A 40,479-nucleotide genomic window follows, 5' to 3' on the forward strand; every position below is an offset into this window, starting at 1 on the left:
GTGCGGGCGATCGAAACGATTACGGCATCGGTCATGGAGGTTCCCCGGAAATCAGTTGAAGGTCTTGCCGGCCGCAGCGAGCCTGGCGAGCGAGCGTGCGGGCTCCCAGGCCGACGGATCGCCGTGCGGGTTGCGCGCGAACTGCTTCATGCGCCTGACGACGACGTCGAGGCCCACGGTGTCGGCGTACAGCATCGGCCCGCCGCGATACGCCGGGAACCCGTAGCCGTTCAGGTACACCATGTCGATGTCGGAGGCCCGCAGCGCGATGCCCTCCTCGAGGATCTTCGCGCCCTCGTTGACGAGCGCATAGACGATGCGGTCGACGATCTCCGCGTCGCTGATCTCGCGCCGCGCGACGCCGATCTCCTTCGAGTACTCGATGATCATCTGCTCGACCGCCGCCGACGGCCGCGCGGTGCGGTCGCCCGGCTTGTAGTCGTACCAGCCCGCGCCGGTCTTCTGCCCGAAGCGGCCCTGTTCGCAGAGCCGGTCGGCGATGCGCGAGTACTTGAGCAGCGGCTTCTCGACGTAGCGGCGCTTCCTGATCGCCCAGCTGATGTCGTTGCCCGCGAGATCGCCGACCCGGAACGGCCCCATCGCGAAGCCGAACTTCTCCATCGCGGCATCGACCTGCTTCGGCAGCGCGCCTTCCTCGAGCAGGAAGCCGGTCTGGCGCACCATCTGCTCGAGCATGCGGTTGCCGATGAAGCCGTCGCAGACGCCGGCGACGACCGCGATCTTCTTCATCGTCTTGCCGAGCTTCATCACGGTCGCGAGCACGTCGGGCGCGGTCTTCGCGCCGCGCACGACCTCGAGCAGGCGCATCACGTTCGCCGGGCTGAAGAAATGCGTGCCGACCACGTCGCCCGGGCGGCGCGTGAACGCGGCGATGCGATCGACGTCGAGCGTCGAGGTGTTGGTCGCGAGGATCGCGCCGGGCCTCATCACCGCGTCGAGCTTCTCGAACACGGCTTGCTTGACCGTGAGGTCCTCGAACACCGCCTCGATCACGATGTCGGCCTGCGCGATCGCGCCGTACTCGAGCACCGGGGTGATCAGCTTCAGGCGCGCGTCGACGTCGGCCTCGGTCATGCGCCCCTTCCTGACCGCGCCGCCGTAGTTGCGGCGGATCGTCTCGAGGCCACGGTCGAGCGCCTCCTGCTTCATCTCGAGCAGCGTCACCGGAATGCCGGCGTTGATGAAGTTCATCGTGATGCCGCCGCCCATCGTGCCCGCGCCGATCACCGCGGCGGCGTTGATGGGCCGCGTCGGCGTCGTGTCCGGGATGTCGGGGATGCGCGCCGCGGCGCGCTCGCCGAGGAAGATGTGGCGCAGGGCTTTCGATTCCGGCGTCAGCAGCAACTCCTGGAACAGGCGGCGCTCGACCGCCATGCCCTCGTCGAAGGGTCGCGTCGCGGCGGCGGTCACGGCCTCGATGCATTTGCGCGGCGCCGGATAGGGCCCGGCGACCGCATCGACGGTATTGCGCGCGAACATCAGGAAGCCCTCGGTGTTCGGGTGCTGCACGCGGACATCGCGCAGCCGTTTCGGCGGCTGCTTCTTGCTGATCAGCTGCGCGGCGAATTCGAGCGCGCCGTCGCGCAGCTCGCCGTCGATGATCGCGTCGAACAGCGGCGTGCCGGCGAGCTTCTGCGCGGCGACGATGCTGCCCGAGGTGATCATGTTGAGCGCCGCCTCGAGGCCGAGCGCGCGCGGCAGCCGCTGCGTGCCACCGGCGCCCGGCAGCAGGCCGAGCTTGACCTCGGGCAGCGCGATCTGCGCATCGGGGGCCGCGACGCGGTAGTGGCAGGCGAGCGCCAGCTCCAGCCCGCCGCCCATGCAGGCGCCGTGGACCGCGGCCACCACCGGCTTGGTGCTCGCCTCCAGCGCCAGGATCAGCGACAGCAGGTTGGGCTCGGCCACCGCCTTGGGCGAGCCGAACTCGCGGATGTCCGCGCCGCCGCTGAAGGCCTTGCCGGCCCCGGTGACGACGATGGCCTTGACCGCCGCGTCGGCCAGCGCCGCCTCGAGGTGGCGCGCGAAGGCGACGCGGGTGTCGTAGCCCAGGCCGTTGACCGGCGGGTTGTCGAGCGTGATGACGGCGACGGCGCCGCGGGTCTGGCAGGTGGCGGTCATGGCGGAAGGTCCTGCAAAAAAGAACGGTCGTTCGATTCGGTCGATTCTAGAGGGCGGCCGGAGGCCGTCCTTGTCGCCGCAGCGACAGGCTCAGACCTCGAGCCACTCTTTGCGAATGTAGGCGTTGGAACGGAGTTCGGCCGGCGTGCCCTCGAACACGATGCTGCCGTGGCCCATCACTAGCGCGCTGTCGGAGATGGTCAGCGCGATGGTCAGCTTCTGCTCGATCAGCAGCACCGAGACGCCGCGCTCCTTGAGTGCTTGCAGGTACTCGGCCACCAGCTCGACGATCTTCGGCGCGAGCCCCTCGGTCGGCTCGTCGATGATGATGAGGTCCGGGTCGCCCATGAGGGTGCGGCACAGCGTGAGCATCTGCTGCTCGCCGCCCGAGAGCACGCCGGCCTCGGTGTGCTGGCGCTCGCGCAGTCGCGGGAACATGCCGTACATGTCCTCGAAGCTCCAGCGCGAGCCCTTGCCGCTGCCCTTCTGGCCCAGCATCAGGTTCTGGTGCACGGTGAGCGTGGGGAAGATGTCGCGGTTCTCGGGCACATAACCCAGGCCCAGGTGGGCCACCTCATAGGCCTTCCTGCCCATGATCTGCTGGCCCTTCCAGTGGATGCTGCCCTGGCATTCCACCAGGCCCATGACGGCCTTGGCGGTGGTGGAGCGGCCCGAGCCATTGCGGCCCAGCAGCGCGACGATCTCGCCAGGCTGCACGTCGAAGCTGACACCGTGCAGGACGTGGCTCTTGCCGTAGTAGGCGTGAAGGTTTTCGATCTTTAGCATCTCGGTACTCCGCAGGGCCGCCCCAAGGGGGACCGCGCTCCCTCGGGGGGCAGTGCAGCGGCAATGCCGCCAACGTGGGGGCTCATGCTGCCGCTCCCTGTGCGTCGGCCACGTGCGAGCCCAGGTACGCCTCCTGCACACGCTGGTTGGCCCGGACGGCCGCGGGCGCGTCGAAGGCCAGCACCTCGCCATAGACGACCACGGCGATGCGGTCGGCGAGTCCGAACACCACACCCATGTCGTGCTCAACCGTGAGCAAGGTCTTGCCCACGGTCACTTCCTTGATGAGGCTGATGAAGCGGCTGGTTTCGCTCTTGCTCATGCCGGCGGTGGGCTCGTCGAGCAGGATCACGTTGGCCCCGCCGGCGATGGTGATGCCGATCTCCAGGGCACGCTGTTCGGCGTAAGTGAGGTTCATGGCCAGCACGTCGCGCTTGCGGTCGAGCTTGATCATGTCCATGAGCTGCTCGGCGCGCTCGTTGGCATCGTCCAGATCGGCCAGGAATTTCAGAAACGTGTACTTGTAGCCCAGGCTCCAGAGCACGCCGCAGCGCAGGTTCTCGAACACGCTGAGCTTGGGGAAGATGTTGGTGATCTGGAAGCTGCGCGAGAGCCCTGCGCGGTTGATCTCGAACGGCTTCTTGCCGTCGATGCGCTGGCCGTTGAGCAGCACCTGCCCACTGGTGGGCGCGAAGCGCCCGCTGATGAGGTTGAACAGCGTGGACTTGCCCGCGCCGTTGGGGCCGATGATCCCGACACGTTCGCCGGCCGTCACGGCCAGGTTCACGCCCCGGATGATCTCGGTCTTGCCAAAGCTCTTGCGCAGATCTTTGAGTTCCAGCGCGTACGTTGACGATGGTGCCGTGCTCACAGCGCTTCCCTCCGCTTGATTTCTTTTTCGATGTATTCCTGGATCTCGCCCCATTCGCGCAGGAAGGCCCGGCGCGTGATCTCGAACAGGCCCAGCCCGGTGAGCATGATCATGCCCGCGCCGAACCAGCTGTTGATGCCCTTGGCGTCCAGCGGCACCCCCAGGAAGCGCAGTTCGGAGCCCAGGGTGGTGTTGAGCTGCAGGTGGTAGACCATCTCGATCATGGCCGCGGCGCCCACCAGCATCACCAGCGCGGTACCGGCCAGCGCGAGGTAACTCACCCAGAGTTCGCGCAGGCGCCCGAAGGCCGCCACCCGCAGGTTCATCATGATCAGGCTGGCAATGCCACCCGGCGCGTAGATCACCATGAACAGGAAAATCAGGCCCAGGTAGAGCAGCCACGCCTTGGTGAACTCCGAGAGCAGCACGAAGGCCAGCACCATGAGGATGCCGCCGATGATGGGCCCGAAGAAGAAGGTGGCGCCACCCAGGAACGTGAACAGCAGGTAGGCGCCCGAGCGCGCCGCGCCCACCACCTCGGCGGTGACGATCTCGAAGTTCAAGGCCCCCAGGCCGCCCGAGATGCCGGCAAAGAAGCCCGCGATGATGAAGGCGATGTAGCGCACCCGCTGGGTGTCGTAGCCCACAAACTCCACGCGCTCGGGGTTGTCGCGCACGGCGTTGAGCATGCGGCCCAGCGGCGTGCGGGTGAAGGCGAACATGAGCCCGACCGAGATGAAGGTGTAGACGGCGATCAGGTAATAGACCTGCACCTGCGGACCGTAGGTGATGCCCATGAAGGGTTTGCCGGCCATGCGGTCGCCCGAGACGCCCCCTTCCCCACCGAAGAACTCCGGGATCATGAGCGAGAGCGCGAACACGAGCTCGCCCAGGCCCAGCGTAATCATGGCGAAAGTGGTGCCCGACTTGCGGGTGGTCACGTAGCCGAACAGCACTGCGAAGCCCACGCCCGCAAGCCCCCCCACGATGGGAATCAGGGAGACCGACAGAGGCAGCGTGCCAGCAGTCACGCTGTTGAGCGCGTGGATCGCCAGAAAAGAGCCCAGGCCGGTGTAGACCGCGTGCCCGAAGCTGAGCATGCCGCCCTGCCCCAGCAGGATGTTGTAGGACAGGCAGGCGATGATGGCGATGCCCATCTGCGAGAGCACCGTCATGGCCAGGCCGCTGGTGAAAATCCTTGGCGCAACGATGAGCAGCAGTGCGAAGAGGCCCCAGGTCAGCCAGCGCCCGACATTGAGGGGCTTGAATTCGTAATGTTTCGAGGACATCGCTCAGCCCTCCCGTTTGCCAAGCAGGCCACGGGGCCGGAAGATCAGGATCAGCACCAGGAACAGGTACGGCAGGATGGGCGCGACCTGGGACAGCGTGAGCTTGACGTACGAGTTGTTGGCCACGGCGTCGGACAGGGGCAGGCCGATCTGCTGGGCCAGCGTTGCCAGCGAGTACTCGAAGGCCACGGCGAAGGTCTGGATGACCCCGATGAGGATGGAGGCGACGAAGGCGCCCGAGAGCGAGCCCATGCCGCCCACCACCACCACCACGAAGATGACCGAGCCCACCGTGGCGGCCATGGCTGGCTCGGTGAGAAAGGTGCTGCCACCGATGACACCGGCCAGGCCGGCCAGCGCGGAACCCGCGCCGAACACCAGCATGAAGACGCGCGGCACGTTGTGCCCCAGCGATTCAACCGCCTCGGGATGCGTGAGCGCCGCCTGGATCACCAGGCCGATGCGGGTGCGGGTGAGCAGCAGCCAGACCGAGGCCAGCATGACGATGGCCACGAGCATCATGAAACCGCGGGTGGCGGGAAACGGCGAGCAGACCACGCGGATCGCCGCGTCGGCGGCGCTGCACAGTTCGGGCGGCGCGGCACCCCAGACCAGGCGCAGCCCCTCGACGGAGTTGTTGATCAGGGTGAAAACCGGGCCGCGAAGTTCTTCGGGCGGGCGGAACTCGACCGCGATGCGGCCCCAGATCAGCTGCACCAGCTCGACGATGACGTAGGACAGGCCGAAGGTCACCAGCAGTTCGGGCACATGGCCGTACTTGTGCACCTTGCGCAGGCATTGGCGCTCGAACGCCGCGCCCAGCAGGCCGACCACGACGGGCGCGATCAGCAGGGCGGGCCAGAAGCCCACGAACTGCGCCACCGTGTACCCCACGTAGGCCCCCAGCATGTAGAAACTGGCGTGCGCGAAGTTGAGCACGCCCATCATGCTGAAGATCAGCGTGAGACCCGAACTCAGCATGAACAGCAGGAGCCCGTAGCTCAGCCCGTTCAGCATCGAGATGATGAAAAACTCCATTCCCTCAGACCTTCCTCATCGTTGAAAGTGAAAGAGCCCGACACGGCGACCCGCTCGGGCTCTTTTGGCGCGCAGTGTCCCTCATCCAGAGGCACCGGGGAACCGGCTTTGCCGGGCCTCTGGTGCCGCCCCCTCGCGGGGGTCGCGCGAAGCGCGGCAGGGGCGTTGCCTCAGCCTGGGCGCTTCATGTCGCAGCTGGTGGGCGTGCTCGAGACGTAGTTCGGGTACTCCGCCACCGGTGCCAGGGTCATGCCTGTCTTCTCCGGGCTGTAGGGGTACTTGGCGTCGGCCTTCTGCCAGACCGACATGTACAGCGGCTGCTGCAGCTGGTGGTCGGTCTTGCGCATCTGCACTTCGCCGTTGAAGCTCTTGACGGTCAGGCCTTCCATGGCGGCGGCCACCTTCACCGGGTCGGTGGACTTGGCCTTGGCCATGGCCGCACCCAGGAACTCGAAGATGCGGATGGTCGAGCCGGTGTAGAAGTCGTCGTTGTACTTCTGGTTGAACTCCTTCATCCACGCGTCCATCTGCCCACCCATGTTGTAGTGGTTGTAGGCAATCTGGTAGACGCGGCCAGCGCCGTTGGTGCCCAGCGCGGTGGGCGTGCCGGTGACGCCAGCGTAGTAGGTGAAGAATTTGCCGGTGTAGCCGTTTTCATTGGCGGCCTTGATCAGCAGCGAGAGGTCGGAGCCCCAGTTGCCGGTGATCACGGTGTCGGCGCCCGATGCCTTGATCTTGGCGATGTAGGGAGCGAAATCGCGCGTCTGGGCCAGCGGGTGCAGGTCTTCACCCACGAACTGGATGTCCGGGCGCTTGCGTGTGAGGGCGTCCTTGCCGAACTTCACGACCTGGTGGCCGTGCGAATAGTTCTGGTTGAGGAAGTACACCTTCTTGATGTCGGGCTGCTTGGCGATGAAGCTGGCCATGGCTTCCATCTTCATGGAGGTGTCGGCATCGAAGCGGAAGTGCCAGTAGCTGCACTTGCTGTTGGTCAGGTCCGGGTCCACGGCGGAGTCGTTGAGGTACAGCACCTCCTTGCCGGGGTTGCGGGCGTTGTGCTTCTCGACGGCGTCGGCCAGCGCCAGCGCCACGGAGGAGCCGTTGCCCTGGATGATGTAGCGAGCGCCCTGGTCGATGGCGGCCTTGAGCGCGTTCAGGCTCTCGGCCGGGCTCAGCTTGTTGTCGATCGGGGTGACTTCGAACTTCACACCGGCCGGGTTGCCCTTGCCGCTGAATTTCTCGGCGAAGAACTGGTAGCCCTTGATCTGGCTCACGCCCACGGGACCGAGCAGGCCGGTCAGCGGGTCGATCCGGATCATCTTGACGGTTTCACCCGCCTGGGCAAACGACGCACCAGCGGCCACCAGCATGGCGGCACCAGCCATCAGCTTCACAGTCAGTTTCATACCTATGTCTCCTTGTTGTTGACGAATCGAATAGGCGCAGCGTAAGGGCTTCTGGTGCGGTGCAGCGTAGGGGATTGCCCGGGCTTCTATCACGCAGGCGACAAGACGCCGCGCAATGGTGCACCCGGGCCGCTTTTACGCCGTTGGCAGCACGTAGTCCTTGAGCTGCTCGCGCAGGGTCATCTTCTGCATCTTGCCGGTGGCGCCCAGGGGGATCGCGTCGACGAACACCACGTCGTCCGGGATCTGCCACTTGGCGATCTTGCCCTCATAGAAAGCCAGCAGCTCCTCACGGGTGAGCTCGGTGCCAGGCTTCTTCACCACCACCACGATGGGGCGTTCGTCCCACTTGGGGTGCTTCATGCCGACGCAGGCCGCCATGGCGACAGACGGGTGTGCCATGGCGATGTTCTCCACGTCGATGGAGCTGATCCACTCGCCGCCGGACTTGATCACGTCCTTGCTGCGGTCGGTGATCTGCATGAAGCCGTCGGCGTCGATGGTGGCCACGTCGCCGGTGGGGAACCAGCCGTGCCCCTGAGCGTCGTAGCGCAGCGGGTCGCCGCCCTCACCCTTGAAGTAGCTGGCGATGATCCAGGGGCCGCGCACCAGCAGGTCGCCGTAGGCCTTGCCGTCCCACGGCAGCTCTTCGCCGGCCTCGTTGACGATCTTCATGTCGGCGCCGAAGATGGCGCGGCCCTGCTTGAGGCGGACCTTGAGCTGCTCTGCGGGCGAGAGCTTGAGCTGCGCGTTCTTCAGCGTGCAGACCGTGCCCAGCGGCGACATCTCGGTCATGCCCCAGGCGTGCAGCACCTCCACGCCATACACGTCGTTGAAGGCGCTGATCATGGCCGGCGGGCAGGCCGAGCCGCCGATGACGGTGCGCTTGAGCGTGCTGAACTTGAGGTTGTTGGCCTGCAAGTGGCCCAGCAGCATCTGCCAGACGGTGGGCACGCCCGCGGCCATGGTCACCTTCTCGGCTTCGATGAGTTCGTAGACGGATTTGCCATCCAGCGCCGCGCCGGGGAACACCAGCTTGCAGCCGATGGCGGCCGCCGCGTAAGGCAGGCCCCAGGCGTTGACGTGGAACATCGGCACCACGGGCAGCACGCTGTCGCGGGCCGAGAGGCACATGGCATCGGGCAGCGCCGCGCCAAACGCATGCAGGATGGTGGAGCGGTGGGAGTACAGCGCGGCCTTGGGGTTGCCGGTGGTGCCGCTCGTGTAGCACATGCTCGAGGCCAAGTTCTCGTCGAAGGTCGGCCACGCGTAGGTCGCCGGCTCCTTGCCCATCCAGGCCTCGTAGCTCTGCAGGCCGGGAATGCCGCTGTCGGCCGGCAGCTTGTCCGCGTCACACAGCGCGATCCAGTGTTTCACCGTGGGGCACTTGGCGGCCACGGCCTTCACCAGGGGCAGGTAGGTCTTGTCGATGCAGACCGCCTTGTCGTCCGCGTTGTTCACGATCCAGACCAGCTGCTCAGGGTGCAGGCGCGGGTTGAGGGTGTGCAGCACGCGGCCGGTGCCGCTCACGCCGAAATACAGTTCCAGATGGCGGTAACCGTTCCAGGCCAGCGTGGCCACGCGGTCGCCTTGCGACAGGCCCAGCCCATCCAGTGCGTTGGCCACCTGGCGCGAGCGGCTCGCGATCTGGCCCCAGGTGCTGCGGTGGATATCGCCTTCCACACGGCGGGACACGATTTCGCCACTCGCGTGGTGCCGCTCGGCATGCACGATCAGCGAGGAAATCAAAAGGGGTTGGCTCTGCATCTGGCCCAGCATGGGGAGTCTCCTGTCGATGAGGGGGTTGGGATCGGCGTTCATCGTAGCGGGTTGCCCCGCACGGCTGCCCCTGGGATATCCATGGGAGATACCCTCGGTGTCCGTTGCGGGACACGATACCTCGGCCTTCATCAACATGGCGTTGCGTCGAATGGGGTGAATGGGCTGGGCTTGATCTGCCTCAAGGCGTCGCGCTGATTTGCGCGGCGGTGAGGGAGGCATTGAAATGCAGCTGGCCGGGCCACACCGGCCAGGTCGCGCCCAGCGTGGCGTGGTTGGGATTGCCGGTGCGGGCGAACTGGCCGACGCTGGCCATCATGCGCTCCGACAGCGCCAGGCGCCCTGCCCGATTGGCGTTCCCGCCGATGATGCGGGCAAACACCGAGGGCCCGAAATTGCCGAAGACGAACGGCAGGTCAAACGCATGCGCGGCGCCGTACACGGTGTTCCAGGGCGCGGGTTGCTGTGCCCAGTCGAACTGGTAGTGCCAGATGTCGGCCTGCTGCGTGCGCAGGGTGTTGAGCACGTTGTCGCGGCCGACGCCGAAGGACGCGGCCGTGAGTTGCGCGGCCAGCGCGGTCCAGCCGGTGCCGGCGGTGTCGGACGGCACGTAGGCGGCATTGAGGATGTCGGCCTCGGTCAGCAGCGTCGGCGCATTCGGGTCGAAGTTGAACAGCAGGTCGAAGAGCTGGGCGTCGGTCACGATGAAGCCGGGCGGCCCGCCCAGCAGGGCGAGGAAGCTGGGGAACAGTTTGGCCTCTTGCGCCGTGGTGCCGGCAAGCACCGGCACCTTGTTGTAGCTGCCAGCGGCGAAAGCGGCGATCGGGTCCAGCGGCAACACGGTGCCATCGGGTATCGGGCCCGAGCCCGTGAGACCGTTGGCCAGCAAGGTGGTGAGCACGGTGCCACCGGCCTTGCCGCGCAGGTAAGCCGCCACCTGCTGCGCCGACTGGGTGGCGACGTAGGCCTGCGCGCTGGCGAGGTCCACCGCCAGGTGGTCGGCGATCAGCAGCTGTGCCAGCAGCGCCTGGGCCTGCGCCTGGGAAGTGGAGGCCGGGTTGAGCGAGGCAATGGTGCCTGGCGGCAGGTTGGTGGCGAGCGAAATGCCGCCCGAGATCGGCACGGCCTTGTGGAACAGGCCCGCACCCAGCGGCGAGGCGAGCAGCGACCAGACATTGGTCGCACCGGCCGATTGCCCCATCAGCGTCACATTGGCCGCGTTGCCGCCGAAGGCGGCGGCGTTCTGCTGCACGAACTTGAGCCCTTGCACGATGTCGAGCAAGGCGAAGTTGCCAGAGTCTTCCGCGCTGTCGAGGCCGGTCTTGAGCTGGGGCAGGTTCATGAAGCCCAGCACACCCAGGCGGTAGTTGAGCGTGACCACCACCGCATTGGCGGTGCGCGCGAGCGCCGCGCCGTCGTAGATCGGGTCGGCGGTATAGCCGGTGATGTTGCTGCCGCCGTGCACGAACACGATCACGGGCAGCCCGGTGGTGGCGCTCGCCGGCCGCCACACGTTGAGGAACAGGCAGTCTTCGCTGCCCACCGGGGTGTTCAGCGTCGCGCCGATGGTGGCGTCGAAACGGTTGTTGGCGCCCGGGCCGTAGAGCCGGCCATTCTGCAGGCAGGCCGCGCCGAACTGCGTGGCGTCGCGCGTGCCGCTCCAGGCCGCCACGGCCGCGGGCGCTTTCCAGCGCCGCGCGCCCACCGGCGGCTGGGCGAAGGGAATGCCCTTCCAGGCGTAAGTGCCGTGGGTGGCCGCGTCGTTGCGGCCCTTGATCGTGCCCTGCGCAAGTTGCCGGACCTCCGGCCCCGGAGCAGTCGGCGTCTCGCCCGACCCACCGCCGCAGGCTGCCAACGCCAGGCAGGCCGCGCCCGCCAACCACCACCGTGTGCTGCTGCTCATGTCTTGTCTCCAGTCGTTCTTTGTTTGAAGCGATAACCCGCTTGCGCCTGCGCTTGAAATCCCGTTGAATTCCAGCTTGCCGCCGACGCCCACTCACCACGAAAATTCTAGGAACGGGTGCCCGATACGCCGCTATCGCAACACGACCAATCGAGTGACTTCACGACGCCACAACCCCAGCCGAAGAAGCAGTTCTGCCCTCTGGGTCAGATGCCTCGCCGACATGTTTGCGTCCCGGGGCCTGGACGCACAGCGCCTGCTGGCCGGCGCGCGCATCGACGGCGCCCTACTGCAGGACCCGGACGGGCGGGTCGAGGTCGATGACATCACCCGACTTTGGGAGCTGGCGGTGGCCTGGTCGGGCAACCCGGCACTGGGCATGGACCGCGAATTGCCGGCGCGCCACGTCAACTTCGACATGGTCGGCTACGTGATGCTGGCCAGCCCGACCCTCAAGGCCGGGCTGCTCCATCTCTCGCGCTACTACGCGGTGATCTCGGATGCGATCACCCTCGACCTTGAGCCCGACGGCTGCAACCACTGGATGGTGCTGGGCCTCATCGGCAACACCCGGCCGCTGCCGCGCCAGCGGCTGGAATACAGCCTGCTCACCGTGGCCACCCTGTGCCGCTGGATCACCCGGCGCGACGTGCAGCCCCTGGCCGTGGAGTTCGTCGACCCCGAGCCGGCCGATGCCCGCCCCTATGTTGCGGCGTTCGGCTGCCCGGTGCGCTTCGGCCAGCCGCGCAACCGGCTGCTGCTGACCAACCGGGACCTGGAAATGCCCCTGCTCTCCAGCGACCCGGTGTTGTTCGACATGCACCAGCGCGTGATCGAATCGCGCCTGGTCAGGCTGGGCCATGCCAGCACCAGCCAGCGCGTGACCGAGGAGATCATCCACCGCCTGCACCTGGGCGAGCCACGCCGCGAAGACATCGCCAGCAGCCTGGCCATGGCCGACCGCACGCTGCAGCGCCGGCTGCGCGAGGAAGACACCAACTTCCAGCAATTGCTGGACGACGCCCGGCGCGATCTGGCGCAGAAGTACCTCGCGGAGGACCGCTACACCCTGGGCCAGGTGGCCGACCTGCTGGGTTTTGCCGATCAGAGCAATTTCTTCCGCGCCAGCAAGCGCTGGTTCGGCGTGTCGCCGGGGCAGTACCGCGCCCGGCTGGCCGAGCGCGAGTCGCTGGCCGCGTCGCTGAACACCGCGGATTGACCCTGCGCCCCGCCATGTCGGCCCCGATGCGGACAATGGTGGACATGAACCGACCCGTCGACATGGCTGCCAATCTGGAACTTGGCCTGGCTTGGCACAACCGCTTCGCCGCCCTGGGCGAGGCCTTCTACAACCTCAGAGCCCCCACCCCCCTGCCCTCGCCCCAATGGGTGGGCACCAGCCCCGCCGTGGCCGATCTGCTGGGCCTGGACCGGGCCTGGCTGTCCTCGCCGGCCGCGCTCGATGCCTTCACCGGCAACCTGCCCATTGCGGGCACGCGACCGCTGGCCAGCGTGTACAGCGGCCACCAGTTCGGCCAGTGGGCCGGCCAGCTGGGCGATGGCCGCGCCATCCTGCTCGGCGAGGTGCAGACGCCCTCGGGCTCGCAGGAGGTGCAACTCAAGGGCGCCGGCCTTACGCCGTATTCGCGCATGGGCGATGGCCGCGCGGTGCTGCGCAGCTCGATCCGCGAATTCCTGTGCAGCGAGGCCATGCACGCCCTGGGCATTCCCACCAGCCGCGCGCTGTGTGTCACCGGCTCGCCCGCGCCAGTGCGCCGCGAGGAGATCGAGACCGCCGCGGTGGTCACGCGCGTGGCGCCGAGCTTCATCCGCTTCGGCCACTTCGAGCATTTCTCGCACCACGGCCTGCACGGCGAGCTGCGCCAGCTGGCCGACTTCGTGATCGACCGCTTCTACCCCGCCTGCCGCGAGGCGCCCGGCAGCCCCTACGCGGCCCTGCTGGAGGCCGTAAGCGCGCGCACGGCCGAGATGGTGGCGCAGTGGCAGGCCGTGGGCTTCTGCCACGGGGTGATGAACACCGACAACATGAGCATCCTGGGCCTGACCATCGACTACGGGCCGTTCCAGTTCCTCGATGCCTTCAACCCGGGCCACATCTGCAACCACTCGGACAGCGCAGGCCGGTACGCCTACAACCGCCAGCCCAACATCGCCTACTGGAACCTGTTCGCGCTGGGCCAGGCGCTGCTGCCCCTGATGGACGACCAGCAGCAGGCGCTGGACGCGCTGGAACCCTACAAGGCGCTCATGCCAGCGGCGCTGCAGCGCCGAATGAACGCCAAGCTGGGCCTGAGCGGCATGGAGGACGGCGACGCCGAACTTACCGAATCGCTGATGAAGCTGATGGCCGCCGACGCGGTGGATTTCACGATCTTCTGGCGCCGCCTGAGCCGCGCCGTGGCCGGCCCGCTCGACGCGGTGCGCGACCTGTTCCTGCAGCGCGAGGCGTTCGACGCCTGGGCCCAGCGCTGGCGCGAGCGCCTGCAGGCCAGGCCCGGTTTCGATGCCGCCGCCACCCAGGCCCGCATGCTGCGCACCAATCCGCAGGTGGTGCTGCGCAACCACCTGGGCGAGATCGCCATCCAGCGCGCCAGGCAAGGCGACTTCAGCGAGCTCGCGCGGTTGCAAAACGCGTTGGAGCAACCATTTGAAGAACTTGCCGGCCAGGAAGACCTGGCCGATTTCCCGCCCGAGTGGGCCCGACAAATCGAAATCAGCTGCTCGTCATGACACACCCCCGCCGCGCTTGGCGCGACCCCCTCCAGGGGGCGGCACCTGCGGCCCGGCAAAGCCGGTTCCGCGGTACCTCTGGACGGCACGCTGGCAGGCGTCATTTTTAGGAGACTCCATGAACTTCCCCGTCCAGAAAACCGAGGCCGAATGGCGTGAATTGCTGGCCGCCAAAGGCGCCGAGCCACGGGCCTTCGACGTGACCCGCCACGCCCACACCGAGCGCCCGTTCACCGGCAAGTTCGAGCAGGTCTGGGCCGACGGCAGCTACCACTGCATCTGCTGCGGCAACAAGCTGTTCGATGCCGACACCAAGTTCGACGCCGGCTGCGGCTGGCCCAGCTTCTCGCTGGCCGTGCCGGGCGCCATCACCGAGATCACCGACCGCAGCCACGGCATGGTGCGCGTCGAAACGGTGTGCAGCCAGTGCGGCGCGCACCTGGGCCATGTGTTCGAGGATGGCCCTGCCCCCACCGGACTGCGGTACTGCATGAACTCCGCCTCGCTGGAACACCAACCCAAGAAGGACCCCACGCCATGAAAGCCCAGAACATCCTCCAGACCATCGGCGGCACGCCGCACATCCGCGTGCAGCGGCTCTTTGGCGATGCGAGCCAGCAGGTGTGGATCAAATCCGAGCGCAGCAACCCGGGCGGCTCGATCAAGGACCGCATCGCCCTGGCCATGGTGGAAGACGCCGAGCGCTCGGGCGCGCTCCAGCCGGGCGGGACCATCGTCGAGCCCACCTCGGGCAACACCGGCATCGGCCTGGCCATGGTGGCCGCCGTCAAGGGCTACAAGCTCATCCTGGTGATGCCCGACAGCATGTCGGTCGAGCGCCGCCGCCTGATGCTGGCCTATGGCGCCAGCTTCGACCTGACGCCGCGCGAGAAGGGCATGAAGGGCTCGATCGCGCGCGCCGAGGAAATCGTGGCCGCCACACCGGGCGCATGGATGCCCCAGCAGTTCAACAACCCGGCCAATGTGGACGTGCACGTGCGCACCACCGCGGAGGAAATCGCGGCCGACTTCCCCCACGGCATCGACGTGCTCATCACCGGTGTGGGCACGGGTGGCCACATCACGGGCGTGGCGCGGGTGCTCAAGGCGCGCTGGCCCAGGCTCAAGGTGTTCGCCGTGGAGCCGGCGGCTTCGCCAGTCATCTCCGGCGGCAACCCCTCGCCCCACCCCATCCAGGGCATCGGCGCGGGCTTCATTCCCAACAACCTGGACACCAGCCTGCTCGATGGCGTGATCCAGGTCGATGCAGAGCCGGCGCGCGAGATGGCGCGGCGCAGCGCGCGCGAGGAAGGCATCCTGGTCGGCATTTCTTCGGGTGCGACCCTGGCGGCGATTGCGCAGAAGCTGCCCGAACTGCCGGCCCAGGCCGTGGTGCTGGGCTTCAACTACGACACCGGCGAACGGTATCTTTCGATCGAAGGCTTCCTCCCGGCATGAAAAACCTCTCCGACATCCGCCTGTCCATGCTCGACCTGGTGGCCGTGCGCGAAGGCGGCACCGTGGCCGACGCGCTGGCCGTGGCCCTGCGCACCGCGCAGCACGCCGAGTCGCTGGGCTTCACGCGCTACTGGCTGGCCGAGCACCACAACATGAGCGGCATCGCCAGCTCGGCCACGGCGGTGCTGATCGGCCACATCGCGGGCGGCACGAAGCGCATGCGCATCGGCTCGGGCGGCGTCATGCTGCCCAACCACGCGCCGCTGGTGATCGCCGAGCAGTTCGGCACGCTGGCCGCGCTCTACCCTGGCCGCATCGACCTCGGCCTGGGCCGCGCGCCCGGCACCGACCCGCACACCATGCGCGCGCTGCGGCGCGACCGGGTGGAGACCGAGGCCGATTTCCCGCGCGACGTGGCCGAGCTGCAGCACCTGCTGGGCCCGGCTTCGCCCGGTCAGCGCCTGATCGCCAACCCCGGCGCAGGCACCAACGTGCCGATCTGGCTGCTCGGTTCGAGCTTGTTTTCTGCGCAGCTGGCGGCCGAGCGAGGCCTGCCCTATGCCTTCGCCTCGCACTTCGCGCCTCGCCTGCTGCTGCAGGCGCTGGATGTCTACCGCACGCGCTTCCAGCCCTCGCCCACGCTGTCCGAGCCCTACGCCGTCGTGGGCGTGCCCCTGGTGGCCGCGCCCACCGACGAGGAGGCCGAGTACCTGGCGAGCAGCACCTACCAGCGCGTGCTGGGCATCCTTACCGGCAAGCGCGGGCAGTTGCCCCCGCCCGTCAAAGGGTTCATGCAGGGCCTGCATGCGCAGGAGCAGGCGGCGATCGCCGACTTCCTGGCCGCGGCCGTGATCGGTGGGCCGGAAACGGTGCGCGCGGGCCTGCAGTCGCTGGCTCAGGTGACCCAGGCCGACGAGTTCATGATCGTGAGCGACCTGTTCGACCCGGCGCTGCGCCTGCGCTCGCTGAGCATCGCCGCCGAGGCGATGGCCACCCCGCAGCCGGTCACGGACCCCGCCTGACCAGCGCACCTGCGGCCCGGGGAGGGCTTCGCTAGACGCCGCCGCGCACCATCTGCATCACCTGAGCGGCATCCAGGGTCGCCGCCTTTTGCTGGATCTGCGGCAGGTACTGCGCCTGCATCTGCTTGGCCGGGCCCAGCAGGTCCTGGAAGCTTTGCTTGAGCAAATCGGTGCTCATCACACGCCCGCCCGCGTAATAGCGTTTGGCCACCTGGCCCAATGCGTAGGTGGTGGCAAAGGAAAACGCCATGCCCGTGGCCGCGCAGCCGAGCCTGCCCACGGTGCGCCCGGCGGCCTTGCCAAGCAGTCCACCCAGCAGCTTGCGGCCGAATTGCTCCAGGTACTGCGAGGTCAGGCCCACGCCCACGGCCGCGATGAACTCGCGGATGTGGCCCTGGTCCAGCTCCACGCCGTGCGCCTTGCCAATCGCGTAGACCATCTTCACCTGCAGCGGAATGATGGCCATCGACGCCCAGGACTGGGGCAGCAGCTCCAGCGCGCCGTTGAGCAAGGCGTGGTTCAGAATGGATTTGTCGAGATCCACCCCTGGCGCCACACTGGCGGCCACCACCGGGGGCGCCACGGGCACGGCCACCGGCACCGCCTTCTCTGCTGCCTCCACGACGGCATCGGCTTCGCGCTCGAAGGCCGCGGCCTCGCCCGCGTCCAGTTTCAGGCGGCCCTTGAGATCGCTCAGGAACGCTGCCTCGGCCGGGCTCTGCCGACCATCGGCATCGCACACGCAAACCGCCATTTCATAGGCGAGCTGGCGCTGCCCGGCGTCTTGCAGGCCGGCCACGGCATCGGCCAGCGAGACGCGCTTGAGCAACACGTCCTGGTACAGGCGCACCAGCATGGCACCGCCCGACTCGTGCGGCAGCGATTCGGCCATGCGGCGGATGGCTTCGCGCTCGGCGTCGGCCTTGTTGCCGTCGGCGAAGGCGGCCAGCAGGGCGATGGAGAGGATGGACTGCTGTTCCTGTGGGGTCATGCGGGCAAGGCTCCTTGAGAAAGGGTGAATCGGGACCGGGCTCACGATAGAGAGCCTCTGCCAAGCTGCAAGTTCCGCCCCCGGCCGGGTCCAAAGCCCCGCTTAAGGATGCGGCAAGGCCAAGCCCGATAATCGCCGCATGCGCTTTTTGATTGATTTCTTCCCCATCGGCCTTTTCGTGGTGGCCTACAAGATGGCCGACATCTACACCGCCACCGCGGTGCTGATGGCCGCCACCCTGGTCCAGACCGCCCTGATCTACGCCATTGACCGCAAGCTGCAGACCCTGCACAAGGTCACCCTGGTGCTGGTGCTGGTGTTCGGCGCACTCACGCTGTTCCTGCAGGATGAACGCTTCATCAAGTGGAAGCCCACGGTGCTCTACGCGAGCATGGCCATCGTGCTGGCCGCGGCGCTGTGGATCTGGAAGAAGAATTTCCTGCAGATCCTGCTGGGCAGCCAGCTCAACCTGCCCACCAACGTCTGGGCCCGGCTCACCGTGGCCTGGGTGGGCTACTTCCTGTTCATGGCGGGCATCAATGCCTATGTGGCGGCCTACTATTCGACCGAAGACTGGGTGAACTTCAAGCTCTGGGGCTATGTGTTCCCCGTGGTCTTCATCGTCGGCCAGGGCCTGTACATCGCGCGGTACCTCAAGGACGACGACGCCGTGGAGAAGAAGCCATGAGCGACCCCACCGTGACACCCACCGCCTCCGCGATCGAGGCCAGCCTGCGCCAGGCGCTCAACCCCAGCGTGCTGGAGGTGCTGGACGAAAGTGCGGCCCACGCCGGTCATGCGGGCGCCAACGGGTTGGGCTATGGCACCCATTTCCGTGTGCGCATCGGCGGGCCCGCGTTCGTCGGCCGCACACGCGTGGCACAGCACCGCCTTGTGTATGATGCGCTGCAAAAATTCACCGAGGCCGGGCTGCACGCCCTGGCCATCGAAATCAAGGCCTGAAGGCCCGCGACACCCCATCCAGCCGCTACGTTCTGATACCTGTTTGCTGCAACCCTGCCCCTGGCGGCGGCTCCACCCCCCTTTTATCCTGAGGAACACCATGAAATTTTCCCTGACGGCCCTCACCGCGGCTGCCCTCATCACGGCAGCGCCCTGGGCTCTGGCCCAGAACGTGGCCATCGTCAACGGCAAGCCCGTTCCCACGGCGCGCCTGACGGTGCTGGAGCAGCAGATCGCCGCCTCCGGCCGCCCGGTGGACGACAACGTGCGCGCCCAGCTCAAGGAAGAAGTCGTGCTGCGCGAGGTGTTCATGCAGGAAGCGCAAAAGCGCGGCATTGCCGCCACCGACGAATACAAGAACCAGATGGAACTGGCGCGCCAGACCATCATGATCCGCGCCCTCTTCACCGACTACCAGAAGAAGAATCCGGTGACCGACGCCGACGTCAAGGCCGAGTACGACAAGTTCGTGGCGGCCAACGGTGGCAAGGAATACCGCGCCCGCCACATCCTGGTGGAAAAGGAAGATGAGGCCAAGGCCATCATCGCCAGCCTCAAGAAGGGCGGCAAGTTCGAAGAGATTGCCAAGAAGCAGTCCAAGGACCCAGGCTCCGGCGCCAACGGTGGTGATCTGGATTGGGCCGCCGCCGCCAGCTACGTGCCCGAATTCTCCGAGGCCATGGTCAAGCTCGAAAAAGGCCAGCTGACGCAGGAACCGGTGAAGACGCAATTCGGCTGGCACATCATCCGCGTGGACGACGTGCGCACCGCCGAACTGCCCAAGCTGGAGGACATCAAGCCGCAGATCGAGCAACAGATGCAGCAGCAGAAACTGGCCGAGTTCCAGAAGTCGCTGCGCGAAAAGGCCAAGATCCAGTAAGGCGCAAGGCCTCCTGCAGAAAGAGCGCGGCGCGGCCGCGCTTTTTTTGTGCCTGGGCCGTTCCCCCGCTCAGCCCAACCGGGCGGCCACCCACACCACGCCCAGCAGCACCGGCTGGTGCAGCAGGTAGTAGGTCAGGCTCCACTGCCCCATTCTGACCAGGCCTCGCCGCACCCCGGTGGCCGCCGCATCGGCCGTGCCCAGCCAGTGCGGCCGGTGCACAAGCGCCCATTGGCCGGCCGCCATGCCCCACCACATCACGCCCAGCCAGGGCACCAGCGGCACATAGTCTTCGGTGATCGGCTTGCGGCTGATGAGGCCCAGCCAGTTGAGCGCCGGGCCGTTGAGCACGTCCAGCGCGGGCCACGCCTCGATGGCGTGAGGAGCGGCGAACTTCAGGCCGATGGCCAGTGCGCCCAGCCCCCACAGCCAGGCGCCCCACCCCGCCGTGAGCCGCACGATGACCAGCATGGCCGCGATGCCGTGCAACACGCCGAAGTAGATGAAGCTGTTGGGGAACATCACCACCGACCCGGCCGTCACCAGCAGTGCCGCACCGGCCACCTGCAGCCAGCGCTTCCAGAAGCGCGCCCAGCCCTGCCCCTGATGCACGGCCACGGCCTGCGACAGCCCGGCGGTGAACAGGAACAGGCTGACGATGGCGGTGCGTTGCCCGGTCCAGACCGGGTCGCGGTAGAAGTCCTGGTTGATGAAGCCGAAGAAGTCCAGGTCGAAGCAGAAATGGAACGCGGTCATCCACAGCATGGCCGCCGCGCGCAGCAGGTCGATGCGGTCCAGACGCGGTGACATGGGGGCTTTCAGGCTGACGCGCGGTGGATGCCCAGCAGCATCTCGGCCAGCGCCTGGGGCTCGCTCACCATCGGGTCGTGCCCGGTGGCCAGTTCCTGCACCTGCCAGCCGGGTTCGCGCCGAACGCGTTCCCGGGCGGGCGCAATGGTGGCCAGGGCGGGTGAGGTGCAGTCGATGAAGCTGCGCGGCACGGCGGCCACGCGCTGGCCGTCAAAGTCCAGCGGCTGCTGGTACAGGCGGAATGGCTGCGGCGTCTGGCGGCGGTTGACCCAGTCACGGTCGGGGCCCTCCAGCCCGAACAGCTTGGCGTCGGGGGGTGGGAAGCTCAGGCCGCCGCTGGGTTTCGACGCGTCCACGCGAGCCTGCTTCGTCTCGGCCGTGTGGTGGCTGCTCCAGCTGTCGCCAGGGGACGGCACGGCCGCGTCGAGGTAAACCAGGTGCGCCAGGGTGCCCGGGCGATCACGCTGCAGGCGATCGGCCACGCCGGTGACAACCATGCCCGCGTAACTGTGACCCACCAGCACGATGCGCTCAAGCTCTTCCGCCTCGATCAGGCCGACCACGTCCTGGATGTGGGTGTGCAGGTCCACCGCTGGGCTCAGCAAATGGGCGCGTTCGCCCACGCCGGTGAGCGTGACGGCATGCGCCTCAACCCCCGCGCCTCGCAGCAACGGCAGCACGCGGCGCCAGCACCAGGCGCCGTGCCAGGCCCCGTGGACCAGCACGAAAGCGGTTTTTGAAGCGTCGGGGCTTGGGGTCATGGGCGTTCTCCGGGACAATATCGGGCTGTTTTTCCTGGCCCGATTCTGCCCGCTCCGAGACCGCCATGCTGCCCCACCAGATTGAACTGCTCTCCCCCGCCCGCGACGCCGACATCGGCATCGAGGCGGTCAACCATGGCGCCGACGCGATCTACATCGGCGGGCCCTCGTTCGGCGCGCGCACCAGCGCGGACAACCGCGTGCAGGACATCGCTCGCGTGGTGAGGCACGCACACCGGTTCGGCAGCCGTGTCTATGTGACCATGAACACCATCCTGCGCGACGATGAACTCGAGGGCGCGCGCAAGCTGGCGTGGCAGTTGTACGACGCGGGGGCGGACGCCCTCATCATCCAGGACATGGGCCTGCTGGAGATCGACCTTCCCCCGATCCAGCTGCATGCCAGCACGCAGACCGACATCCGCACGCCCGAGAAAGCGCGTTTCCTTCAGGACGCCGGCCTGTCCAAGCTGGTGCTGGCGCGCGAACTCACGCTGCGGCAGATCGCGGCGATCCGCGACGTGCTCGACGCCGAGCGCTGCCAGATCGAGTTCTTCATCCACGGTGCCCTGTGCGTGGCCTACAGCGGCCAGTGCTACGTGAGCCACGCCCACACCGGGCGCAGCGCCAACCGCGGCGAATGCTCGCAGGCCTGCCGCCTGCCCTACGAGGTGAAGGACAGCCAGGGCCGCATCGTCGCGCACGACAAGCACGTGCTCTCGATGAAGGACAACAACCAGAGCGACAACCTGCGCGAACTCATCGATGCGGGCGCGCGCAGCTTCAAGATCGAAGGCCGCTACAAGGACATGGGCTACGTCAAGAACATCACGGCGCACTACCGCGTGCTGTTCGACCAGATCCTGGAGGAGCGAGCGGAGCTGGCCCGCGCCTCCAGCGGGCGCTGCACGTTTGGCTTCACGCCCGGCCCCGACCAGAACTTCAACCGCGAGTTCACCGATTACTTCGTTCAGGGCCGTCAGGAGGACATCGGGGCCTTCGACACGCCCAAGAACCCAGGCCGCCCCATCGGCTGGGTGACCCAGGTCGGACCTCATTTCGTGGAGCTGGAGACGGATGACCCGGCGACCGTGGTGCACAACGGCGATGGCCTGTGCTACCTCGACCTGCACAAGGAGCTCGTGGGCCTGCAGATCAACCGCGCCGAGCCAGCCGGCAGGCCGGGTCGCTGGCGCGTCTTCCCCAAGGACGCGATCGAGGGCCTGCGGCACCTCAAGCGCGGCACGGTGGTCAACCGCAACCGCGACATGGACTGGGTGCGCGCGCTCGAGAAAAAGTCCGCCGACCGCCGCATCGGCGTCTGGATGCGGCTGGACGAGACGGCCGAGGGCCTGACACTCACCGTGACCGATGAAGATGGCCACTGCGCTGCCGCCACCCTGCCCGGCGCGCTGGAGCCCGCCAAGGACGCGGCGCTGGCCGAGGCCCGCTTGCGCGAGGGCCTGGCGCGCCTGGGCGAGACGGTGTTCGCTCCGATCGAGATCTCGCTGCAGCTCTCGCAGCCCTGGTTCGTGCCGGCCTCGCTGATCAACCCGTTGCGGCGCGATGCCATCGCCGCACTGGAAGCCGCACGCGCCTCGGCCTGGCAACGCCTGCCCCGCGCCACCCCGGTGGAGCCGCCGGTGAGCTACCCGGAAGACACCCTGACCTACCTGGCCAATGTGTTCAATCACAAGGCGCGCGACTTCTACGCCAGGCATGGTGTGAAGGTGATCGCCTCGGCCTACGAAAGCCACGAGGAAGAAGGCGAGGTGAGCCTCATGATCACCAAGCACTGCGTGCGCTTCTCACTCAGCCTGTGCCCCAAGCAGGCCAAGGGCGTCACCGGGGTGCAGGGCACCATCCGCGCCGAGCCCATGAGCATCACGCATGGCAACGAAAAGCTCACCCTGCGCTTTGACTGCAAGCCTTGCGAGATGCACGTGGTCGGACGCATCAAGCCCGCCGTGATGCAGGCCCTGCCCGCCAGCCCTGTGAAGTTCTACCGCACACGCCCGCCCATCGCCGCCTGAGCCGCCGGGCTCAGATGTGGGCGGTGATCGGCGGGGCGTGCCGCAGGTGCAGCGAGAGGCCGAGCGCGGCCATGTGATTGCCGTTGCGCCCGAGGATCTCCTGGCACAGGGGCAGGAATTCCTCCTCTTCGAGCGTGGCGTGGCTGGCATAGGCGGCCACGAGCGCGCTCACCTCTTCGGCGTCCAGGTCCGTGTCCTGCCCTTTGGCCACGCGCTTGAGGTCTTTCTCCAGCACTTTCCACAGGCCTTCAAGGATGCGGTGCTCGCGCGTCAGCCGATTGACCAGGGCCTGCACGTGCAGCCGCTCGTCTCCCGGCGTGGCGCTGGCCAGCACGGCGGGAAACAGCTCATTCTCTTCGTCGAGGTGGTGCTCGAAGATCGCCTCGCGAAAGAAGGCCAGCGCATCGGCGGCGATGCGCCGGGCCCGGGCCGCCGGGTCGATCAAGGCGGGCAGCTCGCCCAGCACATTGAGGCGCTTGAGGATGCCGATGTGGCAGTTGGCGAAGCCGTCCAGCGGCGCGGTATCGCCAGCCGCAGCCAGGTCGGGAATCTGGGTGGTGTTCATGGTGAGGCCAGTCTAGGCATCCGACCTCGGCAACGGCTTGACACACGTCAAGCCACGCTGTTTTTCAAGCCGCCTCGCGGCCCCCGCCGCGCAGGCGCTTGCCCAGACTCACCAGGGCCAGCACCAGGCCGCCCGCGATCAGGCCAGCCAGAGCGCCCGCCAGGCTCGAGGCCAGCGAGCCGATCCAGCCCAGGGTGGCGGCAAACGCCTCGATGCCATGGCCCAGCGCCGGGATGCCATGCACCAGGATGCCACCCCCAACCAGAAACATCGCGGCGGTGCCCACGACCGAAAGCGTCTTCATCAGCCAGGGGGCGGCCGCGAGAATGCCCCGGCCCAGGGACTGTTTCCAGGCCGCGGCCTGCCGGTTCAGGTGCAGGCCGAGGTCGTCGAGCTTGACGATGCCCGCCACCAGGCCGTAGACACCGACGGTCATGATCAGCGAAATGCCCACCAGCACGGCGATGCGCTGGCCCATGCCGACGGCGGCCACCGTCCCCAGGGTGATCACGATGATCTCGGCCGAGAGGATGAAATCGGTGCGCACCGCACCCTTGATCTTCTGTTTCTCGAACGCCAGAAGATCGACGTTTTCGTCGGCCAAGGCCTGGACCAGTTCCTCGTGGTGCGCGGCGTCTTCGGCCTTGTGCGGGCCGAAGGCGTGCCACAGCTTTTCGGCGCCCTCGAAGCACAGGAACAGGCCGCCGAGCATCAGCAGGGGTGTGATGGCCCAGGGCGCGATCACGCTGATGACCAGCGCGCTGGGCACCAGGATGGCCTTGTTCATCAGCGACCCCTTGGCCACGGCCCAGACCACAGGCAACTCCCGGTCGGCTTTCACACCGGTGACCTGCTGCGCATTGAGCGCAAGGTCATCGCCCAGCACGCCAGCGGTCTTCTTGGCCGCCAGCTGGGTCATCGCGGCCACGTCGTCCGCCACCGCCGCGCTCTTGCGCGCGGCCACCTTGGTCATCAGGGCGACATCGTCGAGGATGGTGGCGATGTCGTCGATCAGCGCAAGCAGATTGGTACCGGCCATGGCGTGGCCCTTTCAGGAGTGGGGGTGGTCGGTGGAAGGCCAGACGGGCGGGAACAGGGGGTCGTCGAGCTCGGCGCCATCGGCCATGCGCTCGGCCAGGCCGGGAAAGGGCGGCGAGGTGCGCCAGGGTCGGGGCGCGTGCCGCGCATCTTCGCCCAGGTAGCGGGCAGAGAACACGCGCCGGCGCTGGCCCGGGCCCACACCGCTGGAGGCATGCAGGGCCAGCATGTGGAAGGCCACGCAGTCGCCGGGCTCCAGAGCCCAGGCCAGTTGCTGGAAGCGCTCGGGCTCGGCGTCGATGGCCGGCAGTTCGGCCAGCGTGCCTTCAGGGAACCAGCGGGCCTGCTGGTCGCGGAAGGTGCGCGGCATGTACCAGGTGCCGGCATGCGAACCCGCCACGAAACGCAGCGTGCTGGCCAGGGGCACCGGGTCCACGGGGATCCAGAAGCTCACGTTCTGGCGACCGCTGACGTTGTAGTACGGCTGATCCTGGTGCCAGGGCGTGGGCTGGCGCGTGCCCGGCTCCTTGACCAGCAGATGGTCGTGGTAGAGCCGCGCGGTGCGGCTTTGCATGAGCTGGGCGGCGATGTGCGGCAAGGCAGAGTCGCGCAGGATGCGCTGGTACGAGGGGTTGTCCTGCCAGGTGCAGAAGTCCTCGACGAAACGCCCCGGGTCGTCGGGCTCGCTCGCCACCAGGGCCAGCGGACTCAGATTCGCCAGGTTGTGCTCGATGCCGCTTTCAAGCAGGGCCAGCTCGCCCGGGTTGAAGACGCCTCGCAGCACCACGGCGCCCTGGGTGGCGAAATCGGTGGCCGTGCCTTCAGGCAGAAAGAACTCGCGCGCCATGCATCATCTCCCTTTGCCGGTCTTCTCACGCTTGCGCCAGTAGGTGAAAGCGTCTTCGTGCACTTCGATGTCGAGCTCGGCCACGCGCGCCTGCAGGCGCTCCTGAACGTCGGCCACGGCCTGGTTGTACACCGCGGGCGCGATCTCTTCCAGAAAGAAGCCCAGCAGGCCACCGGCGGCGATGTTGCCGATGCGCTCGTCCATGTTCGCGTCAAAGTAGCGCTGGATCGAGGCGATCGCCTCGTCGCGGGTGGCTTTGGGCAGTTCGATGGCCATGCGCGTGCGGTCAGCCGACCCACTTGCGCGCGTTGCGCCACAGGCGCATCCACGCACTGAAGGCGGCCGGGTCCTGGTCGGTCCAGCTCATCTGGATGTTGCGGAACACGCGTTCGGGGTGCGGCATCATGGCAGTGAAGCGCCCGTCCGCCGTGGTCACTGCCGTCAGGCCGCCCGGGCTGCCGTTGGGATTGAACGGGTAGGCCTCGGTGGCCGCGCCGCTGTGGTCGGTGAAGCGCATCGCGGCGATGGCCTTGCTGGCGTCTCCCCGGTGGCGGAAATTGGCGTAGCCCTCGCCATGCGCGACCGCGATGGGCAGGCGGCTGCCCGCCATGCCCTGCATGAACAGGCTGGGCGATTCCAGCACCTCGACGAGCGACAAGCGCGCCTCAAAGCGCTCGCTCTGGTTGGTGGTGAAGCGAGGCCAGGCCTCGGCGCCCGGGATGATGTCGGCCAGCTCGGCAAACATCTGGCAGCCGTTGCACACGCCCAGGCCGAAGGTGTCGCTGCGCCCGAAGAAGGCCTGGAACTGATCGGACAGAGCGGAGTTGAAGGTGATGCTGCGCGCCCAGCCAATGCCTGCACCCAGCGTGTCCCCGTAGCTGAAGCCGCCGCAGGCCACCACGCCCTTGAAGTCGGCCAGCCTCGCGCGGCCGGCCTGCAGGTCGGTCATGTGCACGTCGAAGGCCTCGAAGCCGGCCTGGGTGAAGGCATAGGCCATCTCCACGTGCGAGTTCACCCCCTGCTCGCGCAGGATGGCGACCTTGGGCCGGGCGAGGTTGAGGAAGGGAGCGGCCACGTTGTCGCTGGCGTCGAACGTCAGTTTCGTGTGCAGGCCGGGATCGTCGGGTCTGCCGGCTGCCGCGTGCTCGGCATCGGCACCCGCCGGGTTGTCGCGCTGCTGGTTGATCTTCCAGCTCACGCTGTCCCAGACCTGTTGCAGATCGAACAGACTGGCCGAGAACACGGCCTTGGTGTCGCGCCAGACCTGCAGCTGGCCCTTGCCGGCGTCCATGGCGGACGAGGCCGGGCGGGTCTTGCCCACGAAGTGGCTGTGCTTGGACAGGCCGTGCTCGCGCAGGGTCTGCATCACGGCGTTGCGGTCTTCGGTGCGCACCTGCAGCAGCACGCCCAGCTCTTCGCTGAACAAGGCCTTGAGGGTGAGTTCCTCGCGGCGCGCGCTGACCTGGCCGGCCCAGTTCTTGGCGTCGCCCACCTCGGCGCGGCTGTCGCTGATGCCGTCGCCCTCGGTCACGAGCAGGTCGACGTTGAGCGCCACACCCACGTGGCCGGCGAAGGCCATTTCGGCAGCAGCCGCCAGCAGGCCGCCGTCGCTGCGGTCGTGGTAGGCCAGGATCTGGCCGTGGGCCCGCAACGCGTTCACCGCGTTGACGAGGTTCACCAGGTCCTTGGCATCGTCCAGATCGGGCACCTCGCCACCGCCCTGCCCCAACACCTGGGCCAGCACGCTGCCGCCCATGCGGTGGCGGCCCTTGCCGAGGTCGATCAGGACCAGCGTGGTGTCCTCCAGCGCGTTGTTCAGTTGCGGCGTGAGCGTGCCTCGCACGTCGGCCAGTGTGGCAAAGGCGCTGACGATCAGGCTGACCGGCGAGGTCACCTTCTTCGTCTCGCCGCCTTCGGTCCATTGGGTGCGCATGGACAGGCTGTCCTTGCCCACCGGGATGGAAATGCCCAGCGCCGGGCAGAGTTCGAGGCCCACGGCCTTGACGGTGTCGTACAGCGCGGCGTCCTCACCCGGCTCGCCGCAGGCGGCCATCCAGTTGGCGGAGAGCTTCACGCGCGGCAGTTCGATGGGCGCGGCCAACAGGTTGGTGATGGCCTCGGCCACCGCCATGCGGCCAGAGGCCGCGGCATCGAGCGCGGCCAGCGGGGTGCGCTCGCCCATGCTCATGGCTTCGCCGGCGAAACCCTTGAAGTCGGCCAGCGTGACGGCGCAGTCCGCCACCGGCACTTGCCAGGGCCCGACCATCTGGTCGCGGTGGCTCAGGCCGCCCACGGTGCGGTCGCCGATGGTGATGAGAAAGCGCTTGGAGGCCACCGTCGGGTGGCTGAGCACGTCGATCACGGCCTGCTGCAGGTTCACCCCTGTGAGGTCCAGCGGCGCGGGCGTGCGCGCCACGGTCTTCACGTCCCGGTGCATCTTGGGCGGCTTGCCCAGCAGCACGTTCATGGGCATGTCCACGGGGCTGGGCTGCCCTTCGTCGGCCAGCACCAGCTGGCGCTCTTCGGTCGCCACGCCGATCACCGCGAAGGGGCAGCGCTCGCGCTCGCAGAACGACTTGAAGAGGGGCAGCGATTCGGGTGCAATCGCCAGCACGTACCGTTCCTGGCTCTCGTTGCACCAGATTTCCTTGGGCGCCAGGCCGCTTTCTTCCAGCGGCACGGCACGCAGATCGAAGCGCGCACCGCGCCCGGCGTCGTTGGTGAGTTCGGGGAAGGCGTTCGAGAGGCCGCCTGCGCCCACGTCGTGGATCGCCAGGATGGGGTTGTTCGCGCCCTGCTGCCAGCAGTGGTTGATGACCTCCTGGGCGCGGCGCTCGATCTCGGGGTTGCCGCGCTGGACCGAGTCGAAGTCCAGCGAGGCGGCATTGGTGCCGCTGGCCATGGAGCTGGCCGCGCTGCCGCCCATGCCGATCTTCATGCCCGGGCCGCCGAGCTGGATGAGCAGGGAGCCGGCCGGGAATTCGATCTTTTTCGTCTGGATGGCGTCGATCACGCCGACACCGCCCGCGATCATGATGGGCTTGTGGTAGCCGCGCTGCACGCCGTCCACCGCCAGTTCGTACTCGCGAAAATAGCCCAGCAGATTGGGCCGGCCGAACTCGTTGTTGAAGGCCGCGCCACCCAGGGGGCCCTCGGTCATGATCTGCAGGGGGCTGGCAATGTGCTCGGGCTTGCCGCCTGGCTGGTCGGAAAGGCCGCCCCAGAGCTTGCCGACGGTGAAGCCCGTCAGACCGGCCTTGGGCTTGGACCCGCGACCGGTGGCCCCCTCGTCGCGGATCTCCCCGCCCGCGCCGGTGGATGCGCCGGGGAAGGGGGAAATGGCGGTCGGGTGGTTGTGCGTTTCCACCTTCATCAGCACATGGTGCGTGGCGGTTTCGGTGGCGTAGGCCGGGGCTTGGTCACCGCCGGCGCGCGCCACGAAGCGCTCGACCACGCTGCCTTCCATGATGGAGGCGTTGTCCGAATAGGCCACCACGGTGTGCTGCGGGGCCAGTTGGTGGGTGTGGCGGATCATGCCGAACAGGCTCTTGTCCTGTGCGACGCCGTCGATGGTGAACTGCGCGTTGAAGATCTTGTGCCGGCAGTGCTCGCTGTTGGCCTGCGCGAACATCATCAGTTCGACATCGGTCGGGTTGCGCTTGAGGCCATGGAAGGCGTTGACGAGGTAGTCGATCTCGTCGTCGGCCAAGGCCAGGCCCCAGTCGGCGTTGGCGCGCTCCAGCGCCGAGCGGCCACCCCCGAGCACATCCACCTGTTCCATGGGCGCGGGGTGCAGTTCCGTGAACAGGGCCTGCGCCTGGCTGCGGTCGAGCGAGACGTTTTCGGTCATGCGGTCGTGCAGCAGATCGGCCACGGCGCGCAATTGCGCTTCGGACAGGCTGCCCTTCTTGCCCAGCAGACCCGACTTGAGGCCCACGCGGTACTCGACCAGGCGCTCGACCCGGTGCAGGCTCAGGCCGCAGTTGTGGGCGATGTCGGTCGCCTTGGATGCCCAGGGAGAAACCGTGCCCAGGCGCGGCATCACCAGCAAGGCCGGCGCGCCGGCCGCCTCCAGCTCGGCGTGCGCCGGGGTGGCGGGCTCGCCGTAGGCGAGCAACTCGCCCAGGCGCTGCAGCGTGGCCTCGCCAGGCTCGCCATCGAAGCTCGCCAGGTGCACGAAGCGGGCCGAGAGGCCGTTGATCTTGTCGGAAATGCCCGCGAGACGGGGCAGGAGCTGCTGGACTTTGAAGTCGCTGACGGCGTTGCCGCCTTCAAAAAAGCGCAGGTGCAGGGACACGTTGGGAGCCTGAGGTGCGTTGACCCGGTGGACCGGGTGGAAAACCCGGGATTTTACCCGGCCGCCCCCATGGCCTTGCCTGTCCAGGGGCCCTCCACACAGGGCCAGATGGGATAATCGCGTCCCATGAGCATCACCTACAAAGACGAAGCCGGCATCGCGGGCATGCGCACGGCCTGCCGCCTGGCCTCCGAAGTGCTGGACTACCTCACGCCGCTGATCCAGCCGGGCGTCACCACGCTGGAGATCGACCGCTTGGCGGCCGAGTACATGAAGCAGCAGGGCACCGTCTCGGCCACCATCGGCTACCAGCCCAGCGGCTACCCGCCCTACCCGGGCCACCTTTGCACGTCCATCAACCACGTGGTCTGCCACGGCATCCCGAACGAGAAGCCGCTCAAGAAGGGCGACATCCTCAACGTGGATGTCACCGTGATCAAGGACGGCTGGTTCGGCGACAACAGCCGCATGTTCCTGATCGGCGGCGAGGCCGCCTGCTCGGTGCAGGCGCGCCGCCTCTGCCAGGTGACTTACGAGGCCATGTGGAAAGGCATCGTGATGGTGCGACCGGGCATCCGCCTGGGCGACATCGGCCACGCCATCCAGACCTTCGCCGAGGGCAACGGCTTCTCGGTGGTGCGCGAGTTCTGCGGCCACGGCATCGGCCAGCGCTTCCACGAAGACCCCCAGGTGCTGCACTACGGCCGCCCCGGGACGCTGGACGAGCTCCGGCCCGGCATGACTTTCACCATCGAGCCCATGATCAACGCCGGCAAGCGCGACATCAAGGAGATGGGCGATGGCTGGACCATCGTCACGCGCGACCGCTCGCTCTCGGCCCAGTGGGAGCACACCGTGCTGGTCACCGAGACCGGCTACGAGGTGCTTACCCTCTCGGCCGGCAGCCTGCCCGCGCCTGCCTTCGTGACACCGGCTCCCGCCCTTGCCTGAGACCATGGCGCCCGCGCCGGTGCCCGCCGCGCCCGACCTCGGCACCCTGCGGCAGCAGTACCGCAACGACAAGGCCGCCCTCCTCGACCAGTTGGGCGTGCAGGGCTCGTCCACCCGCGGTGTCCGCAAGGCCCTTCAGCAACTCTCCCGCCTCACCGACCAGACCTTGCGCGAGCTTTGGTCCCTCGCGGGATTCGCGCCGGGCTTTTCGCTCGTCGCCGTGGGTGGTTTCGGGCGCGGCGAGCTCTTTCCACATTCGGACGTGGACGTGCTGGTGCTGCTGCCCGATGGCAGCCGCCCTGACCACGACGACGCGCTCAAGACCCGGCTGGAGGGCTTCATCGGCGCCTGCTGGGACCTGGGTCTGGAGATCGGCTCCAGCGTGCGCACCATCGCCGACTGCGTGGACGAGGCCGCGAAAGACGTGACGGTGCAGACCTCGCTGCTCGAATGCCGGCTCATCGCGGGCAGCAAGAACGCCTTCACCGCCCTGGTGAACCAATTGGCCGAGGCCATGGACCCCAAGGCCTTCTTCGTGGCCAAGACGCTGGAGATGCGCCAGCGCCACACCAAGTTCGAGAACACGCCCTACTCCCTGGAGCCCAACTGCAAGGAGTCGCCCGGTGGCCTGCGCGACCTCCAGATCATCCTGTGGGTGGCCAAGGCGGCCGGCCTGGGCCGCAGCTGGGACGAGCTCGCCCGAAAGGGCCTGGCCACGCCCCTGGAGGCGCGGCAGATCAAAGCCAACGAGGCCTTGCTCAGCCTGATCCGCGCGCGCCTGCATCTTCTGGCCCACCGCCGCGAAGACCGGCTGGTGTTCGACCTGCAGAACGCGGTGGCCGAGTCCTTCGGCTTCAAGGCCCAGGTGCCTGCCGGCCTGGCCAGCACCGCCAAAGGCACGCGCCGCGCCAGCGAGGCGCTGATGAAGCGCTACTACTGGGCGGCCAAGGCCGTCACCCAGCTCAACCAGATCCTGCTGCTCAACATCCAGGAACGCCTGCAGAGCGACGTGGCCGGCGTGGACCGGCTGCGCCCGCTCAACGAGCGCTTTTTCGACAAGGGGGGCATGCTGGAGGTGGCCAGCGACAACCTGTACGTGCAGCAGCCGCACGCCATCCTGGAAACCTTCCACCTCTACCAGACGACGGTGGGCATCAAGGGCCTGTCGGCGCGCACCCTGCGCGCGCTGTACAACGCCCGCCCGGTGATGAACGCGCGCTTTCGTGCGGACCCGGTCAACCGCGCGCAGTTCCTGCAGATCCTCAAGGAGCCCGAGGGCATCACGCATGCGATGCGGCTGATGAACCAGACCTCGGTGCTGGGGCGCTACCTCTGGGTGTTCCGCCATATCGTGGGGCAGATGCAGCACGACCTGTTCCACGTCTACACGGTGGACCAGCACATCCTGATGGTGCTGCGCAACGTGCGCCGCTTCTTCATTGCCGAACACTCCCACGAATACCCTTTCTGCTCTCAGCTGGCCGCCGGCTGGGACAAGCCCTGGATCCTCTATATCGCGGCGCTTTTTCACGACATCGCCAAAGGCCGGGGCGGCGACCACTCCGACCTGGGCGCGCGCGACGTGCGCACGTTCTGCCGCCAGCACGGCATCGACCGGGAAGACACCAAGCTGATCCAGTACCTGGTGGCCGAGCACCTCACCATGAGCCGCATGGCGCAGAAAGAGGACCTGAGCGATCCCGACGTGATCGCCGCCTTCGCCAAGCGCGTGGGCAACGAGCGCTACCTCACCGCGCTGTACCTGCTCACGGTGGCCGACATCCGCGGGACCAGTCCCAAGGTGTGGAACGCCTGGAAGGGCAAGCTGCTGGAAGACCTGTACCGCTACACGCTGCGCGCCCTCGGCGGCCGCGCCCCCGACCCAGGCGCGGTGATCGAAGGCCGCAAGCGCGAGGCGCTGTCCATGCTGGCGCTGCACGCCCTGCCCCACCAGGCGCACAAGGCGCTGTGGGACACGCTGGACGTGAGCTACTTCATGCGCCACCAGGCCGACGAGATCGCCTGGCACACGCGGGTGCTGTCGCGCCCGATCGCGCAGGCCTCGGCCAAACCGGTTGCGAAGACCGACGACGGAACGCAAGCACCGATCGACAAGTGCATCGTGCGTGCGCGCATCTCGCCCGAAGGCGAAGGCCTGCAGGTGCTCGTGTACGCGCCCGACCAGCCCGATCTGTTCGTGCGCATCTGCGGTTACTTCGACAGCTCGCACTTCAGCATTCTGGACGCGCGCGTGCACACCACGCTGACCGGCCACGCGCTGGACACCTTCCAGGTGGTGGCGCCCACCATGTCGGAGCATTACCGAGAGCTCATTGCGATGGTGGAGAACAACCTGGCGCAGACGATCGACGAGCGGGGCCCGTTGCCCGCGCCGACCAAGGGCCGGCTCTCGCGCCGCGTGAAGAGCTTTCCCATCACACCCCGGGTGGACCTTCGGCCGGACGAGAAAGCGCAGCGCTGGCTGCTGTCGGTTTCGGCAAGCGACCGTGCGGGTCTGCTCTACGGCATCACGCGGGTGCTGGCGCGCTACGACATCAACGTGCAGCTGGCCAAGGTGACGACGTTGGGGGAGCGGGTGGAAGACACCTTCCTGATCAGCGGCGCGCAGTTGCAGATGAACAAGCGTCAGATCGAGATCGAGACCGAGCTTCTGGAGACGCTGGAGGGCTGAGTGGGCCGGCTCGCTGCGGGGGCGGTGGCCGGCCCCGAGCAAGTGCCGCGCCGCCGCCCTTCTGCCCCTGATCGACTAGGTGCGCAAGGCCCCCGGCTGCGCAGGGTCCTGCCCATGGGCTGGGGGCTGGCGCCGGAACAAGCCGGCGAACCACAGCGACACATCGTCGACGATGGTGAACACCGCTGGAATCACCAGCAGGCTCAGGAAGGTGGACGTGATCAGGCCGCCGATGACCGCCACCGCCATCGGTGAACGGAAACTGCCATCGGCCGCCCCCCAGCCAATGGCGATCGGCAGCATGCCCGCGCCCATGGCGATGGTTGTCATCACGATCGGCCGCGCACGCTTGTGGCAGGCATCCAGAATCGCGTCGAGCCGGCTCATTCCGTGCTCGCGCCGCGCCTCGATGGCGTATTCCACCAGCAGGATGGAGTTCTTCGTCGCCACGCCCATGAGCATGATCAGGCCGATCAGCGAGGGCATGGAGAAGCTCTTGTTGGCCACCAACAGGGCCACGAAAGCACCGCCCAGCGACAGTGGCAGCGCCGCCAGAATGGTCACTGGATGCAGGAAGGCTTTGAACAGCAGCACCAGCACGATGTAGATGCAGAGCACACCGGTCAGCATGGCCAGGGCAAAGCTGGCGAACAGCTCGCCCTGCACCTCGGCGTCGCCGATCTCCAGCACCGACACGCCCGGTGGCAGGTTGCGCAGGCTGGGCAGCTTGTCCACCGCCGCCTTCATGTCACCGAGCGCGATGCCGGCGAGCTCGACCTCGAAGTTGATGTTGCGCGCGCGGTCGTAGCGGTCGATCACCGCCGGGCCGCCCCCGAAGTCCAGCTGGGCCACCTGCCCGAGCATCACCGGGCCCTTGCTGCCCGGGACCGCAAGGCGGTTGAGCACCTCCAGGTCGTGCCGCGCGCCCACGTCGAGCTTGACCACAATCGGAATTTGCCGCTCAGGCAGGTTCATCTTGGGCAAGGCGTTGTCGTAGTCGCCCACCGTGGCGATGCGCAGCGTCTCGGCAATGGCCGAGCTCGTGACGCCGAGCTCGGCGGCGCGCGCGAGGTCGGGCGTGACGATGATCTCCGTGCGCACCAGCGCCGCCGTGGACTGGATGCTGCCCACCCCCGGGATGGTGCGCAGGTCGCGCTCGATGGCCCGCGCCGCGGTGCTCAGCGCATAAGCGTCGCTGCCGGTGAGCGTGAGGACGTATTTCTCTCCCGAGCCACCCAGACCCACCTTGCTGCGCACGCCGGGCAGGTTCGACATCGCATCGCGCAGCTGGTTCTCGATGCCCTGCTTGCGCGGCCGTTCGCCACGCGGGTCGAGCTGGATGGTCAACGCGGCCTTGCGCGACTCGGCAGCACCCTGCGGCGCGAAAGGGTCCGTGCCGGCCGTGCCCGAGCCGATGGTGGTGTAGACCGAGCGCACGTGCGGAACCGCCGCCACCAGCGTGCGCGCGCGCTCGGCGGTGGCAATGGTCTGCTCCAGCGTCGCACCGGGTGAGAGCTCCAGGAAGACCTGCGTCTGCGAGTTGTCGTCGGGCGGGATGAAGCCCTGTGGCAGCAGCGGTATCAGCAGCAGCGAGCCGATGAGGAACAGGAACGCGCCCAGGCTGGTGATCCAGCGGTGGCGGATGCACCAGCGCGCCCAGTCCTGGTATTTGTTGAGCCAGCCCGGCTCTTCCTGGTTGTGGCCCCAGCGCCAGGCGGCGGCGGTGAGCGGGTTGGACGCCGCCCAGCGCGGCATCTCCCGCGACACGAAGGGTTTCAGAATGTAGGCCGCCATCATCGGGGTGAGCGCGCGCGCCACCACCAGCGAAGCGAACACCGCGAGCGCGGCGGTCCAGCCGAACTGCTTGAAGAACTTGCCCGGGATGCCGGCCATGAAGGCCGTGGGCAGAAACACCGCGATCAGCGTGAAGGTGGTGGCGATCACCGCCAGGCCGATCTCGTCCGCCGCTTCCATGGCCGCCTGGTAGGGCGTCTTGCCCATGCGCATGTGGCGCACGATGTTCTCCACCTCCACGATGGCGTCGTCCACCAGAATGCCGATCACCAGCGAGAGCGCCAGCAAGGTCACCACGTTGATGGTGAACCCCATGTAGTACATGCCGATGAAGGCCGGTATGGCCGACAACGGCAGCGCCACCGCCGAGACGATGGTCGCGCGGATGTCGCGCAGGAAGAGCCACACCACCAGCACGGCCAGGATGGCGCCCTCGTACAGCAGCGTCATCGAGGCATCGAACTCCTCTTTCACGGGCGTCACGAAGTCGAACGATTCGGTGATCTTGAGGTCCGGCCGCGCCGTCTGCAGTTCCTTGAGGCGCGCACGCACGCCGTCGCCCACCTCGATCTCGCTTGCGCCCCGGCTGCGGGCGACCTCGAAGCCCACCACCGGCTTGCCATCCAGGAAGGCCGCCGCGGTCGGGTCGGCCACGGTATCGCGCACCTCGGCGATCTGGTCCAGGCGGATGCGGCGCCCATCGCTGAGCGAGATTTCCATCCGTGAGAGCGCCTCGGCCGAGGCCAGCTGCGACAAGGTGCGCAGCGGCTGCTGGCTGCCGCCCAGGTCCACCCGCCCGCCAGCGCTTTCGATCTGCACGCGCGCGAGCTGGCGCGACACGTCGGTGGCCGTGGTGCCCAGCGACTGCAGCTTGAGCGGGTCGAGCAGCACCTGCACCTCGCGGTCCACGCCGCCCACGCGGCTGACGGCGCCCACGCCGTTCACCGACAACAGCTGCTTGGACACGTCGTTGTCGACGAACCAGGAGAGGGCCTCGGCGTCCATCTTGTCGGAAGACACCGTGTAGGCCAGCACCGCGCCGCCCGCGATCTCCACCTTGTTGACGATGGGATCGCGCAGGTCGGTGGGCAGCTCGCTGCGGACCTTGGCCACCGCCGAGCGCACGTCGTCAAGCGCCTCCTGGGTGTTCTTCTCGATGCGGAACTCCACCGTCAGCGAAACCGTGCCGTCCTGCACCTTGGTGTAGATGTGTTTCAAGCCCTGCAGAGAGGCCAGGCTGTTCTCGATGATGCGCGCGACGTCGTTCTCGAGCTGGTTGGGCGAGGCGCCCGGCAGCGATGCCACGACGGTGATGGTGGGCAGGTCCAGGTCGGGGAAGTTCTGCACCTTCATCTGCTTGAAGGAGAACAGACCCGCCAGCGTGAGCATGACGAACAGCATCGCCGCCGGGATGGGATTCTTGATGGACCAGGCGGAAACGTTCATGACCGCGCCCTCACTGAACGACTTTGACCAGGTCGGCTTCGTTCAGGAAGCCCGCGCCCTGCACCGCCACCGCCTCGTCCTGCTGCAGGCCTTCGAGCACCTCGACGCGCTCCTCCACCCGCCGCCCGGTTTGCACCTTGCGCTGGTTGGCCTTGTTTTGCGCATCGATCACGAACACATAGTTGCTGCCGTCGCGCACCACGATGGCCTGGCTGGGCACGGTGAGCGCCTCGCTCTGCCCGAGGTCAAAACTGCCTTTGGCGAAGGTGCCGGCCTTGAGCTCGGCGTGGCGCGGCAAATCCACGAAGACCAGGATGTTGCGCGTCTGCGGGTCGGCGCTGGGCGCGATGGCGCGCACCTGACCGCTGATCTCCAGGCCGGTGGCCGCCGTCACCAGCACCTTCTGGCCGATGCGCACCCGGCCCACCTCGCTGGGCGTGACCTCCCCGCGCCACTCCATGCGGCTCTGGCGCACCATGCGGAACAACTCCTGCCCGGCGCCCACGACGGCACCCACGGTGGCGGTGCGCGCGGAGATCACGCCATCGTCCGGGGCGAGCACGCGGGTGTTGCCCAGGCGCACCTCGGTCGCGCCGAACGCGGCCTTGGCGGCCTCGAACTGCGCGCGGGCCACGCGTTCCTGCGTGAGGTACTGCGCCACCTGGGACTTGGACAGCGCTCCGGTGTCCTGGATCGAGCGCGCGCGGTCGGCGTCGGCCTTGGCGTTCTCGAAGCTGGCCTCGGCCTGCGCCAGGCTGGCCTGGCTCTGCAGGCTGTCGGCCTTGGTGGTTTCGCTGGCGAACACAGCCAGCACCTGGCCCTTGCGCACCACATCGCCGACGTTCACGTTCACCGAGGCCAGGCGCAGGCCGTTGACCTCGGCACCCACGCTGGCTTCCTGCCAGGCGGTGATGTTGCCGTTGGCCTGCAGGCGGATGGGCAGCTTGCTGCGCGTCGGTTGGGCCACGGTGACGGTGAGCGACGGCCGCGGCTGGGCCTGCTCCGCTGGCGTGGGCGCCTCGGCGTCGCCCGACTTCTTGATGAAGACCCAGAACACGCCCAGAAGGACGGCGGCCAGGACAATGACCAGCCAAAGCCAGCGTTTGCGCGAATGCGGAGGAACGGCGTTCATGATGGGTCTTTGAGAGCGTCGGGGTTGTTCACGGGGTCGAAGCCGCCGCCGAGGGCGACGTACAACTGGATCCAGGCGTTGATGCGTTCCTGCTGCAGGGCCACGGCGCTGCTGTCGGCCGCGAGCTTGAGGCGGCGCGCCTCCTCCAGTTCGTTCAGGCTGGCCAGGCCCACGCGGTAGCGCGCCTCGGTGGCCTGGAACGACTGGCCGTAGCCGGCCACGGCGGTATCGGTGGACGCCACGCGCTCGCGCAGGCTGGCGATGCTCACCAATGCCTGCTCCACCTCGGCCACCGCCTGGCGCAACGTGCCTGCGTAGGCGATGGCAGCGGCCTCGTAGCGCGCCTCGGCGCTGTCGGTGCTGGCGCGCAGGGCAGCGCGCCCGAGCAGCGGCAGGCTCAGCGTCAGGGGGCCGACCGACCAGGTGTTGAAGGTGCCTTCGTTGCCGCCGCCCGAGAAGCGGTTGCGCAGCAAGCTGCCTGAGAGCGACAGGCTGGGCAGCAGGGCGGCGCGCGCCACGCCCACCTCTTCGCTCGCGGCCACCAGGTCGCGCTGGGCGCGGTACACGTCGGGCCGCTGGCGGATCACCTCCGCCGGCACGGCGCTCACGGAAAGAAGCTGGTCCATGCGCGGGGACCGCAGGAGCGCCTGAAGCTCGGGCGCCGCGGTCAGCCGCTCTCGCACATCGGGCTCGGGCACGCCCGTCAGCGCGGTGAGCGACTTCACCTGGCGTTCGCAGGTTTCGTTCTGCTGCCGGTAGCGCGCGGCGCCCTCGGCACCGCTGGCGCGCGCCAGCGCGGCCACGGCCGGTGCCGTGAGGCCGGCACGCTCGGAGACCGCGTTGTTCTCGGCCGTCACGGCGCGCGAGTCGCGGTCGCGCGCGGCCACCGCCAACTGCTCGCGGCACAGACGATGGGCGAAGTAAAGCTGCGCAAGCTCCGAGGCCACGAGCACGCGGGCCTGGTGCCACCCGGCCCCGGCCGCTTCCTGTTGCGCCTCGGCACTGCCGCGCCGGGCGTCGTTGCCGCCCCACAGGTCGATCGCCCACGAGGCCTGGAGACCGGCGTTGAGCGTGGTGCCCAGCGGCATGGTCGGGTCGGTGCGGCCCCGGCTGGCGTTGGCCACCGCGTTGAGCTGCGGGCCGGTCTCGGCCTCAACCCCCAGGCGCGCCGCGCGGGCGGCATACACCTGCGCGCGCGCCGACGCGACGGAAGGGCTCTGGGCCTGTGCCCTCGCCACCCAGTCGGTCAGGACCGGGTCGTCGAACCGGCTCCACCAGGCGGTCAGCTGTTGGGTGCTGCCCTGGTGGGCCAGAGGCGGCGCATACCAGGTGGGAGGCAGTTCCACCTGCATGTTGGAGGGCGGCTTGGTCACGCTGCAGGCGCTCAGCACGGCCGCGCTGGCCACCACGACAAGCATTCGCTTCATGGAAAGGGAGTCCCTGTTCGGTTGTTATTCCGGGGACCGACTCTAGTCGATTTCCCTCGCCGGACATTTCAATACATTTCAACCGCGCCGCGTTTTGTAACGGCGCCCTGGCCCGGCCTTCAGTCGTCTTCGGCAGCCGCCAGGCCAGGAAACAGCACCTCCGTGAAACCGAAGCGGCGCAAGTCGCGCATGCGCATCGGGTAGAGCGTGCCCCAGAGGTGGTCGCATTCGTGCTGCACCACGCGCGCGTGGAAGCCCTCGGCCTGGCGGTCCATCGGCTGGCCCTGCAAGTCGAAGCCCTGGTACCGGATGCGGCGCCAGCGTGGCACCACCCCGCGCATGCCCGGCACCGACAGGCAGCCCTCCCAGTCTTCCTCCTCGTCGTCCCCCAAGGGCGTGATCACGGGGTTGATCAGCACCGTGCGCGGCACCGCAGGCGCATCCGGGTATCGGGGGTTGGGCTGTCCACTGCCAAACAGCACCACCTGCAGGTCGACCCCGATCTGCGGCGCCGCCAGACCGGCACCGTGGGCCGCGGCCATGGTGTCCTGCAGGTCAATGACGAGCTGGCGCAGCTCGGGGGTGTCGAACGCCGTGACGGGCTGGGCCTGCCGCAGCAGGCGCGGATCCCCCATTTTGAGGATGGTCTGGATGCTCATGTCGCTTCGATGTGGAATGAAGGGTGGAAATAGGTGAGGTGCGGGCCGTGTCAAAAGTCGCGGGATAGGGTGATTTCTTTCGGCGCCGCGAATTCGATCCATTGGAATGCCACGGAATGGCAATTGGAATTAAAGAGGGATGACCCCGCCGAATAAAGTTTTCATTTCGCGCCGCAATACAACTTTCCCTTCGTAAAAGGGCTTCTGGTCAATACAAACAACGGAAGCCGCATCTCATCTCCAGCGGCTTGGACGCCCTGCTGCGCATGGCCGTCGCCGGGCCTAGACTGGTTGCGGGAGCCGACCATTCGAGCCGGGCGGCCGCACCGGAAATGGAATTCGTTGCGGAACAAAACGCACTCATGTTGTTTGCCGCCCCGCCGATGAATGGCCGGCAACCGCCCTCGGAATTGGCCGAAGGTGTCTGCGCAGGCATTTGTTTCTTTACCAGGAGGATATCCATGAAAAGGATTATCGATCGTTCTCAAGGCCCGGCTCGGGCGGGCTTGACCGCGTTCGCTGCGGCCCTGCTGCTGCTTGGCGGGTGCTCCGGCACCGGCTCACTCAACACCGCCGGCGATGGCACGGCCGCGTCCTCGGGTGGCGGTGGCGGTGGCGGTGGGGGCACCAGCGGCTCACCCCTTGCCGCAGTGGTGCGCGAGCAAGGCAACACGGTCACCGACCTGGGCCAGACCGCCTCCAGCCTCGGCGGCACGCTGTCCAAGGTGGTGCAACCTGTGGTGGGCGATGC

At 67.7% G+C, this 40,479-nt stretch carries 33 protein-coding genes; 12 read left to right on the forward strand and 21 right to left on the reverse strand.

Translation table 11 applies throughout. From position 1 onward, the window contains the following. Window positions 1-51: 51 nt before the first annotated feature. The 8 genes from KIT86_RS13355 to KIT86_RS13390 form a co-directional block, all read right to left on the reverse strand. Window positions 52-2,139 (reverse strand): 3-hydroxyacyl-CoA dehydrogenase NAD-binding domain-containing protein, encoded by a 2,088-nt coding sequence (locus KIT86_RS13355; RefSeq protein WP_297399115.1) that lies wholly within the window; start codon window positions 2,137-2,139, stop codon window positions 52-54. Window positions 2,140-2,229: 90 nt separating this feature from the next. Beyond that, window positions 2,230-2,925, reverse strand: coding sequence for an ABC transporter ATP-binding protein (locus KIT86_RS13360; protein WP_297399118.1), 696 nt, complete (start codon window positions 2,923-2,925; stop codon window positions 2,230-2,232). Window positions 2,926-3,007: 82 nt separating this feature from the next. Next, complete coding sequence (locus KIT86_RS13365; protein ID WP_297399120.1) at window positions 3,008-3,796, reverse strand: ABC transporter ATP-binding protein; 789 nt, start codon at window positions 3,794-3,796, stop codon at window positions 3,008-3,010. Further along, window positions 3,793-5,085: a branched-chain amino acid ABC transporter permease gene (locus tag KIT86_RS13370; protein ID WP_297399122.1), complete on the reverse strand. Its 1,293-nt coding sequence runs from the start codon at window positions 5,083-5,085 to the stop codon at window positions 3,793-3,795. Before KIT86_RS13370 ends, KIT86_RS13365 begins: the two co-directional genes overlap by 4 nt. A gap of 3 nt (window positions 5,086-5,088) precedes the next feature. Further along, complete coding sequence (locus KIT86_RS13375) at window positions 5,089-6,123, reverse strand: branched-chain amino acid ABC transporter permease (RefSeq protein ID WP_297399123.1); 1,035 nt, start codon at window positions 6,121-6,123, stop codon at window positions 5,089-5,091. 170 nt (window positions 6,124-6,293) lie between these two features. Then, entirely contained in the window at window positions 6,294-7,529 is a 1,236-nt protein-coding gene (locus KIT86_RS13380; protein ID WP_297399125.1) for a branched-chain amino acid ABC transporter substrate-binding protein, read from the reverse strand. Window positions 7,530-7,664: 135 nt separating this feature from the next. Next, window positions 7,665-9,308 carry a 3-(methylthio)propionyl-CoA ligase gene (locus KIT86_RS13385; RefSeq protein WP_297399128.1) on the reverse strand — a complete coding sequence of 548 codons (1,644 nt, stop codon included), beginning with the start codon at window positions 9,306-9,308 and terminating at the stop codon, window positions 7,665-7,667. A gap of 181 nt (window positions 9,309-9,489) precedes the next feature. Next, entirely contained in the window at window positions 9,490-11,211 is a 1,722-nt protein-coding gene (locus KIT86_RS13390) for a carboxylesterase family protein (protein WP_297399130.1), read from the reverse strand. Between the two features lie 223 nt (window positions 11,212-11,434). Between KIT86_RS13390 and KIT86_RS13395 the strand changes: the two genes are divergently transcribed. From KIT86_RS13395 to KIT86_RS13415, 5 genes are all read left to right on the forward strand, one after another. Next, window positions 11,435-12,430 (forward strand): AraC family transcriptional regulator, encoded by a 996-nt coding sequence (locus tag KIT86_RS13395; RefSeq protein WP_297399131.1) that lies wholly within the window; start codon window positions 11,435-11,437, stop codon window positions 12,428-12,430. Window positions 12,431-12,474: 44 nt separating this feature from the next. Next, complete coding sequence (locus KIT86_RS13400; protein WP_297399133.1) at window positions 12,475-13,962, forward strand: YdiU family protein; 1,488 nt, start codon at window positions 12,475-12,477, stop codon at window positions 13,960-13,962. A 118-nt stretch (window positions 13,963-14,080) separates the two neighbouring features. Then, the gene (msrB, locus tag KIT86_RS13405; RefSeq protein WP_297399135.1) at window positions 14,081-14,503 is read left to right on the forward strand and encodes a peptide-methionine (R)-S-oxide reductase MsrB; all 423 of its coding nucleotides are present in this window, start codon (window positions 14,081-14,083) and stop codon (window positions 14,501-14,503) included. Beyond that, window positions 14,500-15,420 carry a cysteine synthase A gene (cysK, locus tag KIT86_RS13410; RefSeq protein ID WP_297399137.1) on the forward strand — a complete coding sequence of 307 codons (921 nt, stop codon included), beginning with the start codon at window positions 14,500-14,502 and terminating at the stop codon, window positions 15,418-15,420. Before msrB ends, cysK begins: the two co-directional genes overlap by 4 nt. Then, window positions 15,417-16,442, forward strand: coding sequence for an LLM class flavin-dependent oxidoreductase (locus tag KIT86_RS13415; protein WP_297399138.1), 1,026 nt, complete (start codon window positions 15,417-15,419; stop codon window positions 16,440-16,442). Before cysK ends, KIT86_RS13415 begins: the two co-directional genes overlap by 4 nt. 31 nt (window positions 16,443-16,473) lie before the next feature. On the opposite strand, the gene KIT86_RS13420 is transcribed toward KIT86_RS13415, so the two are convergent. Continuing rightward, window positions 16,474-17,433 (reverse strand): DUF533 domain-containing protein, encoded by a 960-nt coding sequence (locus KIT86_RS13420; protein ID WP_297399140.1) that lies wholly within the window; start codon window positions 17,431-17,433, stop codon window positions 16,474-16,476. A 139-nt stretch (window positions 17,434-17,572) separates the two neighbouring features. Here KIT86_RS13420 and KIT86_RS13425 point away from each other — a divergent pair, with 139 nt between their 5' ends. The 3 genes from KIT86_RS13425 (at window position 17,573) to KIT86_RS13435 (ending at window position 19,276) form a co-directional block, all read left to right on the forward strand. Next, window positions 17,573-18,121 carry a septation protein A gene (locus KIT86_RS13425; protein ID WP_297399142.1) on the forward strand — a complete coding sequence of 183 codons (549 nt, stop codon included), beginning with the start codon at window positions 17,573-17,575 and terminating at the stop codon, window positions 18,119-18,121. Beyond that, entirely contained in the window at window positions 18,118-18,396 is a 279-nt protein-coding gene (locus KIT86_RS13430) for a BolA family transcriptional regulator (protein ID WP_297399144.1), read from the forward strand. The genes KIT86_RS13425 and KIT86_RS13430 overlap by 4 nt, the downstream gene beginning before the upstream one ends. A gap of 100 nt (window positions 18,397-18,496) precedes the next feature. Then, on the forward strand, window positions 18,497-19,276 hold the full coding sequence (locus KIT86_RS13435; RefSeq protein ID WP_297399146.1) for a peptidylprolyl isomerase: 780 nt from the start codon (window positions 18,497-18,499) through the stop codon (window positions 19,274-19,276). Between the two features lie 69 nt (window positions 19,277-19,345). On the opposite strand, the gene KIT86_RS13440 is transcribed toward KIT86_RS13435, so the two are convergent. Then, window positions 19,346-20,086, reverse strand: coding sequence for a heparan-alpha-glucosaminide N-acetyltransferase (locus KIT86_RS13440; RefSeq protein ID WP_297399148.1), 741 nt, complete (start codon window positions 20,084-20,086; stop codon window positions 19,346-19,348). 8 nt (window positions 20,087-20,094) lie between these two features. After that, on the reverse strand, window positions 20,095-20,847 hold the full coding sequence (locus tag KIT86_RS13445) for an alpha/beta fold hydrolase (RefSeq protein WP_297399150.1): 753 nt from the start codon (window positions 20,845-20,847) through the stop codon (window positions 20,095-20,097). A 65-nt stretch (window positions 20,848-20,912) separates the two neighbouring features. On the opposite strand from KIT86_RS13445, the gene KIT86_RS13450 reads away from it, so the two are divergent. Then, entirely contained in the window at window positions 20,913-22,880 is a 1,968-nt protein-coding gene (locus tag KIT86_RS13450) for a U32 family peptidase (RefSeq protein ID WP_297399153.1), read from the forward strand. A gap of 10 nt (window positions 22,881-22,890) precedes the next feature. On the opposite strand, the gene KIT86_RS13455 is transcribed toward KIT86_RS13450, so the two are convergent. The 5 genes from KIT86_RS13455 to purL form a co-directional block, all read right to left on the reverse strand. After that, window positions 22,891-23,445, reverse strand: a complete 555-nt coding sequence (locus KIT86_RS13455; RefSeq protein ID WP_297399155.1) for a hemerythrin domain-containing protein — start codon at window positions 23,443-23,445, stop codon at window positions 22,891-22,893. A 64-nt stretch (window positions 23,446-23,509) separates the two neighbouring features. After that, on the reverse strand, window positions 23,510-24,484 hold the full coding sequence (locus KIT86_RS13460) for a DUF808 domain-containing protein (protein WP_297399157.1): 975 nt from the start codon (window positions 24,482-24,484) through the stop codon (window positions 23,510-23,512). A gap of 12 nt (window positions 24,485-24,496) precedes the next feature. Next, window positions 24,497-25,330 carry a phytanoyl-CoA dioxygenase family protein gene (locus KIT86_RS13465; RefSeq protein ID WP_297399160.1) on the reverse strand — a complete coding sequence of 278 codons (834 nt, stop codon included), beginning with the start codon at window positions 25,328-25,330 and terminating at the stop codon, window positions 24,497-24,499. A gap of 3 nt (window positions 25,331-25,333) precedes the next feature. After that, window positions 25,334-25,606, reverse strand: coding sequence for a DUF2164 domain-containing protein (locus tag KIT86_RS13470; RefSeq protein ID WP_297399162.1), 273 nt, complete (start codon window positions 25,604-25,606; stop codon window positions 25,334-25,336). 10 nt (window positions 25,607-25,616) lie between these two features. Beyond that, on the reverse strand, window positions 25,617-29,627 hold the full coding sequence (gene purL, locus KIT86_RS13475) for a phosphoribosylformylglycinamidine synthase (RefSeq protein WP_297399164.1): 4,011 nt from the start codon (window positions 29,625-29,627) through the stop codon (window positions 25,617-25,619). Window positions 29,628-29,753: 126 nt separating this feature from the next. On the opposite strand from purL, the gene map reads away from it, so the two are divergent. Both map and KIT86_RS13485 read left to right on the forward strand, forming a co-directional pair. Beyond that, on the forward strand, window positions 29,754-30,578 hold the full coding sequence (map, locus tag KIT86_RS13480) for a type I methionyl aminopeptidase (RefSeq protein WP_297399166.1): 825 nt from the start codon (window positions 29,754-29,756) through the stop codon (window positions 30,576-30,578). A gap of 4 nt (window positions 30,579-30,582) precedes the next feature. Next, the gene (locus tag KIT86_RS13485; protein ID WP_297399180.1) at window positions 30,583-33,270 is read left to right on the forward strand and encodes a [protein-PII] uridylyltransferase; all 2,688 of its coding nucleotides are present in this window, start codon (window positions 30,583-30,585) and stop codon (window positions 33,268-33,270) included. Between the two features lie 75 nt (window positions 33,271-33,345). On the opposite strand, the gene KIT86_RS13490 is transcribed toward KIT86_RS13485, so the two are convergent. From KIT86_RS13490 to KIT86_RS13510, 5 genes are all read right to left on the reverse strand, one after another. Then, on the reverse strand, window positions 33,346-36,510 hold the full coding sequence (locus KIT86_RS13490) for an efflux RND transporter permease subunit (protein WP_297399168.1): 3,165 nt from the start codon (window positions 36,508-36,510) through the stop codon (window positions 33,346-33,348). Window positions 36,511-36,520: 10 nt separating this feature from the next. Further along, on the reverse strand, window positions 36,521-37,642 hold the full coding sequence (locus tag KIT86_RS13495; RefSeq protein WP_297399170.1) for an efflux RND transporter periplasmic adaptor subunit: 1,122 nt from the start codon (window positions 37,640-37,642) through the stop codon (window positions 36,521-36,523). Further along, window positions 37,639-39,069, reverse strand: coding sequence for an efflux transporter outer membrane subunit (locus KIT86_RS13500; protein ID WP_297399172.1), 1,431 nt, complete (start codon window positions 39,067-39,069; stop codon window positions 37,639-37,641). The genes KIT86_RS13495 and KIT86_RS13500 overlap by 4 nt, the downstream gene beginning before the upstream one ends. Window positions 39,070-39,188: 119 nt before the next feature. Next, entirely contained in the window at window positions 39,189-39,728 is a 540-nt protein-coding gene (gene def / locus KIT86_RS13505; protein ID WP_297399174.1) for a peptide deformylase, read from the reverse strand. A gap of 208 nt (window positions 39,729-39,936) precedes the next feature. Further along, window positions 39,937-40,191, reverse strand: coding sequence for a hypothetical protein (locus tag KIT86_RS13510; RefSeq protein ID WP_297399176.1), 255 nt, complete (start codon window positions 40,189-40,191; stop codon window positions 39,937-39,939). On the opposite strand from KIT86_RS13510, the gene KIT86_RS13515 reads away from it, so the two are divergent. Beyond that, window positions 40,190-40,479: hypothetical protein (locus KIT86_RS13515; RefSeq protein ID WP_297399178.1), on the forward strand; the 290-nt coding region annotated here is incomplete at its 3' end. The genes KIT86_RS13510 and KIT86_RS13515 overlap by 2 nt on opposite strands.

The sequence above is a fragment of the Hydrogenophaga sp. genome, assembly GCF_026125825.1.
Taxonomy (GTDB): domain Bacteria; phylum Pseudomonadota; class Gammaproteobacteria; order Burkholderiales; family Burkholderiaceae_C; genus Hydrogenophaga.

Bases quoted from the DNA above. Each gene is read 5' to 3' on its own strand.
- KIT86_RS13495 (WP_297399170.1), bottom strand. From the start codon at position 37,642: ATGAACGCCGTTCCTCCGCATTCGCGCAAACGCTGGCTTTGGCTGGTC.
- KIT86_RS13430 (WP_297399144.1), top strand. From the start codon at position 18,118: ATGAGCGACCCCACCGTGACACCCACCGCCTCCGCGATCGAGGCCAGC.
- KIT86_RS13470 (WP_297399162.1), bottom strand. From the start codon at position 25,606: ATGGCCATCGAACTGCCCAAAGCCACCCGCGACGAGGCGATCGCCTCG.
- KIT86_RS13440 (WP_297399148.1), bottom strand. From the start codon at position 20,086: ATGTCACCGCGTCTGGACCGCATCGACCTGCTGCGCGCGGCGGCCATG.
- KIT86_RS13445 (WP_297399150.1), bottom strand. From the start codon at position 20,847: ATGACCCCAAGCCCCGACGCTTCAAAAACCGCTTTCGTGCTGGTCCAC.
- KIT86_RS13455 (WP_297399155.1), bottom strand. From the start codon at position 23,445: ATGAACACCACCCAGATTCCCGACCTGGCTGCGGCTGGCGATACCGCG.
- cysK (WP_297399137.1), top strand. From the start codon at position 14,500: ATGAAAGCCCAGAACATCCTCCAGACCATCGGCGGCACGCCGCACATC.
- KIT86_RS13385 (WP_297399128.1), bottom strand. From the start codon at position 9,308: ATGCTGGGCCAGATGCAGAGCCAACCCCTTTTGATTTCCTCGCTGATC.
- KIT86_RS13450 (WP_297399153.1), top strand. From the start codon at position 20,913: ATGCTGCCCCACCAGATTGAACTGCTCTCCCCCGCCCGCGACGCCGAC.
- KIT86_RS13375 (WP_297399123.1), bottom strand. From the start codon at position 6,123: ATGGAGTTTTTCATCATCTCGATGCTGAACGGGCTGAGCTACGGGCTC.
- KIT86_RS13435 (WP_297399146.1), top strand. From the start codon at position 18,497: ATGAAATTTTCCCTGACGGCCCTCACCGCGGCTGCCCTCATCACGGCA.
- KIT86_RS13380 (WP_297399125.1), bottom strand. From the start codon at position 7,529: ATGAAACTGACTGTGAAGCTGATGGCTGGTGCCGCCATGCTGGTGGCC.
- KIT86_RS13500 (WP_297399172.1), bottom strand. From the start codon at position 39,069: ATGAAGCGAATGCTTGTCGTGGTGGCCAGCGCGGCCGTGCTGAGCGCC.
- def (WP_297399174.1), bottom strand. From the start codon at position 39,728: ATGAGCATCCAGACCATCCTCAAAATGGGGGATCCGCGCCTGCTGCGG.
- KIT86_RS13400 (WP_297399133.1), top strand. From the start codon at position 12,475: ATGAACCGACCCGTCGACATGGCTGCCAATCTGGAACTTGGCCTGGCT.
- KIT86_RS13510 (WP_297399176.1), bottom strand. From the start codon at position 40,191: ATGGATATCCTCCTGGTAAAGAAACAAATGCCTGCGCAGACACCTTCG.
- KIT86_RS13390 (WP_297399130.1), bottom strand. From the start codon at position 11,211: ATGAGCAGCAGCACACGGTGGTGGTTGGCGGGCGCGGCCTGCCTGGCG.
- map (WP_297399166.1), top strand. From the start codon at position 29,754: ATGAGCATCACCTACAAAGACGAAGCCGGCATCGCGGGCATGCGCACG.
- KIT86_RS13360 (WP_297399118.1), bottom strand. From the start codon at position 2,925: ATGCTAAAGATCGAAAACCTTCACGCCTACTACGGCAAGAGCCACGTC.
- KIT86_RS13415 (WP_297399138.1), top strand. From the start codon at position 15,417: ATGAAAAACCTCTCCGACATCCGCCTGTCCATGCTCGACCTGGTGGCC.
- KIT86_RS13490 (WP_297399168.1), bottom strand. From the start codon at position 36,510: ATGAACGTTTCCGCCTGGTCCATCAAGAATCCCATCCCGGCGGCGATG.
- KIT86_RS13460 (WP_297399157.1), bottom strand. From the start codon at position 24,484: ATGGCCGGTACCAATCTGCTTGCGCTGATCGACGACATCGCCACCATC.
- msrB (WP_297399135.1), top strand. From the start codon at position 14,081: ATGAACTTCCCCGTCCAGAAAACCGAGGCCGAATGGCGTGAATTGCTG.
- KIT86_RS13420 (WP_297399140.1), bottom strand. From the start codon at position 17,433: ATGACCCCACAGGAACAGCAGTCCATCCTCTCCATCGCCCTGCTGGCC.
- KIT86_RS13485 (WP_297399180.1), top strand. From the start codon at position 30,583: ATGGCGCCCGCGCCGGTGCCCGCCGCGCCCGACCTCGGCACCCTGCGG.
- KIT86_RS13465 (WP_297399160.1), bottom strand. From the start codon at position 25,330: ATGGCGCGCGAGTTCTTTCTGCCTGAAGGCACGGCCACCGATTTCGCC.
- KIT86_RS13395 (WP_297399131.1), top strand. From the start codon at position 11,435: ATGTTTGCGTCCCGGGGCCTGGACGCACAGCGCCTGCTGGCCGGCGCG.
- KIT86_RS13425 (WP_297399142.1), top strand. From the start codon at position 17,573: ATGCGCTTTTTGATTGATTTCTTCCCCATCGGCCTTTTCGTGGTGGCC.
- KIT86_RS13370 (WP_297399122.1), bottom strand. From the start codon at position 5,085: ATGTCCTCGAAACATTACGAATTCAAGCCCCTCAATGTCGGGCGCTGG.
- KIT86_RS13355 (WP_297399115.1), bottom strand. From the start codon at position 2,139: ATGACCGCCACCTGCCAGACCCGCGGCGCCGTCGCCGTCATCACGCTC.